At 70.9% G+C, this 57424-nt stretch carries 48 protein-coding genes and 3 pseudogenes (1 of these 51 cut by a window edge); 24 read left to right on the top strand and 27 right to left on the bottom strand.

The genetic code is table 11. The features are described 5' to 3' along the window. Positions 1-45, top strand: the final stretch of a protein-coding gene (locus tag IEY99_RS13500; RefSeq protein ID WP_189202967.1) for a helix-turn-helix transcriptional regulator. 162 nt of this gene lie to the left of the window's left edge; the window shows 45 of its 207 coding nt (coding positions 163-207); its start codon lies off the left edge, out of view; its stop codon occupies positions 43-45. A 300-nt stretch (positions 46-345) separates the two neighbouring features. Here IEY99_RS13500 and IEY99_RS13505 read toward each other — a convergent pair whose 3' ends face one another. Beyond that, the gene (locus IEY99_RS13505; protein ID WP_189202969.1) at positions 346-2403 is read right to left on the bottom strand and encodes a hypothetical protein; all 2058 of its coding nucleotides are present in this window, start codon (positions 2401-2403) and stop codon (positions 346-348) included. A gap of 307 nt (positions 2404-2710) precedes the next feature. On the opposite strand from IEY99_RS13505, the gene IEY99_RS13510 reads away from it, so the two are divergent. Then, a complete protein-coding gene (locus IEY99_RS13510; RefSeq protein WP_373293358.1) occupies positions 2711-3538 on the top strand; it encodes a DNA ligase-like domain-containing protein in 828 nt (275 codons plus the stop codon). A gap of 83 nt (positions 3539-3621) precedes the next feature. Here IEY99_RS13510 and IEY99_RS13515 read toward each other — a convergent pair whose 3' ends face one another. Then, complete coding sequence (locus tag IEY99_RS13515) at positions 3622-4071, bottom strand: hypothetical protein (protein ID WP_189202973.1); 450 nt, start codon at positions 4069-4071, stop codon at positions 3622-3624. A 345-nt stretch (positions 4072-4416) separates the two neighbouring features. On the opposite strand from IEY99_RS13515, the gene IEY99_RS13520 reads away from it, so the two are divergent. After that, positions 4417-4782 (top strand): hypothetical protein, encoded by a 366-nt coding sequence (locus IEY99_RS13520; protein WP_189202975.1) that lies wholly within the window; start codon positions 4417-4419, stop codon positions 4780-4782. A 20-nt stretch (positions 4783-4802) separates the two neighbouring features. On the opposite strand, the pseudogene IEY99_RS13525 reads toward IEY99_RS13520, so the two are convergent. From IEY99_RS13525 to IEY99_RS34200, 4 genes and pseudogenes are all read right to left on the bottom strand, one after another. After that, positions 4803-5075, bottom strand: a pseudogene (locus IEY99_RS13525) (NUDIX hydrolase); the annotation flags it as partial. Positions 5076-5105: 30 nt separating this feature from the next. Further along, positions 5106-5402, bottom strand: a complete 297-nt coding sequence (locus tag IEY99_RS13530; protein WP_189202977.1) for a hypothetical protein — start codon at positions 5400-5402, stop codon at positions 5106-5108. A gap of 3 nt (positions 5403-5405) precedes the next feature. Beyond that, positions 5406-6194, bottom strand: coding sequence for a tyrosine-type recombinase/integrase (locus IEY99_RS34195; protein ID WP_229798619.1), 789 nt, complete (start codon positions 6192-6194; stop codon positions 5406-5408). A 25-nt stretch (positions 6195-6219) separates the two neighbouring features. After that, the gene (locus IEY99_RS34200; protein ID WP_229798622.1) at positions 6220-6711 is read right to left on the bottom strand and encodes a site-specific integrase; all 492 of its coding nucleotides are present in this window, start codon (positions 6709-6711) and stop codon (positions 6220-6222) included. A 217-nt stretch (positions 6712-6928) separates the two neighbouring features. Here IEY99_RS34200 and IEY99_RS13545 point away from each other — a divergent pair, with 217 nt between their 5' ends. After that, positions 6929-7693 (top strand): hypothetical protein, encoded by a 765-nt coding sequence (locus IEY99_RS13545; protein WP_189202981.1) that lies wholly within the window; start codon positions 6929-6931, stop codon positions 7691-7693. A 69-nt stretch (positions 7694-7762) separates the two neighbouring features. Here the strand turns inward: IEY99_RS13545 and IEY99_RS13550 are convergent, their stop codons facing one another. From IEY99_RS13550 to IEY99_RS13565, 4 genes are all read right to left on the bottom strand, one after another. After that, positions 7763-8194, bottom strand: coding sequence for a hypothetical protein (locus tag IEY99_RS13550; RefSeq protein ID WP_189202983.1), 432 nt, complete (start codon positions 8192-8194; stop codon positions 7763-7765). A 371-nt stretch (positions 8195-8565) separates the two neighbouring features. Beyond that, entirely contained in the window at positions 8566-8955 is a 390-nt protein-coding gene (locus IEY99_RS13555; RefSeq protein ID WP_189202985.1) for a hypothetical protein, read from the bottom strand. A 1025-nt stretch (positions 8956-9980) separates the two neighbouring features. Next, positions 9981-10487, bottom strand: a complete 507-nt coding sequence (locus IEY99_RS13560; protein WP_189202987.1) for a hypothetical protein — start codon at positions 10485-10487, stop codon at positions 9981-9983. After that, on the bottom strand, positions 10480-16770 hold the full coding sequence (locus tag IEY99_RS13565) for an RHS repeat-associated core domain-containing protein (RefSeq protein ID WP_189202989.1): 6291 nt from the start codon (positions 16768-16770) through the stop codon (positions 10480-10482). Before IEY99_RS13565 ends, IEY99_RS13560 begins: the two co-directional genes overlap by 8 nt. Positions 16771-16871: 101 nt before the next feature. On the opposite strand from IEY99_RS13565, the gene IEY99_RS13570 reads away from it, so the two are divergent. Together IEY99_RS13570 and IEY99_RS13575 are read left to right on the top strand one after the other, a co-directional pair. Further along, positions 16872-17186: a hypothetical protein gene (locus tag IEY99_RS13570; protein ID WP_189202990.1), complete on the top strand. Its 315-nt coding sequence runs from the start codon at positions 16872-16874 to the stop codon at positions 17184-17186. 307 nt (positions 17187-17493) lie between these two features. Beyond that, on the top strand, positions 17494-18858 hold the full coding sequence (locus IEY99_RS13575) for a polysaccharide deacetylase family protein (protein ID WP_189202992.1): 1365 nt from the start codon (positions 17494-17496) through the stop codon (positions 18856-18858). Between the two features lie 158 nt (positions 18859-19016). On the opposite strand, the gene IEY99_RS13580 is transcribed toward IEY99_RS13575, so the two are convergent. Continuing rightward, positions 19017-19583 (bottom strand): sugar O-acetyltransferase, encoded by a 567-nt coding sequence (locus tag IEY99_RS13580; protein WP_189202994.1) that lies wholly within the window; start codon positions 19581-19583, stop codon positions 19017-19019. 235 nt (positions 19584-19818) lie between these two features. On the opposite strand from IEY99_RS13580, the gene IEY99_RS13585 reads away from it, so the two are divergent. The 3 genes from IEY99_RS13585 to IEY99_RS13595 all read left to right on the top strand — a co-directional run bounded on the left by IEY99_RS13585 (position 19819) and on the right by IEY99_RS13595 (position 25326). Beyond that, positions 19819-20157, top strand: a complete 339-nt coding sequence (locus tag IEY99_RS13585) for a peptidase inhibitor family I36 protein (RefSeq protein ID WP_189202996.1) — start codon at positions 19819-19821, stop codon at positions 20155-20157. A gap of 503 nt (positions 20158-20660) precedes the next feature. Next, the gene (locus IEY99_RS13590) at positions 20661-24881 is read left to right on the top strand and encodes a Hint domain-containing protein (RefSeq protein WP_189202998.1); all 4221 of its coding nucleotides are present in this window, start codon (positions 20661-20663) and stop codon (positions 24879-24881) included. 34 nt (positions 24882-24915) lie between these two features. Then, on the top strand, positions 24916-25326 hold the full coding sequence (locus IEY99_RS13595) for a hypothetical protein (RefSeq protein WP_189203000.1): 411 nt from the start codon (positions 24916-24918) through the stop codon (positions 25324-25326). Between the two features lie 55 nt (positions 25327-25381). Here the strand turns inward: IEY99_RS13595 and IEY99_RS13600 are convergent, their stop codons facing one another. Next, a complete protein-coding gene (locus IEY99_RS13600; protein WP_189203001.1) occupies positions 25382-25684 on the bottom strand; it encodes a hypothetical protein in 303 nt (100 codons plus the stop codon). Between the two features lie 265 nt (positions 25685-25949). Here IEY99_RS13600 and IEY99_RS13605 point away from each other — a divergent pair, with 265 nt between their 5' ends. Continuing rightward, on the top strand, positions 25950-26399 hold the full coding sequence (locus IEY99_RS13605; RefSeq protein ID WP_189203003.1) for a YdeI/OmpD-associated family protein: 450 nt from the start codon (positions 25950-25952) through the stop codon (positions 26397-26399). Here the strand turns inward: IEY99_RS13605 and IEY99_RS13610 are convergent. Beyond that, entirely contained in the window at positions 26396-27085 is a 690-nt protein-coding gene (locus IEY99_RS13610; RefSeq protein WP_189203005.1) for a hypothetical protein, read from the bottom strand. The genes IEY99_RS13605 and IEY99_RS13610 overlap by 4 nt on opposite strands. Before the next feature lie 126 nt (positions 27086-27211). On the opposite strand from IEY99_RS13610, the gene IEY99_RS13615 reads away from it, so the two are divergent. Further along, positions 27212-28438 carry a hypothetical protein gene (locus IEY99_RS13615; protein ID WP_189203007.1) on the top strand — a complete coding sequence of 409 codons (1227 nt, stop codon included), beginning with the start codon at positions 27212-27214 and terminating at the stop codon, positions 28436-28438. 9 nt (positions 28439-28447) lie between these two features. Continuing rightward, positions 28448-29188 (top strand): esterase family protein, encoded by a 741-nt coding sequence (locus IEY99_RS13620; RefSeq protein ID WP_189203009.1) that lies wholly within the window; start codon positions 28448-28450, stop codon positions 29186-29188. On the opposite strand, the gene IEY99_RS13625 is transcribed toward IEY99_RS13620, so the two are convergent. Continuing rightward, a complete protein-coding gene (locus IEY99_RS13625) occupies positions 29167-31104 on the bottom strand; it encodes an IPT/TIG domain-containing protein (RefSeq protein ID WP_189203011.1) in 1938 nt (645 codons plus the stop codon). The genes IEY99_RS13620 and IEY99_RS13625 overlap by 22 nt on opposite strands. A gap of 97 nt (positions 31105-31201) precedes the next feature. On the opposite strand from IEY99_RS13625, the gene IEY99_RS13630 reads away from it, so the two are divergent. The 4 genes from IEY99_RS13630 to IEY99_RS13645 all read left to right on the top strand — a co-directional run bounded on the left by IEY99_RS13630 (position 31202) and on the right by IEY99_RS13645 (position 34229). Continuing rightward, positions 31202-31885, top strand: coding sequence for an adenosylcobinamide amidohydrolase (locus IEY99_RS13630; RefSeq protein WP_189203013.1), 684 nt, complete (start codon positions 31202-31204; stop codon positions 31883-31885). Between the two features lie 81 nt (positions 31886-31966). Beyond that, the gene (locus IEY99_RS13635) at positions 31967-33007 is read left to right on the top strand and encodes a cobalamin B12-binding domain-containing protein (RefSeq protein ID WP_189203015.1); all 1041 of its coding nucleotides are present in this window, start codon (positions 31967-31969) and stop codon (positions 33005-33007) included. Positions 33008-33112: 105 nt separating this feature from the next. Next, positions 33113-33706: a histidine phosphatase family protein gene (locus IEY99_RS13640; protein WP_229798624.1), complete on the top strand. Its 594-nt coding sequence runs from the start codon at positions 33113-33115 to the stop codon at positions 33704-33706. Between the two features lie 67 nt (positions 33707-33773). Beyond that, a complete protein-coding gene (locus tag IEY99_RS13645; protein ID WP_189203019.1) occupies positions 33774-34229 on the top strand; it encodes a MarR family winged helix-turn-helix transcriptional regulator in 456 nt (151 codons plus the stop codon). A gap of 129 nt (positions 34230-34358) precedes the next feature. On the opposite strand, the gene IEY99_RS13650 is transcribed toward IEY99_RS13645, so the two are convergent. Continuing rightward, positions 34359-35420, bottom strand: coding sequence for a M14 family zinc carboxypeptidase (locus IEY99_RS13650; RefSeq protein ID WP_189203021.1), 1062 nt, complete (start codon positions 35418-35420; stop codon positions 34359-34361). A 346-nt stretch (positions 35421-35766) separates the two neighbouring features. Between IEY99_RS13650 and IEY99_RS13655 the strand changes: the two genes are divergently transcribed. Next, the gene (locus tag IEY99_RS13655; RefSeq protein ID WP_189203023.1) at positions 35767-37326 is read left to right on the top strand and encodes a methyl-accepting chemotaxis protein; all 1560 of its coding nucleotides are present in this window, start codon (positions 35767-35769) and stop codon (positions 37324-37326) included. 11 nt (positions 37327-37337) lie between these two features. Here IEY99_RS13655 and IEY99_RS13660 read toward each other — a convergent pair whose 3' ends face one another. The 6 genes from IEY99_RS13660 to IEY99_RS13685 form a co-directional block, all read right to left on the bottom strand. Then, positions 37338-37865 carry an LURP-one-related family protein gene (locus IEY99_RS13660; protein WP_189203025.1) on the bottom strand — a complete coding sequence of 176 codons (528 nt, stop codon included), beginning with the start codon at positions 37863-37865 and terminating at the stop codon, positions 37338-37340. Positions 37866-37895: 30 nt separating this feature from the next. Further along, positions 37896-38711 (bottom strand): hypothetical protein, encoded by an 816-nt coding sequence (locus tag IEY99_RS13665; RefSeq protein ID WP_189203027.1) that lies wholly within the window; start codon positions 38709-38711, stop codon positions 37896-37898. A gap of 147 nt (positions 38712-38858) precedes the next feature. After that, positions 38859-40058 (bottom strand): S8 family peptidase, encoded by a 1200-nt coding sequence (locus IEY99_RS13670; RefSeq protein WP_189203029.1) that lies wholly within the window; start codon positions 40056-40058, stop codon positions 38859-38861. A gap of 90 nt (positions 40059-40148) precedes the next feature. Further along, the gene (gene ligD / locus IEY99_RS13675; RefSeq protein ID WP_189203031.1) at positions 40149-41108 is read right to left on the bottom strand and encodes a non-homologous end-joining DNA ligase; all 960 of its coding nucleotides are present in this window, start codon (positions 41106-41108) and stop codon (positions 40149-40151) included. A gap of 18 nt (positions 41109-41126) precedes the next feature. Then, positions 41127-42959 carry a sensor domain-containing diguanylate cyclase gene (locus tag IEY99_RS13680; RefSeq protein ID WP_189203033.1) on the bottom strand — a complete coding sequence of 611 codons (1833 nt, stop codon included), beginning with the start codon at positions 42957-42959 and terminating at the stop codon, positions 41127-41129. Between the two features lie 119 nt (positions 42960-43078). Beyond that, a complete protein-coding gene (locus IEY99_RS13685) occupies positions 43079-43660 on the bottom strand; it encodes an antibiotic biosynthesis monooxygenase (RefSeq protein WP_189203035.1) in 582 nt (193 codons plus the stop codon). 70 nt (positions 43661-43730) lie between these two features. Here IEY99_RS13685 and IEY99_RS13690 point away from each other — a divergent pair, with 70 nt between their 5' ends. Both IEY99_RS13690 and IEY99_RS13695 read left to right on the top strand, forming a co-directional pair. Continuing rightward, positions 43731-44774: a WD40/YVTN/BNR-like repeat-containing protein gene (locus IEY99_RS13690; RefSeq protein WP_189203037.1), complete on the top strand. Its 1044-nt coding sequence runs from the start codon at positions 43731-43733 to the stop codon at positions 44772-44774. A 95-nt stretch (positions 44775-44869) separates the two neighbouring features. Next, positions 44870-45898 (top strand): fatty acid desaturase family protein, encoded by a 1029-nt coding sequence (locus tag IEY99_RS13695; protein ID WP_189203039.1) that lies wholly within the window; start codon positions 44870-44872, stop codon positions 45896-45898. On the opposite strand, the gene IEY99_RS13700 is transcribed toward IEY99_RS13695, so the two are convergent. Genes IEY99_RS13700 through IEY99_RS13710 form a run of 3 tightly spaced genes read right to left on the bottom strand, consistent with a single transcriptional unit; the run spans position 45895 to position 47474 of the window. Next, the gene (locus IEY99_RS13700; protein ID WP_189203041.1) at positions 45895-46698 is read right to left on the bottom strand and encodes an SDR family oxidoreductase; all 804 of its coding nucleotides are present in this window, start codon (positions 46696-46698) and stop codon (positions 45895-45897) included. The two genes, IEY99_RS13695 and IEY99_RS13700, sit on opposite strands and share 4 nt — an antisense overlap. Positions 46699-46724: 26 nt before the next feature. Beyond that, positions 46725-47225 (bottom strand): Clp protease N-terminal domain-containing protein, encoded by a 501-nt coding sequence (locus IEY99_RS13705; protein WP_189203043.1) that lies wholly within the window; start codon positions 47223-47225, stop codon positions 46725-46727. A gap of 18 nt (positions 47226-47243) precedes the next feature. Next, entirely contained in the window at positions 47244-47474 is a 231-nt protein-coding gene (locus IEY99_RS13710; RefSeq protein ID WP_189203045.1) for a helix-turn-helix domain-containing protein, read from the bottom strand. A gap of 106 nt (positions 47475-47580) precedes the next feature. Between IEY99_RS13710 and IEY99_RS13715 the strand changes: the two genes are divergently transcribed. Then, positions 47581-48969, top strand: coding sequence for a UDP-N-acetylmuramoyl-tripeptide--D-alanyl-D-alanine ligase (locus tag IEY99_RS13715; protein ID WP_189203047.1), 1389 nt, complete (start codon positions 47581-47583; stop codon positions 48967-48969). 18 nt (positions 48970-48987) lie between these two features. On the opposite strand, the gene IEY99_RS13720 is transcribed toward IEY99_RS13715, so the two are convergent. Beyond that, positions 48988-49998, bottom strand: coding sequence for a TAXI family TRAP transporter solute-binding subunit (locus IEY99_RS13720; protein WP_189203049.1), 1011 nt, complete (start codon positions 49996-49998; stop codon positions 48988-48990). After that, positions 49995-52079 carry a TRAP transporter permease gene (locus IEY99_RS13725; RefSeq protein WP_308427037.1) on the bottom strand — a complete coding sequence of 695 codons (2085 nt, stop codon included), beginning with the start codon at positions 52077-52079 and terminating at the stop codon, positions 49995-49997. The genes IEY99_RS13720 and IEY99_RS13725 overlap by 4 nt, the downstream gene beginning before the upstream one ends. Before the next feature lie 133 nt (positions 52080-52212). On the opposite strand from IEY99_RS13725, the gene IEY99_RS13730 reads away from it, so the two are divergent. Both IEY99_RS13730 and IEY99_RS13735 read left to right on the top strand, forming a co-directional pair. Next, on the top strand, positions 52213-53088 hold the full coding sequence (locus IEY99_RS13730; protein WP_189203051.1) for a CDP-alcohol phosphatidyltransferase family protein: 876 nt from the start codon (positions 52213-52215) through the stop codon (positions 53086-53088). Between the two features lie 132 nt (positions 53089-53220). Next, positions 53221-54846: pseudogene (locus IEY99_RS13735) on the top strand (FAD-dependent oxidoreductase); the annotation flags it as partial. Positions 54847-55146: 300 nt separating this feature from the next. Here the strand turns inward: IEY99_RS13735 and IEY99_RS13740 are convergent. Then, positions 55147-55932, bottom strand: a pseudogene (locus IEY99_RS13740) (GH12 family glycosyl hydrolase domain-containing protein); the annotation flags it as partial. A gap of 272 nt (positions 55933-56204) precedes the next feature. Between IEY99_RS13740 and IEY99_RS13745 the strand changes: the two are divergent. Both IEY99_RS13745 and IEY99_RS13750 read left to right on the top strand, forming a co-directional pair. Beyond that, a complete protein-coding gene (locus IEY99_RS13745) occupies positions 56205-56552 on the top strand; it encodes a histone-like nucleoid-structuring protein Lsr2 (RefSeq protein WP_189203057.1) in 348 nt (115 codons plus the stop codon). 76 nt (positions 56553-56628) lie between these two features. After that, entirely contained in the window at positions 56629-57372 is a 744-nt protein-coding gene (locus tag IEY99_RS13750) for an SDR family NAD(P)-dependent oxidoreductase (RefSeq protein WP_189203059.1), read from the top strand. Positions 57373-57424: the final 52 nt, after the last annotated feature.

The raw sequence follows: 57424 nt of genomic DNA on the forward strand, positions 1-57424 counted from the left end.
GCCTGGATCGCGTCCCGCCCATCCCGCAGCGGCGTCAACGACTAACCGCCACCCCCACCTTCAGTCGACAAGCCGAAGGTTTCCGCACACCGCCGGCCTGATGACCGTTAGCGTCGCGGGGTGTTCAGGCCACCGGTCGAGCCGATGCGAGCGGTGAGCATCACCGAATTCCCCGAACCCGCGATGTGCCGCGGCGGATGCGCCTACGAACCGAAGTTCGACGGCTTCCTTTACTGAACTTGTCAGTCGCTCGGCTGGGATGGTCAGCATCTGTCCATCAGGGCTGACCACCGCCTCGCACACGAGCGGACGTGGCCGGCCAGAGTCACACAGAGGAGTGTCTCGTTATTCGGACCGCCACAGTTCCCACTCCGCCGTGATCAGTCTGCCGGCGTGGACGCCGCTCGTAGTCCCCCTGAAGAAGGCCATGTCCGGGAGAATGCTCGGGTCGGTGATGTCCCAGAAGTTGGGCGGATCGGAGAGGCTCATCCGTGCGGTCGTCTCGTCGGTGACGGTCACGTCGCCGGTGCGCGCGCCCGTGGGGGGATCGGCGCACTCGCCGCGTCGACCCCGGTAGACGTACGAGTCGCGCCGGGAGACCTGACCAGCCGTGGCGGGAACCACCAACGGCACGCGCATGCGGAACACGCCGCCGGCCCCGTCGATAACCACCCGCAAGGTTTTGTCGGTGGTGCTCGTGCTGCCGGTCGACACGGCGTTGCTCGTGCGGCGGCGCACCGCGGTGCACCCGGTGATACGCGCAAAGGACCACCGGTCGTCCTGCACCGTGTGCGTGGCGGCGCTTGAAATTGAGGTGTTCAGCCTGGTGGTGTCGCCGTCGTTCGATGCCACCCCGGTGACCTGGATGACGCTGGACCAGTCGTCCTGGGTCACCGTCATGTCGTTGCGGTAGGACTTGGCCCCGGGCAGCGAGCGGTGGCGGGCCTTCGTCGCATGGTGGCGCAGCACGACGTAACCGTTCCACTGCGCTGATCGCGCAGCGCGGTGAGGACGGCCGATGTGCTCGTGGTGGGTCACGTGCAGCACCACGCTGACCTGCTTGGGGAACAGCATGCTGAAGGACTTCAGGGTGTAGTCGAAGGCCGCCGCCGGGCCGCCGCTCAGCACCGCGGTCAGGAGGGTGCTGAGATCCGGAGTCGCCGGACGGAACAGCCGGGCGGTGATCGTGACGTCGTCCGTCACCTCCGTGCCGGGATGGCCTTCAGCGACTTCCTCGACCAGCTCGAACTGCCGGGTTACGGCAGCCGTGTGGTCATTCTCGGCGATGAGTTGATCAGTGAACAACAGGCCCGCCGTGCCGACTCCAGGCCCATGCCAGCGCACCACATCAGGGCCACTGATCCGCCACTCCACCTGCCACTTCGCCAACTCCGCCGCCACGTCGCGGGTCGTAGTCGGATACGGCATGCCAACCATCTTGAGGCAGTCGCTCCACGGCTGAGGAACATTGCTGTGGCCGGCCGCGGCCCACTGGTCGTCGGGAATCCCGAAAGTGACCTTGACCGCGGTGTTCAGCACCCCTCCCGGCTGCGGGCGGTGGATCGGGTTGTCGCTCAGCACCTCGGCGCTCGCGTGGGCCAGCCGGTAGGTCTGCGCCAGCTCGATCATCTTGGTGAGCCGGTTGGCCTCTCCTAGCCGTTTGACGATGGTGCCGGATGCAGTCGCCGCATCGTCGGCGATGTACTTCACGTATCGCTTCGCGAGCTGCTGCACGGCAGGCTTGGCGGCCTTCGGCACCGACCCCCTGATGTCGTTCGCCAGGCCGCCGGGCACCGGCGGCACCATCCGTTCGAGGTCCTCGGCCAGGGTGTCACACGGACCGGGAACCGTTCGCGCGTCGTGCTGTTCCGGTGTCGACACAGGCGACTTGGCGGCCCCGAGATCGAAGGCGATGGCAGCGGTCTGCGCCAACCCGGCATGCAGCAGGGTGAGGTCCAGGAAGCCGAGTCTCAGCTCGCTGGGATCGTAGCCGCCCCAGGAGACATTGAGGCGTGGGTTCTGCCGCTGGGCCAGCGCGTTCAGCGCGAAAATGGCATTCGAGCCGGGCAGATCGGGGCGGGACCGGGCGACCGCCAGCCAGGCGGCCAAGAAGTCCCGCAGGCGGGTGCCGGAAGTAGCGCGCGGGGACCGGGTGGTCGGCATCAGGAAGGCGGCGTACTCGGCCAGCGTCTGCCGGGAGCTGACCGACCGGGTACGCACTTCGTCGACCATCGCGTCCACCCCGGCGGTGACCACGTACCGCACGGCACGCGGGCGCAGCGGCACCCGGGCCGGGCTCGACACGGTCTTGACCCCGGCCGCGGCGAGTAGCTTCGCCACCGCCCGCCGGGCCTGGGCCAGATCCGTGCTGTTGGACGCCGCCGTGTCGACCAGATTTGCCATGTACCGCTCGGCCGGCGACGTAGCACCGGTCGCTGATTCGCCGGCCCTAACCGGACCGGCGACCGGGCCGACGAACGACGACATGACGACGGCCAAAACCAGCGATGCTCGGAGCCCAAATGACCTCATAGCGTGAGATTAAGGCGGAATAGGGCAGTCCGGATCGGGATTGCTGGACCAAGCCCCGATAGGCACGCGCGCGACCGAAACCAGTCCACCTTCCGGACCAGGAGAGATCAACGACTCTTCCTGAGCTGGCTTAGTTCAGTCAACATGGAGCAGCCTCGCCTTCATCCGCAACTCGGGCATCTACCTGCAAAGTCGCCAGGCCAAGGACCTCACTGCGTACTTCCCGGACATCGCCGCTGCGCTGGAATCTTCCGTCGCGCCTGGCACGGTGCTCGACGGCGAACTGATCGTCTTCGACACCGCGACAGGTCGGACATCGTTCCGGCTCACCCTGGCGACTCTGCAACAGCACCACCTCGACACCTGGGCAGCCGGGAACCCGACGCTGCGGGCACGAAGCATTCCGTTCATCCGCTGGGCCGTCGCCCGGAACCTGACCGCGGCGCTCACCATCGACCATCCGCCCACCCGGCCGCCCAGCAACTTCCAGGTCGACCAGGTGCACCACGACGAGCTACGCCGCTGCCTGACCGACACGTCGCTGCCGCTGCAGATCCGCATCGCGGGTGCCCTGACCCGGCTCTACGCCCTCCCGCTCACCCGGATCGTCGAGCTCACCGTCAGCCAGTTCCACCGCGACGACGAGAACGCCTACCTGACCATCAATCTTCAGCCCGTGGTGCTGCCACCGTCGTTGGCCCAGCTCATCGAAACCCACATCCACACCGCAGCAGCCGCGCCCCACCACCGGGCGGGTAGCGCGAACCACTACCTCCTGCCCGGTCAAAGCCCAGGCCAGCCGCGAAACCCCGCCGGGCTGGCCGACGCCATGCGACGCTTCGACCTGCCCGCTCGCGCAGCGCGGAACACCGCCATGATGCAAGCCCTGGCAGACCTGCCACCCATCGTCATCGCGGACCTGTTCGGCATGAATCCCGGCACAGTCCACCGATGGGCTCAATTCGCCGGCAACAGCTGGGATGACTACCTCGCAGCCCAGCCCTGACACGCTTAGTGCAGCTTACGCTGAATCACGAATGCGCGGATCTGCCGAGTTGAGTGCGTCCGGCGGGTGACACTTCCGCCGTTTCAGTCGTAAAAGAACAGCACAAGATCTTCTACTGACCCTGGTCCAGTCAGAAAACCTTCCGCCTTGGCAACTGCCCGCTCCTGTGGCACTTCGCCGGCCAGGAGCTGCTTCATCCAGATCTCGCCCTGCTCGCCGACCGCGTAGAGAGCGGACAGCATCTCCGCCATGCCTGCGGGACGCTCGGGACATTGTCCGACGACGGGCCGAAGCGTCCACCCGCCTGCCCGGGCGGCTAACCGCACCACACCCGCCCAGTTGGCGATCCGGCCCAGACGCACATGCCACGAGTCCTGGGTGAACGGCGCCATCCGTCCTCCGTGCAACGGGTTGGTAGCAGATGCAATGTCCGCCAGTACCTGCCGTTCCACAGCGTCACGAATCCAGCGCCCCTCCTGAGCGTCTTCGATCGCGGCCGTGTACCACTGCCATACGGAGTCGAGCCAGTCCATAACGCATAGGCTCCCATGCGCCGCCATTAGCCGGCAGGCGGGTCAAGCGCCTTCCCCGGACCGAAGGATTCCCGAACTCAGGCGCTCATCAGCATGCTCTTTTGCCGCAGAGGACGCGCGCTGGGTCCGTCGCTGCCCGCACCCGGTGCGCTGGCCTACACGCACCGTAGTCACCCTTGATGAGGCAGCGACTTCGCCCGCAGCGACGTTGCATGGAGCGGGGGTAAACGGCAAGCTCACCGACATCAGTCATGCGAGCGCAGGGGAAGCAGTGAATACCGCAGGTCTCGAATACCGTCCCTTCACCAGCAACGCCGGACCACGGTCGAAGCCATCATCGCCGGCGTGACCGGCTCCATCGAGGACCCCCGCACCCTGTTGCTCGGCCGCCTCGACGACCGCAGTCGACTGCGCTACATCGCTCACACCACTCCGCTCCGGCTCAGCCAGCGCCAGGAAGCCGCCCGGCTCCTGATCCCGGCTGCCGAGAACCACCCCTGGCCACACCCGCTGCCTCCCAGCTGGCTGGGCCAGCTCGACCAGCGCGAAGCGCAGCAATACATCCAGGTGCAACCGCTGCTCGTGGCCGAGATCGAACTCGACCAGGCCTACGAACACGGCCGATTCCGCCACGCCGTGCGGCACCTAAGCTTCCGCGCCGACCTCCGCCCGATCGACGTCGAGCCCTGGCGCCCACAGCCACCGACCTAAGACAGACCTGGGTCCAACGTTCAAGGGCTAGCGGAGGAGCTGATCAAGGTACTCCTGCGCAGGACCGAAAAGCGGGTAAGGGACATCGTTCGGCCGGTGTCAGGGTGGACCCGTTCGCCCAGGCTTCGGACGGCGCGTACGGCAAGTCCGGTTTCCTCGAAAGTCTCTCGGACCGCAGCTGAGTCGCCGGACTCGCCGGGTTCCACCTTGCCGGCAGCGAACTGCCACGAGAGCCGGCCTTCCGCTATCCGCCTGCGGACGAGCAAGACTCGACCATCGGCAACGATGATGGCCGCGGCGACAGGAGTGCCGTCGTCGTTCGTCTACTCGCCGAACTCTTCGGCCGCCACCCGTTCCATTTCCTCGCGTTCCTCCGGCGAGAGCTCGGCGCGCCACCGGGTCAAGGCCTCGGTCGCTGAGGTCAGCTGCGCGGCATAGGCTGAGCTGGCACCGACAGTCCGTAGGCTGGTCCGCCCGGCCAGCAGCTCCTGCGCCATCTCTTGCAGGTCCGGCCCGCCGGCGCCCTTGCTCAGTCGTTCCCAGCCTTCTTTGATCGCCTTGGCTACCTTCGGGTTACCGGCCATCCGGTGCAGCTCGTCATCGATCGGATCGCTGGTCATCGCTCACGCTCCCGGCGCTGCGTATGGGGCTGCCGGCAATGGGACGGCCGACAGGTCGCCGCCCTGGCCCGCCACGGTCATCCCGCCGCCGAACGCGGCAAGGATGACCGTTCCGCCAGTGTTGATGATCATCGACGCCTTGTTGATCAGTTCGAGGAGTTCGATGGCCTGCCAGACGCAGCGCAGCGGCTGGCTCGAGCGGCGGTTGGCCTCACGTCGCGATGTCGACCGGACGAAGGTGCGTGCCGGTGTCGCTGAACTTCGCTCGTGGCCACCAGCGTGATGGAGCAACGCGCGAGGAGCATGGAGATGTCGTACGCAGCCAGGTCCGCCTGGAATCCATCCCGGCCGGCGGATCTCGCCGCATCCGCACATCGGTAGAGTCGCTGGTTCTGCTCCGTCGCTAGCTGCTATGTACTGGAGGCCGTGTAGGCGGCGGGGAGGTAGTGGGGGGTGCCGGTCGAGGTTCTTGCGTGCCCGGTCGTAGCGCATGGTGGTCTTGGGATCGGCGTGGCGGGCGGCGATCTGGACGCCGCGGAGGCTGACGCCGGCGTCGAGCATGGTGCTCACGAAGGTGTGGCGCAGCAAGTGCGGGTGCATCCTCGGCATCCGAATACCGGCGCTGGCGGCGAGGTGCTTGAGCCGGCGGGTCGCGGCGCGCCGATCCATCCTGGCACCAGTGGTGTTGCGCAGGATTGGCCCGCTGCCGCGTTCGCCGATGGCCCGGTCGACGGCTCGGGCCACCGCGGGTGGTAACGGGACCAGGACGACCTTGCCACCCTTGCCGTGCACGCACGGCACCCGATGGCCGTGTTCCTCACTGAGGTCGCCGACGCTGGCACCGCAAGCCCTCGAAGATCCGCAAGTCGAGCAGACCCAACAGCGCGATCACCGCGAAGTCGTTCGGGTTGATGGACTGCCGAGCGGCGGTGATCAGCGCCTCGAACTGCAGGTGTCCCAGACCAAGGGTCGGAGATTCAGCCGGCACAGTAGGCCGGCGGACGTAGTCGGCTGGGGATTGTTCGAGGATCGCGTCGATGACGCAGACCCGGTAGAAGCCGACCACGACCGACAGGCGCCGGGAGACCGTCGAAGGCTGGTATCGGCGGACTTCCTGCAGCCAGCGCACGTACCGTTCGACGTCGACCCGGCACGCTGTCAGCAAGTTGAGGTCCTGATCGTTGCACCAGCGCAGGAAGACGCCCAGGTCGGAGTCGGTGTGCACGCGTGGCTGGCCACGGTAACGGCCCAGCAAAGCGGACACCACGGCCCGCACGACGAGCTGATCGGAAGAGACGACGTCGGACACGAAGGCAGGAGAGGCAGTCATACACCACCGTGCGTCACCAGCGACGATGAGCACCAGCGAGCACCGAGCGGCATGAGAGTGAGTTTGATCTTGGGAATGCTCGGCTGTGGGTAGAGGGTCGGTGTACGTTGCACCCGTGGGCGATCGCGGCAGATCCGGAATACCCTGGTCGCGGAATCAACGCCGTGCTGCGATCGACCCCCTGCTACATCGGGCCATGATAGAAATTCGGTCGCTCGCCGCCCGTCCGGAACGTTCCAGACACCCCGATGGACATCTGGCCGAAATCAGGCTCATCGCCGACGTCTGCCACAACCTTCCCGGCGGAGAACGGCCACGGCCGGCCGGCGAACACGACCCCTTGATCTGGACCTGGCAAACCGCCGACGAGTTCCAGCAGACATGGCTGCGCAACCGACTGCAGCAGGAAGGTATCGACCTCGCCTTCCTAGAGCAGGCCCCGCGCCTTCCCCGCCCGGCTACGGCACCGAACACACGCCCAACCTGGAGACGCTGGCAGCGGCCACGAGATGTCGGCGCGTTCACCGCCGCGGACTCGCCGACCTTCGCCCGGCTCATCCGCCAAGCCCATGCCGTCGAGCCACAAAGCCCCACCTACGGGCCAGCGCAGACGGCTTTCATCGACTGGTTCCTCGAACACCTGCATCCAGAGGCATGCCACATTCTTCGTCCCAGTCGTCCGGACGAAACACAGTTCCGTCCGGACGGACCCGGCGATCTACGCCAGTACCGAGCGCTGGTCACAATGTGCGACGACGCGCTCATCGTCGACCATCCCCGACTGCGCGCTTCCCAGGTCGCGGCACTCCCCACCAATCTGCACCTTTGGCGTCGACTGCAACTGGCCGCCGTGCCACGACGCAGCCAAGAACGCGACGTGGGGCTATGGGCCCGCGACCACCGCAACGCCCGCCCACACTGCTGTGACTTGGGCGTCGACAACCCATCCCGGCCGGCATGACGGCACCTCTGTCAACAGTTACGCAACGTGGTGACCGCACGGCAGAAGAGCGCGCTGCGTGCCCATGCCTCAAAGATGCGGGTCGGCGAAAATCCAGGTCTCCCACTCCTCGGTGCTCACCCCGGAACTTGCATTGCCATCTAGTGACAACGCGACGAAGCCGTTTACGTGCTCGGGCAATCCAATGGCGCTGGCACGTGGCAGCTGATCTCTCACTCGAGCCCGGAGCCACGGCAAGCTCCCTCCTCCTTCAACGGAGAGCAACACCGTGCCGGACGATCCAAGCGTGCCGTTACGTGCGCTGAGGTCGGACCATGCGCGGTCCACCTGGCGATCATGGTCGGCGGCGTCGTCACGGATCCGCATCGCCGGAGTGGTGGAGGCTAATATGAGTGGCCTCCATACCGCCATCGGTGACGGCAGATGGGGTAAATCCACGAAGTCCTCGATGACAAAACCCGCCGCGGACACCGCGGCCCGCACGCTAACCGGGTCGACCATGCTCGTATCTCCCAACAGCCACCAAGAGGTTGACAGCTCCCTCCGGTGGTAACGATGCCGAATCGTTCATCTTCCGAACACCAACCCGCCAGGATAAGGGCGGTGTCACGCACTCGACTCGGCATGTGCGGACATGCGTCGCTCGCCGCAGGACTACGGAGCGCCACCGCCGCCCGTCGGTCAACCGAGCGGTGTCACGAAGGTCCTGAGACCGATTCGTCACGCAGGTCATGGGACTCGGCAGGAACCCGACGCGGCTTTCGTGAGAACTTTCCATACGTCTTCAAGGCGCGGCCGGGGCCGGCGAACACGACGAAGCCCCGGGACTCCACTGTCCGTGAAATTTGGGGCTTTCCAGGGCGCTCCGAGGTCTACCAGTCACGCCACTCGTCGGTAAGCTCCGACCTGTCCATGCCGCGCCGGGCCGTGAGTTCATCGACGTCTACGCCTGCATCAGCCAGCGCAGCGTCGATGTACTCGCACAACTCTTCGCGGGTACTCGTCTCGATCTCGCCGGAGTCGGCAGCGTTAAGCGCCGACACGAACCCTTCAACCGCCGCCCACGCCGCCTCATCGTCGCCCGGTTCAAGACCAGCGATCTCCTCCTCAAAGCGCGCGAACGCCGCATCGACCCGAGCAACGAAATCGGCGGGGAAGCAGCTGAGCGCGTAAGCAGCCTCCCGGGGCAAGTTTCCGGCCGCGACGGCTGCTTCTTGCTCCGCCGCCTCACGCCGCCACCGATATGTCAGCCGTCCGGTCATGGGCGTCAGGCTAGAACGAGCGAATCGCGCTTTCCAAAGGCATGCCTCCGGCGGGCAGGATCTCCGACCCGGCACCCGGAGCCAGCCCCCGGCGGCCAGGGCTACCCGCCTGGACCCGGGCGGCTCTGGGATGCCAAAGCCCGGCGGGTATCCATCGCACACCGAGAGGCAGCCGGACCGCGCCCGCCTGGTCCAGGTCGGTCAGACAGTAGGGTGCTCCACCTGGACCAGGCGGGCGCGGCCCGGCCGGGCGATGCCTGCGCGACGGGATGCCCGCACAGATGGACGCTGGTCCTCTGGAGAATTCTTGGAGACGATCTTGAAAAGCTCCCCGAACACCGCAGACCCAGTGCAACGGACGCAAGCACCCTGAGCAGGGCGCATAGAGCCTTGCCGACGTCACAGATCGATCTTGACCTAGTTGACACGGAAGAGGTCACTGGTTCGATCCCAGTATCGCCCACCAGCAAGAACAGCAGGTCAGAACGGTTCCGCCCCTCAGGGAACGGAGCCCGCTTGAGGTTGAGAGAGGCCACTAGGACCAGTTTCGGAAACGATCTTGGCGGTCTGGCCGTCCAGTCCCGGCAAGGCCGCCGCGCACTTGCGCCTTCCAACGAAAGCCAGTCGAGCACGGCGATCGTGATCGAGGCCTGAGATCCCGTCAAGGCCGCATCGCGGGCCTCCCCAGGGCTCAACCCATCGAAGAGCCCATGATCATCTCCGGGTGATGTGCGAGTACAGCGCCTGCACGAACCCATGCTCATGGCCCCTTTTTCGCGTGCATCAGGTAGCCGGCGTGCCGAGCTCGATCATCAGCCTCTCGTATGCGTGACGGAGCCCTTGTGGTGTCAACCGGCAGCGATCGGGATAGAGAACGGAACAAGCAGTCCGGCATGCCGACCTCGCACGTAGCCGAGGTCTGGCAACACCGCCTCCACCCCACGACGGTTTCGTAGACCTCGTATGGTCCCTCTTCGCTCGCGCTGACAGATCAACGGGATCGGTGTGACCCTGCTAGGCGCATGTCAACGGATTGAGCGAAGGATCTCGTTCGCTGCCCCACCCGGGTCGACCATGTCTAGCACATCGAGTGCAGCTTCATAGCAGGTCTCGTCGGCGAGCGCCTCCCGAACAATTAACCAGAGCGATTCTCGGACGCGAGCGATGCACCGCTCGAGGAGCGCACCGTTTCCACGTTCGACCTCGTCCCTGACTGGAGCGCCCGACAAGATCAGATACATCAACTCAAGCACTGCAATCCGAACCCAGCGCGGCCGGGGGTCGGCCAGCGAGGCCGCCAAAACGCTGATCGCTGGCTCGGCCGCACTATAAAGATCAGCTTGAGGCACAATCTTGTCTTCGAGAGAGTCTTCGGCGGTATCAATCCGCCCCCGATCCGCCCCTAGAAGCGACATTAGAGCTTGCCCGACGTCGGCCGCCGAAACGCCCTCGAGCTTCCGGTAGCTGCCCCAATCAGTTGCCTCGATCAGCCGCTCAGCAAGACCGGCGGAGCCGTCATTTACCTCAGTCACCCCAGCTACCTCCGGATTCGCCACGCGTCCTAGGATCGAACAGCTGACGGGGGTACCTTTCTTGGCACCTCGGGCACACAGTGTGCGGGCGCCATTCTAGCTGTCCCGTGTCTTTATTCCTTCGCCAAGCGTACGGCTGGGTCATCTTAGCGCCCGGCATGCGGTCCTGAATGATGTCTTCGGCATGATTTCTGGGACCGCGGGGGCCATTACCTGTGCCCATCACATTACCCATTTTGTCGTAGCCTCCGACGTAAACCGGCGAGTCGCGGTTCGGCTTGCCGTTCGGCTTTCTTCCAGCCTCATCACGAGCCCGCTCAGCCTCTGCCTTAGGGTTCGGTTTTGATTCTTCCTTCGGCGCTTTTTGCTTGATCTTGGGCTTGACAGCAGGCCTGCTGGGCCGCATTTTTGGCAGCTTTTTCCCGCCGGATTTCTTCCCACCGGCTCCCTTGGCTGAGCTTTTCGGTCGGCTCGTGGGCTTAGATTTGCTGCCTTCGGGCTTGGCTCCTCGGATGACCTTCTTGGGGGGTGTGGGTGTCGATCGCTTGGCAGGGTGGTTGCGTACGTACAGCTTTTCGCTCTGCTGGCGTTGGATTTCGGTGCGGACTGCCCTCGGAGTACGGGTCTTGCCAGGTTTGACTTTGCTGGTTGCGCCACCATTGTTGGTGCCCCGACCACCGCCGGTGATGCTGGAGCCTCCGGCGCCGCGACCACCGCCGACGGCACCGCCGCGACCACCGCCGCCGCCGAATCGGATTCCGCCTCCGCCGTTCTTGGGGTCGAACGCGAGTCCCTCGGGGTCGGAGAAGCTGATCGGGTTGTTGTTGGCGTAGGCGTAGGGGTGCAGGGTTTGCGGGTCGCCGGGGTCTACCAGGGGGTCGACGGAGATGAACCGGCCGGTGGTGGGGTCGTATTCGCGGGCGCCGAGGTGGGTCAGGCCGGTGGGGTCGGCGGTGCCGCCGACGAAGCCTTTGCGGTCCGGCCAGCTCGGCACCGCGCCGCGGGGTTCGCCGAACGGGGTGGTCCGGCGGCGGGTGGCGGCCATCGTGGCGGCGTCGATGGCGAGTTGTCCGGTGCCGTGGTGGTCGGTGACCATCCAGGTCAGGCCGTCCGCGGAGGTGCGGACGGCGTCGCCGTAGTAGCGGGTGCCGGTGGCTTTGCCGGTGTTGTCGACGCGGATTTCGCTGTGGCCCAGTTCGAGCGTGGTCGCGGTCGGGTCGGTGGCGATGAGCCGGGTGCCGTTGGCGTCGTACACGTAGTGATGGGTTCCGCTGGCGGCGGTGGCGACGCTGTAGAGCAGGCCTTCGGCGTCGAAGGTGAACGTGTCGGTGCCGGCGGGCGCGGTGCGGGTCTTGAGGTATCCGGAGGGGTCGTAGGTGTAGGAGGTGGCGGGGCCGCCGCCGCGGGTCTCGCGGCGGGTGAGGGTGTGCGGCTGCGCGCTTCCCGGGGCCGGGGTGGTGTAGTCGCGGATGGTGGCGCCGGCCGGGGTGTGGCTGGTGTCGGTCTTGCGGTTGCCGACCAGGTCGTAGGTGAACGACTGCCAGTACGGGTCCGGGCCACCGACCGCAGCCTGGCTGGGACTGCTCTGGCAGGTGGCCGCGGTGGTGGTCCACGCCTCGGTGAGGCGGCGCAGGTAGTCCTGTTGGAAACACTGGTTGCTGATGGTGGTGCCCGCGGCCAGGCTGACTTCCCTGATGCTGGTGATGTTGCCGTCGGGGTCGTAGGTGTAGCGCTCGGTGAGTTTCTCGTCGAACGTGTCGGCGGTGCCGGCGCGTTCGGTGGAGACCTGCGCCTTGGTGCGGCGCAGGGTGGAGTCTTCGTACTCGTCGGTGAGGCGGACGCGTTTGCCGCCGCTGCCGAGCAGGCGCTGGGTCGTGCCGCCGTGCCAGGCGTAGGTGGCCGACGCCAGGTAGGTGTCGGTGCCGGCCAGGGTGGCGAGGTCACCGGCGTCGGTGTAGGTGGGGGTGACGGTCTCGGCGGGCAGGTCCGCAACCGCCGGGTACTTCATCGAGGCCGTAGAGCCGTCCGGGTGGTAGGTGTAGCCGGTGGTGTAGGTGCCGGTGATGCCGCGGTGCCCGTCCGGGATGGTGACGGTGGTGCCGGTCGGGGCGTACAGGTCGGTGTAGCCGGTGATCGCCTGGGTGTACTGCTTGCCGTCGAGGTGGCGCACGGCCGAGCTGAGCTCGCCCTTGGCGAGGGTGTCGTAGGTCCAGGTGGCGCGTAGGTTGCCGGTGGCGTGGGCGTCGCGCAGCTCGGTCACGCGGCCGAGCGCGTCGTACTTGCGCCACAGCTTCTTGCCGCGCCCGTCGGTGGTGGTGGTCAGCTGGTCGGCGTCGTCGTAGTCGTTGACCAGCGTGCCGGCGTCGGGGTCGGTGCCGCCGGTCAGCCGGCCGCGCAGGTCGTAGCTGCGGGTCCAGGTGTTGCCGGCCGGGTCGGTGATGGAGGTCAGTTGGCCGAGCCGGTCGTAGTCGTAGCTCGTCGCGTCGACCGGGTCCTGCGCGCCGGGTCCGCGGTGTTGCTGCAGCTTGGTGACGTCGCCGGTGACGTCGAGGTAGGTGGTGGTCTTGGTGCCGCCGGCCGGCGGGGTGACGGTGACCCGGTCACCGGCGTACGTCGTCGTGGTGGCCCACTTCTTGCTGTTGCGTGACCACAGGGCGGTCTCGGTCGGCCGTTCCAGGGCGTCGTAGGTGGAGCGTTCCTGAATGTCCACCGCGGCGTCGTCGAACGTCGCCAGGGTGCCGGTCGGCCCGGACGCGTCGTTGTAGAACGCGGTCTCGGCGCTGACCAGCCCCCGCGCGTCGTAGCGCACATCGGAGATCACCCGCTTGCCGTCCGGTGCGGTGCTCTGCTGCTGGCGCGGACGTTCCAGACCGTCATAGATCTCGTACGAGCTGATCTGGTTGCCCTTCGGGCCGAGCTCGCGGGTACGGGTGTGGCTGGGCGCGGTGGTGCCGTTGACCGTGTAGTCGTACTGGGTGTGCGGAGTCTGGGCGGTGGTCCGCCCGGGCAGCCACAGCTTGGTCAGCCGGCCGAGCGGGTCGTAGGCGGCGGTGGTGACCTTGCCGTTGGCGTCCGTCTCGGTCAGCGTCTCGCCGCGGATGTCGAACGTCGACGTCGTGGTGTGTCCCGCCGGGTTCTTCTCCGTCTCCGCGGTCACCGGGCCGCCGGCAGCCGGGGTGTAGGCCGTGGTGCTGGTCCGACCGAGGGCGTCGGTCTCGGTCAGCACCCGGCCGTACGCGTCGTAGGTGGCGCTGCCACTGGTGACCCACTTCGCCGTGCCGCCGGAATAGGAAGCCAGGTCGTCGGTACGGGTGTCCAGCCCGCGGGTCGGCGCGGCGCCGAGCGTGGTGGAGCCGTCGTAGTAGGTGCGCTCACCGGCCAGCACATCCGACGGCCCGGGGGTCTCGGCGCAGTTGGTGACCAGCTCTTCCGCCGGGAAGTCGATCAGCCACGCGGCCGGGTTGGGGTTACGTGCGTAGGTGGTCGTCGTGCAGGTGTCGTCGTCGGACGTACCGATCAGACCCCGGTCGATCTCCTTGGTGACCTGGCCGTAGGCCGGGTCGTGGACGAACTCGACCTCGCGTTCACGCCAGGTACCCGACGCGGGCAGGAACTCGAACGTCTCCTCCTTGGCAACCTCGGCGAAGTACGAGCGGGTCGTGGTGGGCTGAGCATGCGCGCCCGCCTCGACGCGCTGCCCGGTTTGGCTCTCCCACGGGTGGAAGCGGTACTTGTACAGCGGGGTGTCGCCGTCGTAGTCGATCTGTTCGAGCAGGTGACCGGCCCGGTAGCCGAAGTCCGTCCACTCGGCACCGTGCGAGTCGGTGATCGACGCGGTCCGGGCCGTCTCCCCCGCATCGGTGCGGTCGCCGTGCATGCCCCGGAAGTACCGGTACTCCGACCGCGTCCGCGTCCCGCCGGCCACGCCGGTGGTGACCGTGACGTTGGAATAGCCGCGCCAGTCCGACCACGTCCGCAGCGGCAGCGACAGCCCCCACTTGTCACCGTCGTTGTGATGCCACAGCACACTCGTGTCGGAGCCGGCGGTGCTGTACCCGTACGTGTGCACCACGTCCGGTGAACCACCGACCAGGTCGCGTTCGGTCACACTCGCGACGCGGTACTTGTTCCACCACGACCACCCGGATGCCGAACCCGGCGGGGCGTAATACTGCGGGAAACACCGCATGGAATTGTTGTCCGGATTCGGCAGCGCCGTGGGCGAGCAGTTCGAATCCCCGTACGCGATCTGCAACTCGCCACCGGTCTCCGAGGTGATCCGGGTGAGCCGGTACTTGTTCGACGTCGGTACGTCCGCGGCGGTGTTGAAGTCGGTACGGTTCGGCTTGCGGGTACCCCCGAAGTCCACCTTCGGCAGGGTCTGACTGCCACCGGTACGGCCAGTACGGGTGATCGTCGCCAGCCACAACGACGGGTCGGTGTTGTCGTTCGTCGCCGGGAACTGGTGCGTCAACACCCACTCGTCGACCGGCGTGTACGCGCCTGCCACCAGCACCGACGTGGTCACCTTCGCCAGGCGCTTGGCGGTCCAGAACGACGGCGCCGGGTTGTTGGTGCACGGCGCCGCATTGCACTGCAGATCCCACGGCGTGTCCGGCCAGTTCGCCGCGACCGGCGTACTGCCGTTCCAACAGGTCGCCAGGCACCGGTCCCCGACGGTGAAGTCGACCTTCATCGGCGCCTTCGCGCTCGTCTCGGTGCCCGCGCGGCTGCCGTACTCGATACGCTCCAGCCAGCCACCGCGGTCGTAGGCCGCCACCGTGGAGGTGCCCGCGAGCTTCGTCCTACTGCTCTCCTTGCGGTACCAGTACGAGATCGAGTTGCCGTCCGGGTCCACGACGTAGTCGAGGTTCCAGCGCCACGCCATCGCGCAGTACGAGCCGGCGAACCCGCCGGTCTTGTAACAGGGCTCGCCGGTGCGGTTGGCGAACACCGGCACCCCGAACACCGACGAGGTGACCGGCTGGCCCTCCTGCCAGCTCGGCAACCGGCTCTTACCGAACCAGTACTGGGTGCCGTCCGGCGTGGTCAGCTTCCAATGCTCGTTGTTGTGGTACCCGGTCCCGCTGCCGCCGGTGACCAGCTCCAGGTACGAGCCGTCGTCCTCGGCCAGGCGCCACTTGCCGGTCGCATCGTCGAGCACCAGCTCGGTCGACTGGCCGCGCCAGGACAGCACCGCGTTCTGGTCCCGGTAGCACAGATCGTTGGTGGCGTTGGTGTACTGCGCCGGAGTCGCGCCGGTCACATCGTCACGGCACGCCCGGTACTGACGCTCGATGAAGCCCGGCTCGAAATCCCAGCCCTCACCGACCCAGGACGGCTGCGCGTTCTGCGCGTTGGTGCGCCCATCCACCGCACCAGAGCTGTAACTCAGCGCCAGCTCCGGCTCCAACTCACCCGGAGCCGGCGGCACCTGCAACGGGTACGACCACGCGAAGTCGCCGGACTGCTGACCGGCCGACCACGCCGCCGCCTCACTCAAGCTGCTCTTCGCGAACGTGCCCGTGTCCACACTGGCAGCCGCCGCGGTGACCGCCAGCACCACGGCCTGACCATCCTTGGCCGGCGGCACCTCCGCATCCGCCACGATCCTCGACTTCGTCACATCGTTCTTCGCCGGCACCGGCGTCGCCGACTGGCACTGCTGCTCCGTCGGCGTCTCCACCGCACAGGCCGGCAACTGCACCAGCCGCATCCGCCGCGCCCAGTCCCCACCGAACGCGTGCTGCAACGACGAATAGTCGATCTCCACCGCCGCCGGCGCGCTGACCGCCGCCTCATCGGTCCGCGACAGACGCAGCATCAACCCGGTCACCCCGGCAGCCGCCGCCTTGTCACGGCTCAGCACCTCGGAGCTCACCCGGCCGGCCGGCTCGTCGGCGCTCAGGCGCGCGGGCGGCTTGCCGGAGGGACGCGCCGCGCCCGACGACGCACGGCCGATACGGACCGGCTGCCCGGGCACCGCGACCAGACCGGACCCGAGGATCGCCACTTCAGCCGTGTCAGCAGACGGCCACTGCACCGCAGGCGGCTTCCACAGATCCACCTGGGACTCCGACACTTGAGCGTCACGCGGGGTGGCCTTACCGACCGCCACGGAGCGGTCCGGGTCGACCTCCGGAGAGGGCGTCGGCTTCGCCTGAGCCTGGCCCGCGAACGGCAACGACCCCACCAGCACCACCATCGCCACCGCGATGACCGCCCGCCGGATCCAGCGCCACAGCACCGAAAACACGCGCGACGAACCCACTTCAACGTCCATGCCCGGCCACCCTCCCCGTACGCCCAAACATCGAGCGCGCCGGATACTACGGGCCCCCTACGACAAGTGCAAACAAGATCACCCAGAGTGATGCCCAGCCCTTGGTCAAACGGATCAGTCGGCGCCAGCAGAACAAGATGCAGGCGCAGCTGACGAAGCCGTCGTGGATGTCGAGGGCGGCGTGCCCAGCGCACGGCCAGCCGGCGGAATGGGTGCAGCAGGGCGAAGGTCTGCTGGACGACGTAGCGCAGCCGGCCCAAGCCTTGATCGCCGGTGTCTTCGGCTGCGGGATGACCGGTTGGGTGCCGCGGTCGCGGCAGACCAGCTCGAAAGGCTTCACTGCTGTACGCCTTGTCGGCCAGCAGGGTCGTGAAGCGGCGTCGTGGGTGTCCCGGTCGGCGGCGATGGGTGGGTAGCCGTCGAGCAGATCGAGGGCGCGGCTGATGTCGGGCACGTTCGCGCCTGACGGAGTACGTAGGCCGGCGGGCCGTTGCCGTCGCAGGTCAGGTGGTGCTTGGAGCCGAGTTTGCCGCGGTTGACCGGCGAGGGGCCTGGCCGTCGAGACGAGACTGAATTTCACCTCGTGGCGCTGACCGGCATCGATTCGGCGGATTCTTGTTAAGGGCAGTTAATGTGGCGGCCATGAGTGATCCACTACGGTCCAGGTCCCACCGAGCCCCGTCGCGGCGATCCCTGCTCACGGCCGGTGCGGTCGGAGCTGGTGTGGTGGTGGCCGGGGCCGGCGCGACGATGCTGGCCGGTGCCGGGATCTTCAGCAGAGGATCGGCCCGCTTCGTGCCGGTCGGTCCTCCCTCCGTCGTTCCGGCACTGACTCCGGCGTCCTGGTCGCAGAACTTCCAGAAGGGCCATGGCTGGACCGCCATCGGCGGCAACGTCGGGAAGGCCATCCTCGACGACACCACCGAGTTCGTCCGCGGCACGCAGTCCGCTTCGCTGACCACCGCCGGGAAGGCCGGCGAGGACGGGGGCAATACCGACCAGGCCAGCCTGGAGCGGCTGGGCGGCCCAGCGGTGAACCTGAAGGGTAAGGCCGTGCGTCTGATCTTCAAGGTGTCGGACGTGAACAAGCTGCGCTGGATCAACTTCTCCGTCGGTACGTCCGGCCTGGCCAACGCCTTCCGGTGGCGGGTGCACACGCACTCGAACACGCAGAACTGGGTGAAGTCTGGCGAGTGGGTGGCGATCACCTTGCAGTGGGGTGACCTCAGCAACTCCGACGGGGCGTACAAGACTGATGCGGCCGGTGTGCCTTCGGTCCAGGCGGGGTTCACCGACATGCGGTTCTCGGTGATCGATGCCGGCAAGGGTCCGTGCACCGTCTGGCTCCAGGCGGTCGAGATCGTCCCGGACACCAGATCCACCTATCCCAACGGGCTGGTGTCAATCACGTTCGACGACTCGTGGCAGGACGTTTTCACCAACGGCCGACCGGCTATGGACAAATACGACCTTCCCGGAACCACGTACACGATCGCCGACCAGATCGACACGGGCGGCCGGTTCACGACGGACCAGCTGCGGGCGGTGCAGAACCTGTCCGGGTGGGAGGTGGCCGGGCACTCCTATCAAGGCGCCGTGCATGCCGCCCGCTACAGCGGGGTGACCGCCGAGGTGGTCGACAAAGACGCCGGCGCGCTGCGGGCGTGGATGCGGGAGAACGACTTCAACAGCGACTCGTTCGCCTATCCCGGCGGCCAGTTCGGGCAGACGACCGACGGCCACAGCGTCGAGGCGATCGTGCAGCGTCACTTCTCCACCGGCCGGTCGATCATCGCCGAGGACAACCGGGAATGCATCCAGCCGCCGATGCCGATGCGGCTGCGCTCGCTTACCGGCATCAGCTCCACAACGAAGGGGATGGCGAACCCGGACACCATGATCGGCCGGGGTGGTGTGCTCGACCGCGCCCAGTACGCCGGCGGCTGGCTCATCCTCTGCTTCCACCGGGTCGTCACGACGACACCGAGGAACAGCTCCGAGTGCCATCGGGACGACTTCGCGAAGATCATGCGGGAGATCAAGGTTCGGGGCATGGAAGTCCGTACGGTCGGCGAGGTCATGAGCTGACCGGAGACGCCGCCGCGATCGGTGAGTTCGACAGCAGATAGCCGCTCTCGAGAGATCCAATAGGTCAGGATCTCGCTTGGAGAGCCTGCGGGAGACGCGCGGGAGCTAGGGGCCGAGCCGGCTTTCCAGATGCGAAATCAGTAGCGACACGTCAGACCTCAGGAGGTTGCACCAGACGCCGGCTTCAGGCGCCTTCGCTCGACCACGCTTGTCGCCGTCACCACACTCATCGGCGGCACGTCCTTCGCGACGACGGCGCCCGCGCCGACGACCGAGCCTCGACCGATGGTCACTCCGGGGGTGACCGTGACCGTGGCGCCGATCCACACATCGTCCTCGATGACGATCGGCGCATGCGTGATGAAGTCGTACCGCTCGTCGAGCTCGACCGGGTGCCCGGCGGTGCTCAGAGTCACCCGGGGACCGATCAGGACGCGGTCACCGATGGTGATGCCCCCGTAGTCGAGGAAGAAGCATCCCTGGTTGATGAACACGCGCTCTCCGAACGACGCCCCGAGCCCGTAGTCGCAGTAGAACGGCGGCAGGACGGACAGAGAGTCAGGGATCGGCTTACCGAAGATCTCGGCCAGCACGGTCCTGCGCGCGTCGAGGTCGTCGAACGGCAGCGCGTTGAGGCGCGAGGTCAGGGTCATGACCAGTGGCACCCGCTCCGCGAAGGCTCGTGACTCGGGCGTCCGTGTTCGCAGGCGTTGCTCGTTGCGCACGAGGCGATGCTGACACACCGAGCCGGAGACCGGAAGACAGGGCCCGTCTCCCGGATCCCGGCCACCCAATACACACGACCGTCCAAAGGGGAACCTCGAAGGCTTCAGGTTCCGCGCTTTCGCCGTTCCTTGCAAGGCTTCGATCGCTCACTTCTTACGACTCGTCCATTCAGGGGGGACAATGCGACTTCGGCTCGGCGCACGGCGCCTGGCAACCGGGCTTGCCGGTTTGGGTGTGCTCTTCTCCATCGGCGCCGTCACGGCCACTCCGGCGGCCGCCAGCTTCTGGAACTGCCCGGACGGCTCCTCGTGCTACTACGAGCACGAGTACGGCGGAGGCCGTATGTGGAGGGCCCCGAGCTGCGGGTTCTTCAACCTCGGCGACCCGAACGTGGTGAATCCGGTGTTCAACGACAGGATCACCTCGATCAACAACGCGGGCAACGGCGACATCGACCTCTACAACTGGGAGGGCCGCTGGGTCCACCTGGGTACGGTGAAGAAGGGGTACTGGGTCGGCCGGCTCGACGGCGGCACCAACGACAAGGTCGACGCGATCCAGATCGCCTGCTGATCCACCCGCTGCACCTGGCGCCCCGTCCCGGGCCGAGGAGGCGGACCTGGTCCGGTCCCGCTCCTCTGCCCGGGGCGGGGCGCTTTGCCGGCCCGGAGACCCCCTGGCTCACCGCCACGACGCGGCCACGGGAGTGCAACGGCCGGCCGTCGAGGAATGGGGCGCACGGGCACACCACGAGACCCCCGCGGACAGGGCACACCGCGACACCCCCGCAGCGCGGTATGACGGATCACTCGGCGACGTTTTTCCTGCTACCGCCGTCGATCCCTGCCGGTGCGGAACCGGCCGAGTGGTACCCGCAGGCGGATTGTGTTTAGATCACGCGGCCATAGCGGAGTCCATCAACGTCTCGGCTCCGGATCCGGGCTCACCACGGGGGACCACATGAACCTTCACGCCGGCTGACGACCGCCGCCGACTCCTGACTCTTCCTTGCCCGCGTCCGCGCTCCTCGCGCGTGCGCCGCTTCGACGTGCTCGAATTCTCCGAATGGATCCTCTGTGGTGAACCCACTGTCGCGCGCACGCGCGCTCCTGGTCTCGTTGCTCGCCCTGCTCCTCGTCGTCTCCGGGCTGCACGCGCCCCCGGCCTCCGCCGCACCCGCCGCCGACGCGCGGCGGCAGCTCGCCAAGTTGCTGGAGGGCGACCAGCCGATTCCGGTACCGCCGCTGGTCACCCAGCCCTGGGACGGTACGACCGGCCTGGACGTCACCGCGGAACGGTGGCGCAAGGCCGTCTCCGATGTCGCCCAGCTGTCGCCCGAGACGGAGGTCCGTCAGGCGGCGCTGGCCGCGCTGGCCACCGGTGACAACCAGAAGATCCAGCAGTTCGCCACGGTCGAGAAGCGCCAGCTCGAGACGCAGGTCGCCGCCCGCAAGAAGCAGCAGGCCGCGGACAACCTGACGAAGATCAAGGCGATGAAGGGCACCGGCGGTGCCTACTTCAACGCCGAGGTGGACCGGGTCCTCGCCGGCACCGACAGCGACCGCGAGGCGTTTCTCGCGTACGGCGCCGACATCGTCCGCGCCCGCGACGAGAAGGTCGCCGGCGACGCACGGGCGCGGGCCGCGCAGCTCCGGGAGCGGCTCCGGGTCTTCGCCGGTGCCGCGCCCGCGGAGTCGCAGGTGCGGGCCGCCGCCGAGCTCGCGCTGGCCGGGGACGACGCGGCCGTCGCCGCGTTCTGGGAGACCGGGTACGTCACCGCGGCCAAGGCCGACGCCGCGGCCCGCGAGCAGTACCTGCAGAGCCTGGAGGCCCGCAACAAGGCGGCCGAGGACCTGTCGGAGCTCGCCCAGCGCGCCAAGCGGGCGTCGCAGGCACGGACGAGGCTGCTCGCCGCCCACGGTGACGCGGTGCGGGAGCTGCAGCGGGCCGCGAACTCGATGGCCGGCGCCGCGAACGCCGCCCGGAACGCCGAACGCGTCCTGGCCGGTACGGGCACCACGGCCGCCAAGGCCACCGAGCTGGACGCGGCGAAGGCGCAGACCGCCAACGACGTGCGGGCCGCCCAGCAGGCCGCCGAGCGGGCGGGCGCGGCTGCGGCGATCGCCAACACCGCCGCCGACGACCTGATCGAGACCGGGCTGACGTACGGCGCCGAGTGGTCGCTGATCGTCAACGGCATGAGCGCCGCCGTGGTCGCCGCGCACGGCGCCGCCACGACCGCGGGGCACGCGATCGACGCGACCATCGCCACCAACAACGCGCAGGGTGCCCAGGCCCGGGCCGAGGCGCACGCCCAGCAGGCCGTCAAGTGGCGCCAGCACGCCGAGGAGCACGCCAAGGCCGCGGCGAGGCTCGCCGACGCCGCCAAGCACCAGGCCGAGGCCGCCAAGACGGCCGCGGCGCGCGCCAAGAAGGCCCGCGAGCAGGCGCAGGCCGCCGAGGCCGAGGCCTGGGCCGCCGCGGAGCGCACCCGCCAGCAGCGGCAGATCGCCGAGGCGCAGGCCGCGGAGGCCAAGCGGCAGCGGCAGATCGCCGAGGCCGAGCGCGCCGAGGCCGAGCGGCAGCGCGGCATCGCCGAGCAGCAGGCGGCCGTGGCCAGGTCCCAGCGGGCGGCGGCGGAGGCCCAGGCGGCCACCGCGCGGGCCGCCCGGCAGCGCGCCGAAGCGGCCGACCAGGCCGCCGGCGCCGCCGCGGGCCGGGCGTGGGAGCAGGAGGGCCGGGCTCGCGTCGCCCGCGACGAGGCCGTCGCGGCCGAGCGCGCGGAGCAGAGCGCGAAGGCCAGGGCGGCCGCCATGCGCGCGAGCGTGGCCAGCGCCGGCACCGAGACCGAACGGCAGGAGGCGCAGCGGCAGGCCGATCAGGCCGGCGTCGAGGCCGGCACGGCCGGCACGGCCGCGCGGTCGGCACGGTCGGCGGCCAACGGTGCGACCAGCGCCGCGGCGAACGCGCGCGCCGCGGCGAACCGGGCCCAGCAGGCCGCCGAGCGGGCCTTCGCGGCCGCGGAGGCCGCCGAGGCGGCCGCGAAGGCCGCCGACGCCGCGGCGGACAAGGCCGAGGCCGGCGCCCGGCAGACCCACGCCGCACGGCTGCGGGCGGACGCGAAGGCGGCGGAGGCCACCGCGCAGGAGGTCAAGGCCGCCCGGGCCGCCCAGTCGGCGGTGAGCCTGGCGGAACAGGCCGCGGACGAGTCCGTACGGTCGCTGTGGGCCGCCAACCGCACCAAGGACGAGGCCGAGGCGGCGACGACCGAGGCGGTCGCCGCGGCGGCACAGGCGGACATCGCGGTGAACGCCGCGGCCGCGGCGCGGCAGTCGTCGGCGGGCATCGCCGAGCCGGCCAACACGGCCATCGGCATGGTCTCGCCGTTCACCGGAAGCGACATCGACGCCGACTTCGTCAAGCTCGTCGCCGAGCAGGCCGCGTCCATCGGCCAGGAGCAGGCGGCGGCCGCGGCCCGGCGCGCCACCGAGGCGCTCACCGCGGCGCAGCGCGCGCAGGAGGCGGCGAACACGGCGAACGCACAAGTCAAGCCGGCGTTCAACGCCGCCGCGCAGGCCGCCCGGTCGGCGGCGGACGCGGCCGCGTCCGCCGCCGAGGCCAAGAAGGCGGCGGCGCAGGCGGCCGCCGACGGGGCAGCCGCCCGTTCCGCCGCGGCCAGCGCGGGCCGGGCGGACGCCCAGGCCCGGGCCGACGCGATCGCGGCCCGCAAGGCCGCGAACGAGGCGGCCAACGACGCGGCCATCGCCGGGCAGGCCGCCCAGGCGGCGCAGGCCGCGGCCAACGCCGCGGCGTCCGCGGCGACGGCCGCCGAGAAGGACGCCGCCGCGGCCCAGGGCGCGGCGACCCAGGCGGAGGCCGACGCCGCAGCGGCGGAGCTGGCGGCCTCGAGCGCTCAGGAGTACGCGGACTCGGCCCAGCTCGCCGCCAACAACGCGGTACAGCTCGCCGCCGAGGCGCAGAAGGCCGCCGAACGCGCCGAGGAGGCGGACCGCAAGCGGGCCGCCGACGCCCTCGCCAACGGGGTCGCCGACACCGGCGGCCTGCCGCAGGGCGAGGCCGAGAAGGCTCTGCTCGACTCGCTCACCCCGGAGGAGCGCGCGGAGTACCTCAAGGCGAAGGAGGAGGCCAGCAAGGGCCTGATCGACTTCCTCAAGGAGAACGCCTGGGAGCTGTTCGAGGAGCTGTCCGGCATCGGTGACATCAAGAAGTGCGTCTCCGAGGGCAACGTCGAGGCCTGCCTCTGGACGCTCGTCGGGATGCTCCCGGTCGGCAAGATCTTCGGCGCCACGGCCAAGCTGGCCAAGCTCGCACCGAAGGTCCTCAGGTTCCTCGACGGCCTCAAGGCCGCCCGCAGGAAGGTCGAGGACTTCATCTCCTCGGTACGGCACCGCAACGGTTGCCCGGTCAACCTCGCGCCGAACAGTTTCGTCCCGGGCACGCCCGTCCTGCTGTCCGACGGGTCCCGCAAACCGATCGAGGACGTACGCATCGGGGACATGGTCCTGGCCACCGACCCGGTGACCGGGGCGACCGAGCCGGAGCGGGTCGTCGACACCATCACCCGGACCGGCGACAAGGTGCTCGTCGACCTGACCGTGGACACGGACGGCGCCGCGGGCGACGAGAGCGCGACCATCACCGCCACCGACAACCACCCGTTCTGGGCGCCCAACCTGGCCGAGTGGCTCGACGCGGGCAAGATCATCCCCGGTGTCCAGCTGCTGACCGCGTCAGGGCAGCGCGTGCGGGTCGAGGCCGTCCGGTCGCGTGAGCAGCGGGCAACGGTGCACAACCTGACGGTCGCCAACCTGCACACGTACTACGTGGCGGCGGACGACCTGGCGGTCCTGGTGCACAACGTCACCCCGATCCCCTGCGGGACCAGGGCGAACTTCCCCACGGGCGACACCATTCCGGTCCGCAAGCCGGCGGGCGTCGGAAACGCCGCGGGCAAGCACAACTACCGGGAGAACTTCTTCTCGCAGAACGCGGAGACCGGTGCACTCCGCGGCAAGGTGGTGGTGCACCACGCGGTGGAGAAGGACATCGTGAACCGGTACCCGGGTCTGTTCACCGCCGATGAGCTGCACTCCGCGGAGAACCTCCGCGGCATTCCGAAGGGTGCTATCAACAGCAACATCCATCTGAGTGCCATCCGGCTCTCCTGGAACGCCTTCTACAAGGCGCATCCGAACCCCACCAAGCAGGAGGTGCTCGACCACGCCACGAAGGTCGACGACCTGCTGGGGCAGTGGTTCGAGCCGAGGATCAGGTGACGGCGGTGCGATCGAGGTCAGGTAGGTTCGAGCCATGAGTACCGACGAGCCGAACGGCGGACCACGCCGATACGAGATAGATCCGGACCCGGCCTGGGACCTGTCCGACGTGCAGGACGGCGTGCTCACCGTCGAACTGTCCTGGGTGCCCGACTCGCTGGCCGGCCGCCCGCCGGCGCTGGTGGCGAGCCCCGAGCTGGTCGCGGCTCTGTCGGCCGAAGGGCTCACGGGTTACACGACCGGTGCGGCGCGCGCCTCGTTCGACGAGGACTCGCCGGCCGCCGAGGAGGGTGTGGCCGTGCCTGAGCTGGTTCGCCTCATCGTCGGTGACGATCCGGCGGCCGACTTCTTCTACGAGCGCAGCCAGGGTCTGGTCGTCTCGGAGCGGGCGCTCGCGCTGCTCCAGGCCCAGTGCCGGAACCTGACGGTGACGCCGGTCGGCTGAGGCGGAACGTCGTGACGCGGCCCGGGGTGACGAACTCCGGGCCGCGCCGTCTCGGCTATCGGGAGATCTTTGCGGCGGGGATCAGCAGGCCGCGCAGGTCGAACTCCTCGACCGCCGGGGCGGCCAGGGGGAAGTCGCCCTGGGAAAGCTCGGCCACCACCGTGTTGACGAATTCGGTGTAGCGCTCGAACTGCTCCCGCGACTCCCACACCTCGATGACCTCGAAGCCGCGCTTGGTGGCGCGGCCGATGTGGACCAGAAGGCCTTCGACCGCACCTTCCGTACGCCGCAGAAGCTCGGCGTGGATCGCGTCGTACAGCTCGGCCGGGGCGGGAACCTCCGTCGCCACTGCGTACATGACCTGCACCCCTCCCGGCGTCACGATGTGCCCGGCTCGATGATGACCCTGGACATGACGTGACCCACAGCCGTCTGTCGGCCAACCGACGATGTGCTTGCGTGCCGTACACTTCTGCCCGGCTGCAATCCCGGTGCTGCACAGACGGGCGACCGGGCGCCGGACACCGGGAGTTTCCGTCGCTCGCGCCCGTACCAAATCCTCGGCCGCTTCTTGAGCTGCGGTTTTCTGGACCCGGGCGGTCATTCGTGATTGTCTCGGCGGCATGAGGTTTCGCGCGGAGCTGCTGGCGACCGGTGGCACGACGACCGGCTTCCAGGTGGATGACGCGGTTGTCGCCGGGCTGGGCGGGGGTGGCCGCCCCAAGGTGGTGGCCTCCGTCAACGGCCATCGATGGCGCGGTTCCATCGCGAGGATGGGCGGCAGCTACTGGCTCGGTGTCAGTGCCGAGCGGCGCGGGCAGGCCGGCATCGCCGCGGGCGACGTGCTGGACGTCGACGTCGAGCTGGACACGGCGGTCCGGGAGGTCGAGGTCCCGGCCGATCTCGCCGCCGCCCTCGAGGCGTCACCCGAGGCGAAGGCTTGCTGGGACGGTCTTTCCCACAGCAACCGGAAGTGGCACGTCCTGCAGGTCACCGGGGCCAAGACGGCACCGACCCGGGAGCGGCGGATCGCCCGGTCGGTGGCGATGCTCGCCGAGGGCCGGGCGCGTTAGCGGACCCGGCTGAGGGTCGTGCCGACGAGCTTCTGCCAGTCCGCGGCGAACTGCGGGTTGGCGCTCGCGTCGGAGCGGCCCAGGCGGTAGATCGCGTACTGGTCGATGAGGACGACGTTGGCGCGGGTCAGGGCGACGACCGCGACGTCGGCGGTGGCCGGGTGGGCCTTGTCGTACTGCTTGTGGCGGACGGTGACGAAGCCGGCCCAGGCGCCCTCCTCCAGCGACGAGGTGGTGGCCGTCTCGGTGTAGGCCGGCTCCTGGCGGTCGCCGGTCTTGGCGGGCCGCTGCACGCTCTTCGGGCACGCGTCGGCGACCGTACGCAGCGTGGCGAGCGCCGTGGAGGCGGAGATGATGTCGTCGTAGACCAGGGCGTACTGGGTGAGGCTCTGCACGCCCTGGGTGCCCTCGTCGGACAGCGGCGCGGAGGCGAGCCGCGGCTTGCCCGGGATGATGGCCGGATCGGTGTCGCCGCCGCAGATGCTCACCAGCGTGGTGGGCGGCGCCGACTCGGCGGGCGCCTTCCAGGTCGGGCCGATGTCGGCGGGTTTGAGCAGGGCGTTCTGCATCATGGAGACGGTGAGCTTCCCACCGTCCGGCTCGGGGTCGTCGGACGAGCATCCGGCGAACCCCGCCACGACGAGGATCGCGACCATCCCACGAAGCATCCGGCCGAGCACAAGCATTCGGCCATGATGGCAGACGCGGGGTAGTCACCGACGGTCATCGCCGCCGCGTGGCGCGAGGATCTGGTTCACGGCTGTTCCATAATATTGAACATCGTCGAAATCTTTGGGTGTTGTGATGCCCGGATGACGCGTGTCCGAGTCGCCATGGCGATGCTCATCCTCGTGTCCCTGGTGCCGGGCATGCCGGCCGCAGCCGCCCCTCCCCTGTGCGCCTGGCCCCAGGAGGTCGGGGCGCAGGCCTCGAACGTCGCGTTGCCCGACAGCAACGCCCGCTACTGGGTGATGCCGTTCGAGGTGTACAAGGACCGGCGGATCACCGTCACCGGCGCCTTTCCCGACACCCGGTACGCGTCCTTCACCGTCTACGACGGGTTCCAGGGGGTCTTCACCAGCAACGGCGTCTCCTCGGCACGGGCCGACCACGAGATCACGCCGGATCCGGGCAGCGTGAACCCGTGGCAGCAGCCCGCCGTCGCGGGCGGGGCGTACACGTTGCAGATCCGGATGGACGTCGCGCCGGATCAGGTGAACGCCCTGCCGCTGGCCCCGGCCGGCACGCCGGGCGGCGCGCTGGGCTTCCTCGTCTACCGCATCTATCTGCCCACCGGCGGCACCTCGTCGCCGGTCGTGCTGCCCACCCTGACGGTCACCGACGGCGGGCGGACGCGGACGTTGCCGCCCTGCCCGCGTACGGTCGCGGGCACCGCCCCGGACGGCCCGGCCGCCCCGCCCCGGTCGGCGTCGGACCTGGCCTTCGCCCGCACGACGGGCAACGACGAGCTCTTCCCCAACCCGGACAGCGGTTACCTCAGCACCTGGGTGACGCCGCCGGGCCCGGAGACCGTGGTCGTGGTGCGCGGCCGGGCGGCGGCGAGCCCCGACCAGCCGCACCCGCACCCGTGGCCGCAGCGCGGCGACGACATGCGGTACTGGTCGCTCTGCACCAACCTGCGCTTTCCGTACTTCCCCGTCGTGGTCAACCACCTGCCGGGCGGGGAGACCGATCCGGGCTGCCGGCACGACGACGTCGCCGCGGTGGACGCGGGCGGTGACTACACCTTCGTCATCGGTACGGAGCAGCAGCGCAACCGCATCGAGGCCGTCCGGCGCGTGACCTTCGTGCCCTTCTCGGCGGCCGAACCGCGCTCCCGGCACCTGGTGCTGCTGCGCAACATGATGCCGGCGCCGGGCTTCCACCGGTCGGTGCTGGACGTGCCGCCGGACGGGCGTCCCGGCACGGCCGCGGCGGTGATGGGCGACTACTACCCGCGCGCGCACCTGTGCCCGCTGTCCATCCTCGACACCTGCGCGTTCGAAGCCGGGCGGCGATCAACCCCCCGACCGTCCTAGGGTGGAGGAATGCGTCACTACTCGGTCGAGCTGGCGCCGCCGGGCGGAGGACGCTCCGGCACCGTCGCCGTCTACGGGCACTGGGGCAGGCCCGTCCTCGTCTTCCCCACCGAGAACGGCGATGCGTGGGAGTTCGCCCGCACCGGCACGGTCGGCGCCGTCGCGCACCTGATCGATGCCGGCCGGGTCAAGCTGTACTGCGTCGACTCGTTCGACGCCGAGACGTGGTCGGCGCACCACCTGCCGCTCGAGGAGCGGGCCTGGCGGCACGCCGCCTACGAGGAGTGGGTGCTCGAGGCGGTCGTGCCGCACATCCGGGCCGACACCGGGCCGGCCGACATCGTCACGGCCGGGTGCTCGCTGGGCGCCTTCCACGCCCTGAACTTCGCCTTCAAGCGGGCCGACCTGTTTCCGCTGGCCCTGTGCCTCTCCGGAAACTACGACCCGGGCTCGTGGCACGGCTGGGGCGAGCGGGGGGACGCGGTCTACTTCAACAGCCCGGTGGACTACGTCGCCCGCCTGCACGGAGACCACCTGGACTGGCTGCGGGAACGGCTGTCGCTGGTGCTGGTGTGCGGACAGGGCCAGTGGGAGGACACCACCGGCGCGCTGGAGTCGACGCGGCGGATGGGCGCGCTGCTCACCGGCAAGGGCATCCGGCACGAACTGGACCTCTGGGGCCCGGACGTGCCGCACGACTGGCCGTCATGGCGTGAGCAGCTGGCCCATCACCTGCCCACGCTCAGCTGAGCGACGGCGGCGAAGGAGATCGAGGCGCTGTCGGTGCCGCCCGGCGTGGTGAGCCTGAGGGTGGCCGCACCCGCGGGCCGGGCCGGGACGGTCACCCGCACCTGCGAGTCCGACACCCGGGTGAACCGGAGGCTGGTGGTGCCCAGCAGCACGCTCGTCGCGTCGGTCAGTCCGGTGCCGGTGATCGTCACCGCCGTCGGCCTGGCCGTCGACGCATTGATCACGCTCAGAGACGTGATCACCGGCGGCGGCGGGGCGACGTACCGGAAGGTGCCGCCACCCTCGGAGGTGCCGCCCGGGGTGGTGACCCGGACCGTCACCGTGCCGGCCGCGTGCGCGGGGATGGAGACCTTGAGCTGGGTCGCCGACACCCGCGTGAACCGGGCCGGAACGCCGTCGACGGTGACCCCGGTGGCCCCGGTGAAGTCGGTGCCGGTCAGCACGACCGGGGTGGTCTTGTACGTCAACCCGCTGGCCGGCGCCACCGCGCTGACGGTGGGCGGCGGCGGGTTCTGGTAGGTGAGCTGGCCGGTGACGCTGCTGGTGCTGCCGAAGGTGTTGGTGACCGCGACCGGGTAGGTGCCGGCGGACTTGGCCGGCGCGGCGAAGGTGAGCGACGTCGGGGTCACCGACTTGGCGGCGACCTTCGTCGTGCCGACCATGACGCTGGTAGCGCCGGTGAGGTCGGTGCCGGTGAGCGTGATCGTCGCGCCGCCGAAGACGAGCAGGCTGGCGGGGTTGAGCGAGGTGACCGCCGGGGGCGGGGGAACGAAGGTGAACTTGCTGACCTTGCTCACGGCGCTGGTGCCCGCCGCGCTGGTGACCCGTACGTCGACGAGGCCGCCCGCGGCCAGGGCCGGGGTGACCGCGACCAGCGTGGTGACACCCAGAGTGGTCCGCTCCTCGAAGGTGGCGGTGCGGTCGCCGAAGCGGACCGAGGTCGCGCCGCTGAGACCGGTGCCGCGGATGGTGACCGAGGTGCCCGCCGGACCCCTGGCCACGGACAGCGCGGTCACGGTCGGCGCCGCCGCGACCGGCGGACCGGCCGGGGTGGCGATGCCGTCGACGCTGAACCCGGTCATCGCCTGCCGGGTGATGAACGCCCAGGACAGCTTGGCGTCACCGCCGTTGCCCCAGCTCTGCCCCCACGAGTTGCGGATAAGCACGCCCTGGGAGTCGTAGCCGTACGCCGCGATCATGTGGTTGCCCAGGTTGGTGCCGGAGGTCGTGCTGTATACGGAGTGGCTGCGCAGGTTCATGAAGTCCTGGTAGACCGGGATGCCGAGGGCGACGGGCGAGCCGGTGGCGAGCGCCTGCTTGATCGACTCCTGGGCGGCGGCACCCTGGTTGGCGCCGTTGAAGAGCAGCCGGTAGCCGCTGACCCGGTAGTTCTTGGCGTTCTCGATCTGCGTCGTGGTCGGGGCGATCCTCCAGTCGGTGGTGCCCTGCCAGTAGTCCGCCTGGGTGTCGATGCCGGCGGACTTGACGTTGGCCAGCACGGAGTCCGGGTACAGCCCGGCGCTGGGAGCGCCGCCCCGGACGACGTTGCGCAGGTAGAGGAACAGCGGGGCGTACGGTGCGCCGCTGCCGCCCGTACGGTTCGCGTAGTAACCCATGATGCTGTAGCCGATGGTCCAGGCGACGCACGCGCCCACCTGGCCCTGGTCGCCGGGCGGCGGCGCATACCGCCGCAGGTCGACGCTGGCGGGCAGCACGTCGAGGGCGTGTGCTCCGTCGCGGACCCGGGCCGGGGTCCGGGTGGGGCTGGTCACGAGCCCGCCGACGGCGTGCGGGAGCTTGCCGCCGCGCGGGGCGGCCGAGGCGGGAGCGGGGGCGATCGTGGCCGGGGCGGCAGCCAGTACGGCCGCGGCCACCATGAGCCACCCGCGGTGCAGCGCACGCGTCGTCAAGCGCATCCGGGGTCCTCCTCAGGGCGATGCGAGGCACCCACCATCGGCAGGCTTGCGGGGATCTTGAGACAGATGACGACCGCGGTCCGCGTAGGGTCGGGCCATGATCGGCGAACCGCTTCTGACCCACCGGGACGAGGGCGGCTGCGACGTTCCGCTGCTGGTCTGGCGCCTGAGCGAGCCCGCACTCGCGATCTCGTCGGCGGTGCTGGGCGGCGGGATCGGGCCCTGCCGGTGGCTGGTCAACGCGACCGTGCCGATGTCGTACGACCGCGACGACCCGGCCGTCCACCTGGCCGGGATCGCCGCCGGCCTGGGACTGGCCGGTCCCGGCGTCGGCCTGCTCACCGGCGTCGACGTCGCCGACGTGGTCACCGCGGACGAGGAAGGGGTCCGGCTCTGGGCCACGGTCGGCCTCGGCGCCCCCGTCCAGGCCGCCGCACCGGCCGCCGAGGCGGCACCGCACGCCGGGACGGTCAACATCGTGGCCTGGGTGCCGCGGCGGCTGAGCGACGGCGCCCTGGTGAACGCGGTCGCCACCCTGACCGAGGCCAAGACGCAGGCGATCCGCGAGCTGGGCCTGGCCGCCACCGGCACGGCCACCGACGCCGTCGCCGTGCTCTGCCCGCCGGCGGGCCCCGAGGCCGAGTACGCCGGGCCGCGGTCGCAGTGGGGCCGGCGACTGGCCCGCGCCGGCCACCGCGCCGTCCTCTCCGGCGGCGCCGTCAACCTGGCCGGGACGGCGTCGTGGTCCGAGCGCCGGGCGGGTACGCACACCGACCCGTAGCGAGCTCTTGCCCTCCCCGGCGCCCCGGTACGAGGATGGTCGTCGATGTCCGCAAGTCCGTGCGGGAGCATCATGACCCCGATGATCAAGAAAGCCCGGCCCGCCCTGCTGCGGCTCCTGCTGGCCGCCGACGAGCCGGGCGCCGTACGCCTGGTCCGCCGATTGCTGGACTCCGGCGTCGACCACGAACGGGTGCTGCTCGGCCTCGTCGCGCCGGTGATGGCGTACGTCGGGCACCTCTGGCAGCACAACCGGCTGTCCGTCGCCCACGAACACGCGGCGAGCTCCGTGGCCGAGCGCGTGGTCGCCGCCGTGCGCGTGCACGCCGGCGCCCGGCCGCACCGCCGGGACAGGCTGGTGATCGCCTGCCCCGAGGGCGAATGGCACACGCTGCCCCCGCGGCTGCTCGCCGAGACGCTGCGGTTGCAGGGCTGGCCGGTCACCTTCCTCGGCGCGGGACTGCCCGCCGCGCACCTGACCGTCTACCTCCAGCAGTACCACCCCGTCGCGGTCCTGCTCAGCGCCTCGCTCACGGTCCGGCTGCCGCAGGCCCGTCGCTCCGTACTGGCGGCGCGGCGGGCCGGCGTCCCCGTGCTCGCCGGCGGCGCGGGATTCGGCCACGACGCGCGCCTGGCCCTGCGGCTGGGCGCCCACGCCTGGGCGTCCGGTCCCTCCGACGCGGCCGCGCTCCTGCACGACTGGCCGCCCAAGGAGCCGGCCCACGCCACGCTGGAACACCTGGCCGACGAGGAACACGCCCGCCTCTGCCGGGCGATCCCCGGCCTGACCGACAGCGCGATGCAGATCCTGCGGGAGGAGTTCCCGCCGCTGCACGACTACGACCGCCGTCAGCTCGAGGCCACCAGGGACGACCTGCAGCACATCCTGAACTTCCTGGCCGCCGCGGTCTACCTCGACGAGTGCACGGTGTTCACCGAGTTCATCGGGTGGCTCGCCAGCGTCCTCGCCGCGCGGGACGTGCCGCCGGGCAGCGTGCAGCCCGTGCTGGCCCATTTCCAGAACACCCTCGACGGCCGCCCCCGCACGCAGCGCATCCTCGCCGCGGGACAGCACGCGCTCGGCATCGCGCTGCAAGGCTCGCCGGCACCGCCGCTCCTGTGAGGAAAGCGGCTGGGAGCCCACCCTGGGGATCACCTTGCCGCACTGTGGCAGCCTCGCCCACGCGCGCACCGATCATGACACCGCTCCCGACGAATGGAGACACCGTTGGCCAACCGGCTGCTGTACCTGGCTCGGCACGGCGAAGCCGTCGACGACGGTAACCTCACTGCCCGCGGCCGACAGCAGGCCGACCTGCTCGGCGAACGTCTGGCCACCGTGCCCCTGACGGCCATCCACCACGGCCCGCTGCCACGCGCCGCCCAGACCGCCGACCTGATCAGCCGGCACCTTCCGGGCGTACCGATGCACTGCTCGGACGTCGTCGGCGACTACGTCCCGCCCGTGCCGGACCTCCAGGCCCTGCGCGAGGTCTACGCCCGTTTCCTCGACGGCGTCACCGCCGAGGAGTACGCCACCGGAGCGACTCTGGCCGCCGCGGCCCTCCAGCAGCACGCGGTGCCCACCACAACGGACAGCCACGAACTGGTCATCACGCACAGCTTCTTGATCGCCTGGTTCGTTCGCCATGCTCTCGACGCCCCGGACGCCCGCTGGCTCGGCCTCAACGCCGCCAACTGTGCCCTGACCGTGCTCCTCTACCGCCCCCACCGCCCACCGACGCTGGTCAGCTTCAACGACACCAGCCACCTACCACCGGAACTACGCTGGACGGGCTTCCCGCCTGAGCTTCACGTCTGAGACACCTCACCTGGATGCCGGCCGGTCGGGTTGACCTCAACCGAACTTGAACTCCTACGGTCGGCACATGACGATCAAGGAGTACCCCCAGGACCAGCTTGCCGCCCAGCCCATCGGCTACTGGACCGGCGCCGCCAACGAGATCATCATCGGCACCATCCGCGCCGCGCTCGGCGAGGAAGACCTCACCCAACCGCACTGGTGGATCCTCAACCACATCGCCGGCGCCCCCGGCACGTGGACCCGCGAGGCCCTCACCGCCAAGCTCTCTCCGTTCGACACCCAACGCCTCGACTTCGAGGCCATCTACGGCGACCTCACCGCTCGCGGCTGGATCACGGAGACCGACGGCCGGCTCAGCCTCACCGAGGTCGGAGAGGCGGGCCGCCAACGGGCAGCGGCCCGCATGCACACCGTGCACCAGCAGACCCACGAAGGCATCGAGACCGAGGAGTACATCGCCGCCCTCGACGTCCTTCGCAGGATGATCGGCAACCTCGGCGGCAACAGCGACCTCCCCTAGCTGCGCTGCCGAGGTCTCCGGATCGCACAGCCAGGGACGGGGTGGAGTGGCGCCGGATGCTCGAGGAGCAGGAAGCGGCGACCGAACGATCAACCGCTGACCACGCATCGAGCGGGGGCCGGGGCGCCGTCAGGCGGCGTCGGCGTGGGGCTGTGGGGTGGCGTCCGGCAGGGATGGGCCGCGTTCCGGGATGGCGTCGGCGCGGGTGGGGTCGGTGCGCCACAGGCCGCCGCCGGCCGCGCCCTGGGCGGTGGCGATCATCGAGGTGAAGGCGGTGCGGATCTGGAAGTCCACCTGTTCCGGCGGCAGGTCGGAGAGCTCCACCAGCAGCGACGCGCTGCCCAGGATGCCGTACGCGTTGCGCGCGATGCCCTCGTAGTCGCCGCCGGGATAGCGGGTGACGTTGGCGCCCGCCGCGACCGTCAGGACGTCGGCGTTGCGCACGGTCAGCTGCCGTGAGCGCGTCACCGCCGCCTCGCCGGCGAGCGTGCTGGTCGGCCACAGGACCGAGGCCGTGGTCTCGCGCCCGTCGGGCTGCAGGTAGCGGCCCTGCATGTGGTAGTCCACCACGATCGCCGGACGGGTGGCGTGCCACCGGCGCAGGATCGCCCGGGCCTCGGGGACGGGGTTGTCCTCGATCGGCGTCAGCGGGTTGTGGAAGCGGTTGATGTCGTAGCCGACGCCGGGTCGGGCGTATTCGCCGGTGGCGCTCGGGTCGTGGTTGTAGCGCTGGTTGCGCACCGCGCCGTCGGGGTTGACCTGGACGACGATGTCGAGGGTGACCCGGGAGCGCAGCCACCGGTGCCACGCGCTGTCGGGCACGCCGAGCGCCCACAGGGCCCGCACGGCGGCCGGGGTGCCCAGCGGCTCGTCGCCGTGCTGCTGGGTGAGGTAGAGCAGGCGCACGTCGCCGGTGCCGACGCTCGCGAGCGGGATCGGGCGCTGCTCGTTGCTGCTGCCGACGACGCCGAGCCGGACCCGCCCGTCGCTGGCGCGGGCGATGCGGCTCAGCGCGCGGGCGACCTCCTCGGGCATGGGCCGGTCGGGGATCAGACCGGCGGGCGCGCTCGCGGCGAGACTCGCCACGGACGGTGCGGGCGGCGCGCCGGTCGCGGCACTCGCCCCCGGCGGTGTCAGCAGGGCGGCCCCGACGACCACGGCACCCGCGGCGACCCACAGCCTCGACCTCATCCGATCCCCCTTGATCGACATCGATGATTGGCTATGTTCCAACCTATTGCAGATCGGCCCGGGCAACCATGACTTTCCGGCCCGGCCGCGGACACCGAGGCCTCACCGAGCTCGTTGCCGCCGCGACAGGGGCGTCCCGCGGGGGAGGCGCTCCGCGGCGTGGGTCACCGCCCGGCGGGTGGTCGGCGCTCCCCCGTCTCGCCAGGGGCGGAGACGGGCTCAATTTCCCGGCCGGCGCGCCGATAGGGCCAAGGGGAGGAAGGCCACGACAGAAAGAAAGAGTCTGATGCTTTCTCTTCTGGGACGCCTGCGGGTAGGCGCACGTCTCGTGATATGCCTCGGCACCGTGACGGCGCTGTTCCTCGCCGCCGGGATCGTGGGGTTCATCGCGTTGCGCGAGCAGGACCGCGCGGTGGCACACATGAAGGACATGCTGCTGCTGAGCCGCGCCGTCCAGGAGATCAAGTACTTCAACTCCGACGTGAGCGGCTGGCAGGTCGCCTACGCCTGGGAGGCTGCCCTCGGCGATCCCAAGGAGGCGGTCAAGCCCGAGGCGGTGAGCCGCGCCGGCTACCTGGAGGTCGTCGGGCGCCTGCGTACGCACCTGTCCGGCGTCGACACCTCGGCCATGACCGCCGAGGAGGCGAAGACCTTCCAGGCGATCCGCACCGACTGGGACGCGTTCCTCGAGATGGACGACACCATCGCGGCGATGTTCGCCGAGGGCACCCCGGCGTCGGTGAGCAAGGCCAACGAGACCATCGGCGGCGCCTCCTGGGACATCTACTTCCGGATCCTGGAGAACACGCAGAAGCTCGTCGACAGCGCCCAGTCCCGCAGCGACGCCGCGGCCAAGGAGGCGACGGCCGCGTCCCGGACCGCCCAGATCCAGCTGGCCGTCGGCATGGGCGTGGCGCTGCTGCTGGCGGTGCCCCTGGTGTGGGCGACCCGGCGCAGCATCGTCGCGCCGCTGACCGCGGCGGTGGGCACGCTGAAGGCCGTCGCGGGCCGGGACCTGACCCGGCGGGTGGACACCGCGGCGATGGGCGGCGAGCTGCGCGACATGGGTACGGCGGTCAACGAGGCCGCGGACACCCTGGGCGCGGCCGTCGCCCAGCTCAAGTCCGACGCCGCCCAGCTCTCGGAGGCGTCCCAGGCGCTGCGCGCGAGCACGGGCCTGATGGTCGCCGGCTCGGACGAGGCCGCCACCGGGGTCGCCAACGCGGCGTCCGCGGCGGAGGAGGTCAGCACCAACAGTCAGACGGTCGCCGCCGCCACCGAGGAGATGGAGGTGTCGATCCAGGAGATCAGCCACAGCGCCACCCAGGCGGCGACGGTGTCCGGCGAGGCGCTGAACGCGGCGAGCGTCGCGGGCGAGCGGGTGCGCCAGCTCACCAGCTCGTCGTCGGAGATCGGCGCGGTCGTGAAGGTGATCAACGCGATCGCCCAGCAGACGAATCTGCTCGCCCTCAACGCCACCATCGAGGCCGCCCGCGCGGGTGAGCTGGGCAAGGGCTTCGCCGTGGTCGCCGGGGAGGTCAAGGACCTGGCTCAGGAGACCGCCCGGGCCACGGAGGACATCAGCAACCGGGTCCGCGCCATCCAGGAGGACAGCACCGGCGCCGCCGAGGTCATCGGCACGTTCCAGGGCGTCATCGAGCGGATCAACGAGTACGTGACCACGATCGCCAGCGCCGTCGACGAGCAGAGCGCCACGACGGCCGAGATGAGCCGCAACGTGTCCCAGACCGCCACCGGCTCGGCGCAGATCGCCGAACACGTGACCATGGTGGCCACCACGGTCCAGAACACCCACCACGCCGTGACCGCCAGCAGTACCACGATCGACGAGCTCACCCACATGGCCGAGCAGATGAACCGTACGGCGAGCACCTTCCAGGTCTGACGCTCCCCGGGCTACGCCACCACTGCGGTGGCCGCGGACTCGACGGCGGCGCGCAGGCACTGGGCGAGGCCGATCGCCTGCAGGACGGACAGCACGGGCGCGCGCAGCTCGAAGGCGAGGCTCTGCCGCGCGGCCAGCAGCCCGCCGCGGTTGCTCAGTTCGGCGACCGGCGTGCCGGCCTCGTCGGCCAGGGTGAACTGGCGTGCCGTCCAGCTTCCCTTGGTGGTCAGCACCCGGCCGTCGGGCAGCGACACGACGCCGGGGCCGGTCGGGCCGGTCCAGCCGCTGAACTTGAGGGAGAGCAGGAACTGCGACTGCGGGCCCATCAGCTCGTACTTGTTGCCCCAGAAGCCGGCCTGCGCGCCGGTGGCGAGCAGCGACTCGCCGGCCGCGTCCCGGATCTCGAAGCGCCGGCGCACGCCCCACGGCTCGCGGTGGATGGTGGCGACGGGCGCGCCGTCGGCCGTCGTGACGGTGGAGGTCGTGCCGAGGAAGGAGGCGTCCGGCAGGAGGAGGACTCCGGTGAAGGGCGCGTACATCCTTCCATCCTCGCCAGCGGGCGCAAGCGGTCAGGATCGTGCGTCGAGCCATCCGCAGTCGGAGCAGACCTCGAAGCCGCGGAACTGGGCGAGGCGGCGGCGGGCACAGACCGGGCACGCCACCCGGTACCGCTCGGGGTGGTTGCCCGCCCGGCCCGCCGGGTGCACGACGGTGAAGAACATCCGGCGCTGCCAGGCGCCGTCGCCGGCATCCACGGCGAGCACGCCGGAGCGGCGCCGTACGTCGGCGCGGACCAGCACCCGGGTGGCCGCACCCGGCAGGGGCGGCACGAGCAGCAGCGGTGCCACCTCCGCGGGTTTGGCGTCCTCGACGCCGGAGATGACCGACGCGTCCCGGCGGATCCCCTCGGTGCCGAACGGGCCCGCGGGGCCGAGCGGACCCGGCGGGCCGGGCGGCACGGGCCCCGCGAGCGGCAGGTCCAGGCACCAGGGCGGGCGGGGCCCGGGGTCGGACTGGCCCAGCCGGGTCCGGAAGAGCACCCAGAGACCCAGCGTCTCCGCGCCGATCAGGCCGACCTTCACGTCGGCGCCGCGCTCGTCGTTGAGGCCCTGCACCCGCGGGCCCCACTTCGTCACCCGCTGCGCCGCCGCGACCGCGATCCCGATGCCGGGATACAGCACGTCCGCGACCGCCACGGTGAACCGCCACAGCGCGCCCCGCGCGACCCCGCCGGTGATCGGCTCGCACCCGGCGGCGGCCCACTCGGAGACCCGGCGCTGCTGCGGGCGGTCCGGCAGCTGCGGGCGCCGCGGCAGCGGGATCCCGCCGGGCGGCTCGAACCAGGACGGTCGCTCGTTCGGGATGTCGCGGTGGCCGGAGCGCATTGACACATGCTGACACCGCGCCCATGCCGCGGCCACCCGCCGTGCGGCGCACCGATCCCCGGGAAATCGCTCCTGAGCTGGGCATTGCCCGAATTCGCCGGGGGCGGCGGGTACTCCTTCCGGGTAACCCGCCGCCTGCCGTCGAGATCAGAAGCCGCCGGTGTAGAGCAGGCGGTTGGGCGAGCCGGAGCCGGGGCTCGTCACCACGCCCGTGGTCGCCGCGCCCACGATGGCCGAGTGCACCTCGGCCGACGTCGCGGTCGCGTGGGTGGCCAGGTAGAGGGCGGCCGCCCCGGCGACGTGCGGCGCCGCCATCGACGTGCCGCTGATCGTGTTGGCGGCGGTGTCGTTGGTCGCCCACGCCGAGGTGATGCCGATGCCCGGCGCGAAGAGGTCGACGCAGGTGCCGCGGTTGGCCCAGTTGGCCTTGCGGTCGTTGGTGTCCACGGCGGACACCGTCAGAGCGGTCGGCACGCGGGCCGGCGACTGGGTGCACGCGTCGAGGGCGATGAGGCCGAACAGCCCGTTTCCGGCGGCGATCGAGTACGTCACGCCGGAGGCGATCGACCGGCTCACCGCGTTGTCGAGCGCGGTGTCCGCCCCGCCGCCGAGGCTCATGTTGGCCACCGCGGGCTTCTGCGCGTTGGCGGTCACCCAGTCGATGCCCGCGACGACCTGCGCGGTGGTGCCGCTGCCCTGGCAGTTGAGCACGCGGACCGCGACGAGCCGCACGCTCTTGGCGACGCCGTACGAGGTGCCGCCCACGGTACCCGCCACGTGCGTGCCGTGGCCGTGGCAGTCGTCGGCCGTGCCGCCGTCGACGGCGTCGAACCCGCTCGTCGCCCGGCCGCCGAAGTCGCGGTGGGTCGTGCGGATGCCGGTGTCCACGATGTACGCGTGCACGTTCGCGGCGCCGGTCGAGTAGGTGTACGCCTGGTTCAGCGGCCGGTTGCGCTGGTCGATGCGGTCCAGCCCGTACGACGGCGGGTTGGTCTGGGTGTCGCTGGCCCGGTGGACCACGTCGGCCTGCACGTAGGCGACCGCGGGGTCGGCGGCCATGCGCCGCGCCTGCTGGGCGCTCATCGTCGCGGCGAAGCCGCGCAGGGCGTGCGAGTACGTCTGCCGTACCGTGCCACCGTGCCGGTTCGCGAGGATGCTCGCCTGCCCGGCGACCGGCGACCGGTCCTCTTCGAGAACCACGACGTAGCTGTTCGGGACGACCTCGGCGCCGGCGGCGACGAGGACGGGCTGCTCGGCGGGCGCCGCGGTGGCGGGCGCCGACAGGCCGAGGGTGGTCAGGGCGACGGCCGCAGTTGCCGCGATCGTCCACCGCACCGATGTCTGCATGAACGCCTCCCGATGGTGACGGGTTGACTGCGTTCCGTGAACGTAACAGTTGCATCGATGATTGAAAATGTTTCGGAGACAACCGACTTTTCAGTCCGTCTCGGCCGGTCCTTCGAGGCCGGCGCGCTCGTCACGCTCCGCCCACTCCAGCAAGGGACGCAGGTCATAAGCCTTGTCGTCGATCGCGGCGTGCAGGTCGCCGAGCTCCGCGAAGCGCGCCGGAACCGTGACGATCGTGAAGTCGTCCGGCTCGGCATCGTCGATCTCGTTCCACCGGATCGGCGTGGAGACCGTGCCGCGCTGGTTGCCGCGCACCGAGTACGCGCTCGCGATGGTGTGGTCCCGGGCGTTCTGGTTGTAGTCGACGAAGAGCTTGCCGGGATCCCGGTCCTTGCGCCACCACGTCGTCGTGACGTCGCCGGGGGCGCGGCGCTCCACCTCGCGGGCGAACGCGAGCGCCGCCCGGCGGACGTCACCGAAGCCGTACTCGGGCTTGATCCGGACGTAGACGTGCAGGCCCCGGCCGCCGGAGGTCTTCGGGTAGCCCGTGATCCCGAGCTCGTCGAGGACCTCGTGGGCGACGTGCGCGACCCGCCGTACGGTCGCGAAGTCGCAGTCGGGCATCGGGTCCAGGTCGATACGCCACTCGTCGGGCCGCTCGGTGTCGGCGCGCCGGGAGTTCCACGGGTGGAACTCGACCGTGGACATCTGCACCGCCCAGACGACGTCGCCGAGCTGGGTCACGCACAGCTCGTCGGCGTGCCGGTGGTAGCGCGGAAACGTGACCCGGACGGTCTGCAGCCACGGCGGGGCGCCGTGCGGCACCCGCTTCTGGTGCACCTTCTCACCCGCGAGCCCGTCCGGGAAGCGGTGCAGCATGCACGGGCGTTCCCGCAGCGCCCGGACGATGCCGTCGCCGACGCTCAGGTAGTAGTGGACGAGGTCGAGCTTGGTCAGGCCGAGCTCGGGGAAGTACACGCGGCCGGGATTCGAGATCCGTACCGTGTGCTCCCCCGCCTCGACCTCCACCGCGGGCGGCTTCGTGGCCATGGATCACAACGTAGCGGCTCAGTCCTCGGCGCGGTGGCGGCCCACGTGAACCAGGTGGCGCTGCTCCGGGATCGCCGCCTTGCGACCCCCGCCCAGGTGCTTGATCTCGTACATCGCGTGGTCCGCGGCGCGCAGCGCCTGGTCGGGGTCGTCCGCCGCGTTCGCCACGTGGACACCGACGCTCGCGCCGATGGTCACCTCGTTGCCCTGGACGTAGAACGGCCGCTCGATCGCCAGGCGCACCCGGGTGCTCATCGCGTCGGCGTCCGCGCGGTTGGTGATGCCGGGCATGAGCACCACGAACTCGTCACCGCCGACCCGGGAGAGCACGTCCTGCTCGCGTACGCACGAGCCGAGCCGGTCGGCGACCTGGCGCAGCAGCTCGTCGCCCGCCTCGTGGCCGTGGGCGTCGTTGACCGGCTTGAAGCCGTCCAGGTCGACGAAGAGCACCGCCACCGGCTCCTGCCGCAGCGACGAGCCGAGGGCGTCCTGCATGCGGCGGCGGTTGGGCAGCCCGGTGAGCGCGTCGTGCTGCGCCTCGTGGGCCAGCCGCTCCTGGAAGGCGCGGGTCTCGGAGACGTCGCGGGCGTTGATCACGATGCCGTTCAGGGCCGGGTTGTGCATCTGGTTGGAGGCGGTGAACTCGAACCAGGTGGACTTGCCGGCGGCGTTGAGGACGCGCGTCTGCAGGCGCAGCACGCTGTCCCGGTCGTCGAACAGCCGGCCGAAGGCCTCCATCATGCGCGGCCGGTCCTCGGGGTGGACCAGCTCGAAGACGCTGTGGCCCTGCAGCGAGCCCGGCGGGAAGTGCAGCACCGACGCCGCGCTCGGGCTGGAGTACGAGAGCCGCCCGTCCGCGTCGAGCACGGCCACCATGTCGGGTGCGTGCTGGAACAGGGCCTGGAACTTCTCGTCGGCACGCCGGCGCTGCACCTGGGTGCGGTAGCCGAGGATGGAGATGCCCACCGCGCCGATCAGCAGCATCGCGAGCAGGGTCAGGTTGATCGTCTGGCTGCGGCGGTGGACCGCGCCGTCGAAGGAGGCGGTCGTCTGCGTGCGGACGTACGCCCAGCCGCCCGGCAGGACGTCGCCGGAGACCACGATGGCGATCATCTCGACCCGGTCGAGCTCGTACTCCGCGAAGGTGGAGCCGGACGCGTTCGCCCGGGCCGCCGCCACGATCGCCGGGTCCACCCGGGTGCCGATCCGGCCGGCCTCGCTGCTGATGCCGACCACGCCGGCCGGGTCGACGATCAGCGTCGTGTGCGACGCCGACTTCAGCTTCGCGGTGTACGCCTGCAGCGACGTACCGGCGAGCTTGGTGTAACCGATGAGCAGCGCCACGGGCGCGCCGCCGACCTCGATCGGCACCGCGACGGCCTGGAGCGCCACGGGCACGCCCTTGGCGTCGGTGACGCTCATGACCGGCGAGAAGCCGGGCTTGCCGTTCATCAGCAGGTCGCGCATGACCTGGTAACCGGGGTCGGCGGCATCGGGCAGCGGATTGCTGCGCGTGGCGTTGATCAGCGCACCGTCGAGGGAGGTGAGCGCCGCGCCGTACGGGAACAGCGCGGACTTCTTGACGTACCCCTCGAGGACCTTGCGGTCGGCGGCCTGGCCCGGCGCCAGGGTGAAGGGGTGACGCGCGGCGAACTCGCTGAGCTCCTTGGCCGACAACAGCTGCATCGACCCGGCCAGCGTGGCGTTGTTGACCGCCAGTGCCTGGGAGTCGGCGCGGTGCACCGTGTCGGCCGCACGCAGCGCCGAACGGTTCACCAGTACGCCGACGATGCCGACGGCCACCAGCAGCAGCACGCTGACAACCACGGCGATCCAGTTGCGCAGCCGCATCGAATGCCTCCTCGCCGGAAGACAATCGGGCGCGGTGCGGCCGACTTGATGAAATCTGCCCGCCAGGTTTCCGTCCGGTAGCAGAGTCACACCCGACCCAGCGGCATCTCCTGCCCCACTCAGCCGCGCCTGCCTCGCCAGGGTGGCGGCTGGCCCTGCAACCACCATTGCAGCGACCGGGTGATCTGCGGCAGGACGAGATAGGTCATGAGCGGGGTCAGGCACAGCGTCGTCGCCAGCGTACGGACGACCACGTGCTGCTCCTCCAGGGCCGGGCCCAGGGTGACCGCGGCCAGCAGGGCGAGCGGGAAGAACCCGATCCAGATCGTCACGGCCTGCTTCCACCGCGGCGGGGCGGCGGGCGGCGGGGTCAGGTCGTCCACCGAGAGCTCGCGCGGCGGGTCGAACCAGCCCTCGATGCCCGTACGCTTCTCCACCCGGGTGTGCTCGACCATGCCCTGCGCCGACGACAGCCACCACCGGCGCTGCGGCGAGTCCTCCCACGCGTGCAGCGCGTCCGCGTCGGCGAACCGGTAGAGCATGTGCCAGTCCGTCGAGCCCACCACCGGGCGGACCCAGCCGACGCCGAGGAAGCCCGGGAAGTGCTCGGCCAGCGTCACGCCCGCCCGCACCCACGCGAGCATCTCGGCGTTGCGCGACGGGTCGGCCTTCCGCGTGATCGCCACGGTGACGGTCTCCATGCCCCCATCCTGGCCGCCCCGGCCCGCCTCGGGGGCGGCGATCGGACATCCGGGGAGTAGTTTCGCGGGCATGATTCGAAAGCTTTCGATGGCTGTCCTGGGCCTGGCCACCCTCGTCGGCACCAGCGGCTTCAGCTCCGGCGCCCCGGCGCCGTCGTGGCAGCTCTCCGAGACGGGCGTCACCGCCCGCTTGCGCGGCCTGGCCCCGGTCAGCGCCTCGGTGGCCTGGGTGGCGGGTTCCGGCGGCACCGTCCTGCGTACGGTCGACGGCGCGCGTACCTGGCGGCGCGTCGACCCGCCGGGCACGGCCGACCTGCAGTTCCGCGACATCGAGGCCTTCGACGCGGACCACGCGGTGGCGCTGACCATCGGCGAGGGCGAGCAGTCCCGCCTGTACGCCACCGGCGACGGCGGCGCCACCTGGACCGAGACCTTCCGCAACGACGACCCGGCGGCGTTCTACGACTGCGTGACCTTCCTCGACCGGCACCACGGCCTGGCCCTGTCGGACCCGGTCGGCGGGAAGTTCCGGATCCTGGCGACGGCCGACGGCGGCCGCACCTGGCAGGTGCGCTCCGGGGTGGGCATGCCGGTCGCGCTGCCCGGCGAGTTCGCCTTCGCGGCGAGCGGCACGTGCCTGGTCACCGCGGACCGGCGGGGCGGGAGCCGGGCGTGGTTCGCCACCGGCGGCGCCGAGCGTGCCCGCGTCTTCTCGACGGCCGACGGCGGCCACACCTGGCAGGTCACCGACAGCGGGATCCCGAGCGGACCCAGCGCGGGCGTCTACAGCCTGGCGTTCCGCGACCCGTGGCACGGCGTCGCGGTGGGCGGCGACTACGCCGCGCCGGAGCCGGCGCCGGACGCGGCGGCGACCACCCGCGACGGCGGGCGGACCTGGACGCCGTCGCGCGCGGAGCCGGGCGAGTACCGCTCCGGGGCGGCCTGGGCGCACGGCGCGACGGTGCTGGCGGTGGGCCCGACCGGCAGCGATCTCAGCCGCGACGGCGGGCGCACGTGGACGGAGTTCGACGGGGGCAGCTTCGACGCGGTGCGGTGCGGGGGCGGCGCGTGCTGGGCCTCGGGCGAACAGGGCCGGGTGGCCCGGCTGCGCTGACCGGTCCACCCGGTACCGCCGGTAGGGACAACCCCACCGGCGGTTCGGGGGTCTGCACTCCTGACTCGGGGCCCGCGCTTCGGAAGCCTGGACCCATGACGACGACGATCGAACGGCCGCCGGCACCGGCCGGCAGCGATTTCGCCGAGCTGAGCCGGCGGGTCGGCCGGGCAGGCCTGCTCGACCGCAAGCCCGGCCACTACGCCGTGCGGCTCAGCGTGGTGGGCCTGATGCTCATCGGCGGCTGGACCGCCTTCCTCCTGGTCGGGTCCTCCTGGTGGACGCTGGCCGTGGCGGCCTTCCTCGCGGTGACCTTCGCCCAGGTGGCGCTGGTCGCCCACGACCTCGCACACCGGCAGGTCTTCCGCACCGCCGGGCCGAGCGCCCGCGCCGGCAGGATCGCCGGAAACCTCGCCATCGGCATGAGCTACGGCTACTGGATGGACAAGCACACCCGGCACCACGCCAACCCCAACCACGACGACCTCGACCCGGATGTCGCCCCGGCGGTCCTGGTGTGGTCGGCCGAGGCCGCGGCGGCCCGCCGGGGACGCTTCGACCGCTGGCTCACCCGCCATCAGGCCTGGCTCTTCTTCCCGCTGCTGACGCTGCTCGGCCTGAGCCTGCGCAAGGACAGCATCCGGGCCTTGCGGACGGGCTCGGTCAAGCGCCGCGCCCTGGAGGCGGGTCTGCTGGGGGCACACGTCGCCGGTTATCTGGGTGCCCTGGCGCTCGTGCTGAGCCCGCTGCAGGCGCTGGCGTTCTTCGCGGTGCACCAGGGCCTCTTCGGCGTCTACCTGGGAATGACGTTCGCGCCCAACCACAAGGGGATGCCCCACCCGACCGGCGACGAGGACTTCCTGCGCAAGCAGGTGCTGACCTCCCGCAACGTCCGCGGCGGACGCCTCACGGACCTGGCGCTCGGCGGTCTGAACTACCAGATCGAGCACCACCTGTTCCCGGCGATGCCGACGCCGAACCTGCGCCGCGCCCAGCCTCTCGTGCAGGCGTACTGCGCGGAGATCGGCGTCCCCTACGAGATGACGAGCCTGACGAGGTCCTACGGCATCGCGCTTCGGCATCTGCACGAGGTCGGCGCGCCGCTCCGCCGCCGAGAGGCCTAACGGGTCAGGTCGTGCTTGCGGTGGACCATCTTCTCGACGACCGTCGCCGGCAGGACGCGGCGCAGGGCGAAGACGAGCGAAGCGTTGCTGCCCACGGCGTAGAGGGGCTTCGGGCGCGGCGCCTCGACCGCCCTCAGGATGGCCCGGGCGACGCGTTCCGCGGAGATCCCGGCCCCCTCGTTGCGGTCGAGGGCGGCGAGCATCGTCTCGAAGTCACGGCGATGCGGGGAGTCGGCGGCCACATACCGGGTACGGCGCTCGCTGATGCCGGTGTTGATCGAGCCGGGTTCGACGGTGGTCACCCAGACCCCGAAGGGAGAACACTCGTGGCGCGCCCCGTCGCTGAAGCCCTTCAGCGCCGCCTTCGTCGCGACGTACGAGGAGCGGTAGGCGAGGGGGAAGGACGCGAGCATCGAGCCCACCATGACCACCCGGCCGTGCCGCCGGTCCCGCATGCCCGGCAGGGCGAGCTGGGCCAGCCGCACCGGGCCGAGGACGTTGACCTGGAACAGCCGGCGCAGGGCGTCGCCGGGGAGCTCCTCGAACGGGCCGGACTGGCTCTCCCCCGCGTTGTTGACCAGGACGTCGACCTGCGCCAGCCGGCCGGCCAGCGCCTCGATCGACTCCTCCGAGGTGAGGTCGAGCGGGACGTATTCGACGCCGGCGGCCCGTTGCTCCGGAGCGAGCGCCTCCGGGCTGCGGCTGGTCCCCCACACCCGATATCCGCGCGAGACCAGCAGGGCCGCCGTGGCCCGGCCGATGCCCGACGATGCCCCGGTGACCAACGCGGTGCGATCCATCGACGCACCATACCGGTCCGGCTGGGTCAGGCGGTGGCCAGTGCCTCGCGGGCGGCGGTGGCCAGGTCGTGACGGTCGACGCCCTGGGATCGCAGGGCCCGGGCGGCCGTGCCACGGTCGTGTTCGCAGACGGCGATGACGACGTGGGCGGCGCGTAGCCGCGTCGGCCGGGTCTCCTTCGACAGCGCGACCGCGCGCTGGAAGGCCTGCTGTCCGGGTGCGGTGAGGCGGTAGGGGCCCCTCGGCACGTCCGCCTCGGGAAGGTCGTCGAGCCCGTCGCCGATGGTGACGCCGAGGCGGTCGAGCGCGTCCCGGTGCGCCCGTCCGACGGCCGCCCGGAAGTCGTCGGGGTCGGCCCCGACGTGCCTGAAGGCCGCCACGGCCGTGCCGTCGGGCAGGTCCAGCGCGGACAGCAGCAGGTGTTCCGGGCCGGGCAGGCCGTCGCCGTTGCGGACCGCCTCGGCCTCGGCCCGGGTGAGCAGGGTCTTGATGGTGCGGACGTCCTTCAGGGCAGGCAACAGTGCCACGGGGTGGTTCCCTTCGGTTCAGGACGCGGACGCGTCGGCTGACGTCCCCTTCCTGGGCGCCAGCTTCTTGTGGGCGGCCTGGGCGCTCACGCCCAGCGCCTGGCCGATCTGGGCCCAGGTCCATCCGTCGCGCAGCGCCTGCGCGACGGCGGCGCGTTCGAGCTGGTTGGCCAGTCGTCGCAGGGCCACGACCGCGGCCAGGGCCGCCTCGGGGTCGTCCGGCTCCGGGACCTCCACACGCTCGATCACTCCATCAACCTTAGTTGACGGCGATCATCGCGTCAACAAAGGTTGATGAGCGGTCGGCGGACGGAGCGGTGCGATGTCACGCCGGCCGGGGCGGTAACGTGCCAGCGTGCTGCCTTTGACGCTTGCTGAGATCGCCGCCGCGGTCGGCGGGACCCTGCACGACGCCGACCCTCAGGCCCGGGTGACCGGCCTCTGCACGTTCGACTCGCGGGTCGTCGAGCCGGGCGGGCTGTACGTCGCCCTGCCCGGCGCGCGGGTCGACGGCCACGACTTCGCCGGCCAGGCGATCGAGGCCGGAGCCACCGTGGTTCTCGTGGCGCGGCCGCTGGGCCTGCCGGCCATCGTCGTGCCGGACACCCTGGCGGCGTACGGCCGGCTCGCCACGGCCATCGTCGAGCGGCTGCCGGAGCTCGGCATCGTCGGCATCACCGGGTCCGTCGGCAAGACCACGACCAAGGACCTGATCGGGCAGGTGCTGTCCAGCCTCGGCCCGACGACCGCGCCGCCCGGCAACCGCAACAGCGAGAGCGGCATGCCGGAGAACGTCTCGCGGGTCACCGCGGACTCGCGGTTCCTGGTGCTGGAGATGGGCGCGCGCCACGTCGGCGACATCGCGTACCTGACCTCGCTCGTACGCCCGCATGTCGGTGTCGTCCTCAATGTGGGGACCGCCCACCTCGGTGAGTTCGGCAGCCGCGAGGCCATCGCCAAGGCCAAGGGCGAGCTGGTGGAGGCGCTCGCGGCGGACGGGGCGGCCGTCCTCAACGCCGACGACCCGATGGTGGCGGCGATGGCGAGCCGGACCGCCGCGGAGGTGGTCACGTTCGGCCTCGGCGCCGGCGCGACGGTGCGGGGAGAGTCGGTCGAGGTCGACGGGACGGGCCGGGCGTCGTTCACGCTGCGCACGCCCGCGGGCGTGGCGAAGGTGGCGTTGCGCCTGGTCGGCGAGCACCTCGTGCCGAACGCCCTGGCCGCCGCCGCGGTGGCGCTGCACTTCACCGACGACGTCGCGCTGATCGCCCGGGCACTGTCCACGGCGGCGCCGGTGTCCGAGGGGCGGATGCAGGTGGTGGAGAGCCCCGCGGGCATCACCGTGATCAACGACGCCTACAACGCCGGCCCGGTCTCCATGACCGCCGCCCTGCGGACGCTGACGAAGCTGGCGGCCGGCCGCCGGGCGGTCGCGGTGCTCGGTCAGATGAACGAGCTGGGCGAGACGTCCGCCGCCGACCACGCCGGTGTCGGCGCCGTCGCCGCCGAGGTGGGCGTCGACTGGCTGCTGACGGTCGGCAACGACGACGCGGCGCAGCTCGGCCGGGCCGCGGCGGAGCGGGGCGTGGCCACGCGGCACGTCCCCGACCGGGACGCCGCCCGCGCGGCCCTGGCCGAGGAACTGGCGCCGGGCGACGTGGTGCTGTTCAAGGGCTCCAACAGCGTCGGCCTGATGTCCCTCGCCACCACCCTGGCCGCCGCGACCGACCTGACCGCCGGCTGACGCCGGCGAAGGGACCCGTCAGGGAGCGCCGAGGTCGTCGAGGGCCTTGGCCGCGCCCCGGTGCAGGGCCACCGGCGCCGTCTGGCGGGCCTTGCCGAGGGTGATCTCCTTGGCGGCGGCGTTGGCCCGGGCGAGCTGCGGCTGCTTCTCGAAGAGGGTCCGGGTGAGGACGCAGGCCACGTCGGCGTCGAGGTTGTCGCGGACCAGCAGCAGGTTCGGCACCACGACGGTCGCCACGTCCGCCGGCGTCCGGTAGGCCGTGGCGGGAATGGTGCCCCGCTCGTACCCGGGATTGATCTCCTCGAGGGCCGGCAGGACCGGGGTGATGTCGAGGAACCGCACCTGGTCGCCCGCGGTCGTCAGCAGGTCGGCGATGCCCGGGGTGGGCAGGCCTCCGGAGAAGAACAGCGCGTCGATCGAGCCGTCCTTCATCCCGTCGACGGTCTTGGTCAGGTCGAGGCGCTGGGCCTGGACGTCCCGGTCGGGGTCGAGCCCGGCCGCGGTCAGCACGCGGTGGGCGATGACCTCGGTGCCGGACTTGGGCGAGCCGGTGGAGACCCGCTTGCCCCGCATGCCGGCCAGGTCGGTGATGCCCGCCGCCTTGCGCACGATGACCTGCGTGTAGTTGGTGTGGATGCGGGCCAGGGCCCGCACCGGCTGGCCGGCGGTGAAGCTGTGGGTGCCGTTCACCGCGTCGGCGGCGGTGTCGGCCAGCGAGAACGCCACGTCGAACTCGCCGGCCACGAGCTGCTGGATGTTCTGCACGGAGGCGCCGGTCTCGGCGGCGGTGGCCCGCACCCTGCCGCCGCCGGCGTTGATCTGCTCCGCATAGGCGTTGCCCAGCGCGAAGTACACACCGGTGGCGTTGCCGGTCGCGATGCCGACCCGGGTGTCGGCGCCGACCTCGCAGGTGACGGCGCCCCCGGTGTCCGTACCGGCCACGTCCTGCTTGCCGCCGCAGCCGGCGAGCCAGAGGCCGCCGGTGACCGAGAGCAGGCCGGCCGCGGTCCGTGCGAGTGCCTTCTTCATGGAACTTCCTCCCCCATCGATCGCCGGGCCGGGATGCCCGGACGGCGGCGCTGCCCCAGGGCGATGCCCGCGGCCAGGGCGAGCGCCAGCAGCCCGGCCACGATCGTCGGTGGTGCCAGATACAGCAGGAGGAGGCCGGCGAGGCCGCCGAGCACGCGGCTGGGCAGGCCCGCCGGACCGATCCCGGGTACCCAGGCGCCCGTCGCGACGGCCAGCCCGGCCACCGCGAGCAGCGCCACGGCGGTCGCTGCCGCGACGCCCGCGACGGGGCCGCGCGCGAGCAGATACTCCCCCGGTCCGGTGAGGACGAAGGCGGCCGGCACGAGGAACGCCGGCAGCGCGTACTTGAGGGCCTGCCACATCGTCGGCACGGTCCGGCCTCCGGTGATCGCGCTCGCGCCGACCGCGGCCAGCGCGGTCGGCGGCGTGACCTCGGAGAGCACCGAGTAGTAGAAGACGAACATCGCGGCCGCCGCCGCGGGGACGCCGAGCTGGAGCAGGGCGGGCCCGATGATCACCCAGCCGATGATGAAGCTCGCCGTGACCGGCACGGCCAGGCCGAGCAGGGCGAGCGCGACCGCGGCCAGCAGGACGGTGAGGGCGAGCACCGCGGCCGGCTCGTCGGTGACCGCGCGGGCGCCACCGACCAGCAGCGACGCGAGCTGGGCACCGAGGCCGGTCTTGGTGGTGGTCGCGGTGACGATGCCGGCGGCGGTGCAGACGGCGACCACCGGGAGCACGCCCCGTACCCCCGCCGACAGGGCGGCGCCCAACCGCCGCGGGGTCAGCCACGCCCGGCGGTCGAGGAAGGAGAGCGCCGCGGCCAGGGCGGTGGCGTAGACCACGGCGCGCGTCGCGCTCTGCCCGAGCGCCAGCAGCACGACGATGAGTACGAGCGAAGCGAAGTGATACCCGAACCTGCCGAGCAGCCGCAGCGCACCGGTCGCCGGCGCGTCCACGGCCCGCACCCCGAACCGGCGCACGTCGATCTCGACCGCGAGCAGGATGCCCGCGTAGTAGAGGACCGTCGGGATCGTCGCCCAGCCCAGAACGGTCAGGTAGGAGACCTCGAGGTACTCGGCGACGATGAAGGCCGCCGCGCCCAGCGTGGGCGGGGAGAGGATCGCGCCGACGCCGGCCGCGGCCAGCATCCCGCCGGCCTGCTCCCGCGGATAGCCGGCCCGGCGCAGCATCGGCCAGGTCACCGCGCCGACGCTGACGGCGGTCGCGGTCCCGGAGCCGGACACCGTGCCGAGCAGGAAGCCCGCCGCGACCGTGGTGCGCCCGGCGGCGCCGCGCGACCTGCGGAACGCGGCGACGGAGAGGTCGACGAAGAAGCGGCTCGCCCCGGACAGATCGAGCACCGCCCCGTAGATCGTGAAGAGCACGATGTACGTGGCGGCGACGTCCAGCGGAGTGCCGTAGAACCCGCTGCCGGAGTTGAAGAGCGCGTCGACGATCTGCGCGAAGTCGAGTCCCGCGTGGGCGACGGCCCAGGTCTGCGGCAGCAGACCACCGTAGTACCCGTACGCGAGGAAGGCGAGACAGACGATCGGCAGGGCGAGCCCGGTCGTGCGCCGGCAGGCCTCGAGCACCAGGACGAGCAGGACGGCGCCGGCGATGACGTCGGGGGTGTCGAGCAGGCCCTGGCGGTCGAGGAAGGCGTCATATCCCCCGTTCAGCGGGTTGATCGGGTAGAGGCACGCCAGTATGGTCGCGCAGGCCAGGAGCCAGTCGGTGACCGTCGGCCGGTCCCGGCGCGGCCGTTCGGGCGACGTCGGGCCACTGCGATAGGAGAGGAAGGTCAGCGGGAGCGTGCCGGCCAGGAAGAGGATCAAATAGAACTGGCTGCCCTGGGCGAGCGGGCGGAAGACCTGCCACAGCACCAGGAGCGCGACGGCGAAGGTCACGGCGGCGGCGCTCCGGCCGACCGGGCCGCTCAGGATGCGGGCGGGGCGTTCCTCGTCGTCGTAGTGGATCGCCGGCGGATCGTCCGGGGCGTCCGCGAGCATGCGCGAGTTCGCAGCGGGCACCACACCGGCGGACGCTGCCCGGTCGATCTGACATCGACCATCATCCATGGAAGGACGCTACTACGCCGGCCGTCGACGACAAGCCGGCACTCGCGCGACCGTGGACGACCCCGGCGCGCCACCACGTCACAAATCGGACATAAGTAGTTTCCGGTACGGGGCCGGTGCGTTGATTGGGGTTATGGTGCAACGCTCATCGCTGCAGGAAATTCGCGAGCAGACCTACAAGCCGCGGGACGCGTGGTGGACCGTGCTGCTCGTCGATCCGGTGGCGTCCAGGCTGGTCCGGCTCGTCTCGCCGTACCGTTGGATCACGCCGAACCTGCTCACCAGCCTCGCGACCCTCCTGGGTCTCGGCGCGGCCGCCTGCTTCTCCCTGCAGGAGCGCTGGTGGCTGGCCGCGGGCGCGCTGCTGTTCCACGTCAGCTTCGTGGTCGACTGCATGGACGGAAAGATCGCCAGGCTCAACGGTACGGGCTCGGTGTTCGGCGCCTGGTTCGACTTCATGTTCGACCGCCTCCGCGTCTTCCTCTGCGCGGTCGCCCTGTTCGGCGGCCAGTACGCCCGGACCGGCTCGAAGGCGTACCTGTGGGCGCTGATCGTGGTGACGTTCCTGGACCTGTTCCGCTACGTGAACTCCCACCAGATGGGGCGCATCCGCCAGACGATGCGCGAGCAGCTCGCCGAGGCCCGCGGGCCGGCGCCGGCTCCCGCCGTCGAGGACCCCACGGTCGTGCCGCACGGCCCCCGCGCTCGCCTGCGGCACATGCTGCAGTCGCGCCGGATCCGCACGCACCTGATCAGCGGCATCGAGTTCGAGATGGCGGTGTTCATCATCGGCCCGCTGACCGGCTGGGTGCTCCAGACCTCCGCGGTCGCCGGCGCCCTGCTGCTGGCCTTCGAGCTGTGGCTGATCCTGCGTCTCTGGCAGGCGACCCGGGCGTTCCCGGTGGCCATGGCGAAGGCGCACGCGTCCGCCGCGGTGGCGGCGGCGTCCGCCGCGCGCCAGCGCTCCCAGGAACCGGAGCCCGAGCTCACCGCGCCGACGCGGCAGTAGCCGTGCGGCATCGGCGATACGGCCGGTTCGTCCCCGAGCCTGCCGGCGCGCGGCGCCCCGCCCGGTCCCGCCGCTGGAGATGAGACAGTTCGGCCTCTGGTGTAACACCCCGGGACGTGGTGGAGTGTCCCCATGACCGACTACGACATCATCGTCGTGGGCAGCGGCTTCGGCGGCAGCGTCACGGCCCTGCGCCTGTCCGAGAAGGGGTACCGCGTCGGCGTGCTCGAGGCCGGCCGGCGCTACACCCCCCAGACGCTGCCGAAGACCTCGTGGGACCTGCGCGCGTTCCTCTGGGCGCCGGCCCTGGGCCTGCGGGGCATCCAGCGGATCACGCTGCTCAAGGACATCGTCGTACTCTCCGCCGCGGGTGTCGGCGGCGGCTCCCTGGTGTACGCCAACACGCTCTACCAGCCGCCGGCGCCGTTCTTCGCCGACGAGCACTGGTCGGGGATCACCGACTGGGCGAGCGAGCTGCAGCCCCACTACGACCAGGCGTCGCGGATGCTCGGCGTGACGACCCAGCCGTCGACGACCCCGTCGGACCGGGTGGTGGAGGCGGTCGCCAAGGACATGGGCGTCGGCCACACGTTCCGCCGTACGCCGGTCGGGGTCTTCTTCGGCGAGCCGGGCAAGACCGTGCCGGACCCGTACTTCGGCGGCGCCGGGCCGGCCCGCACCGGCTGCACCGAGTGCGGCGACTGCATGATCGGCTGCCGTACGGGCGCCAAGAACCGTCTCGACCTCAACTACCTCTACCTGGCCGAGAAGCTCGGCGCGACGGTCCACCCGGACACCGAGGTGACGGCGCTGCGCCCGGTCGAGGGCGGCTGGCGGGTCGAGACGAAGCGGCGCGTCTTCACCGCACAGCAGGTCGTCCTCTCCGCGGGCGCCCTCGGCACCCAGCGGCTACTGCACAAGATGCGGGACACGGGTGTGCTGCCGAAGCTGTCGCCGCGGCTGGGGGCGCTGACCCGTACCAACTCGGAGGCGCTGCTCGGCGCGCAGACCCGGCGCGTGCCTCCGGAGCCCTTCTCCCAGGGCGTCGCGATCACCTCGTCCTTCCACCCGGACGAGGTCACCCACATCGAGCCCGTCCGCTACGGACCGGGCAGCAACGCGATGGGCATGCTCACCACCCTGCTGGTGGACGGCGGCGGCCGGGTGCCGCGACCGCTGCGCTTCCTCGGGCAGGCGCTGCGGCATCCCCGGCGGCTGCTGCAGACGCTGTCCAACCGGCGGTGGAGCGACCGCACCATCATCGCGCTGGTCATGCAGACCCTGGACAACTCGCTGACGGTACGCCGGACCCGCCGTGGCCGGCTCACCACCGGACCCGGGCACGGCCCGGCCAACCCGACCTGGATCCCGGTGGGCCACGAGGCCGTCCGCCGGATGGCGAAGGAGATCGGCGGCCAGCCGGGCGGCGCGCTCGGCGACATCTTCGACATCCCGATGACGGCGCACATCCTCGGCGGCGCGACCATCAGCGAGTCGCCCGAGACCGGCGTCGTCGACCCGTACCAGCGGGTCCACGGCTACCCCGGACTGCACGTGGCGGACGGTTCGGTGATCCCGGCGAACCTCGGGGTGAACCCGTCGCTGACCATCACCGCGCTGGCCGAGCGCGCGATGTCGTTCTGGCCCAACAAGGGCGAGCCGGATCCGCGCCCCGCGCTGGGCTCGGCCTACGAGCGGATCGCCCCGGTGGCGCCGCACTCGCCGGCGGTGCCGCCGCACGCGCCGACAGCGCTGCGCCTGACACCGGTGGCCCCCGCGGCATCCACCCCGGATGCGCCCGTCGCCCCCGCTGCGTCCGTCGCGCCCACGGCGTCCGTCGCGCCCACGGCGTCCGTCGCGCCCACGGCGTCCGTCGCGGCCGCGCCGGCGAAGGCGGTGCCGAGCCCGAGAGCGCCGGAGGAGGCCGCACCGCCGCAGGGCTGAGCGGCGGCGCGGCCGGGCTGAGCCGGGCGTTCAAGCCTTCGCGTGGGCCGCGCCGTCCACGGTGAACGCGGCGGGTGTGGCGAACCCGCCGCCGTGGCGGCCGTCGAGGCCGGACGACGCGCCGCCGGCCGGCGGGCCGACCCCGCCGTGCACCTCTGTGGAGAAGCCGGTGACCGCCAGCCCGGCGCCGCCGATCCACGGCTCGAAACCGGCCTGGATGCTGGTGAGATACCAGGAGTCGGTGACGGCGCCGCGGCGCTTCACGTCGTCGACGAAGTCGAGCACGCGGAAGGTCCAGCTCGGAATCGGCGCCGGGGCCACGTACGAGACGACCTCGTTGGCGCCGTTGCTGCCGCGCCAGACCTCCCAGGTGCGCCCGCCGACGGCGGTGGTGCCGACCACCGCGCCGACCGGCTGGACCGGGCCCTGGTGGTGGAACCAGATCATGATTTCCATCGCGTTGACGCCGTCGCGCCGGGGCGTGGGGTCGAGCCAGATGTCGTACGCGGCGTCGTACGTCGCCCCGCCCGCGTAGTGGTAGGAGACGGCGCTGGTCACGTTGCTGATCGCACGCAGCTGCAGCGGCAGATTCGTGCCGGGCGAACAGTTCGCGTAATGGCAGCCGTAGTAGATCGCCGGGTACGACACGGGCGCCCCGCCGGTGTCGCCGACCCCGCGCTGACTGGTGATGACGAATCCACTGCCGGTGACATTGATGCACTGTTCGGCGGTGCTGCCCCAGCGGTTGTTCATCACCACGTATCGGCCGCCGACGGTGGTGGATCCGAACTGCTCGCAGATCTGTGTGTCGGCCCGGGCTTGCCGGGCGCAGGCGAATGGGGTCAGGCCGGCGGCGGCGAGGAGGACGGCTGCGGCGACGGGACGGACGGCACGTCTCATGAAAGCTCCTTGGGAGACCTCGGGGATCGTTGGGAGCGCTCCCATGCACCGTACAACATATCGACGAAACGGTGAAGTGTTGCGGTGAAGCTTCGCGGTGATCGCCGAGGTGGTCCGGGGTGCGGCGGCGTACCGCCGTGGAATTCCCGGCGCGATATCGCCGATTGGCGATCGCGACATGCGCGGCGACAATTTGCTTCGGCGCGGGCGAACCGACAGAATGAATAGCGAATTACTCCAGACAATGGCACCGCTGTAGGAGCGACCTCATCATGGCCAAGCAGGTAATCACCCTTCTGACCGACGACCTCGACGGCAGCGAGGCCGATCGCACGGTCGAATTCGGACTGGACGGGGTGAACTACACCATCGACCTGTCGGAGAAGAACGCCGGCAAACTGCGCAAGGCCCTGGACCCGTATCTGTCGGTCGCCACCCGCGTGGGACGCAGCGGCGCCGAGCCGCGGGTCGCCCGGCGCGGCGCGGCGGCCAGCACCGGCCGGGCTACCCGCGACCAGAACCAGGCCATTCGCGAGTGGGCGGGCAAGAACGGATACGAGGTTTCGGAGCGCGGCCGCATCCCGAGCTCCGTCGTCGAGGCGTACCACGCCAAGCGATAGGTTCTTCCCGGCAGCGAAACGGCGTCGCCACACCGGCGGCGCCGTTTCTTGTTCGCGACGATCCGCCGGAGGACGAATGCGCGTCATCATCGTGACCGGAGCGTCGGGCGGAATCGGCCGCGCGACCGCACTACGGCTCGGGCGCCCCGGAACCACCCTGGTGCTCGCCGCGCGCCGCGCCGCCGAGCTCGCCGCCGTGGCCGCCGCCGTCGAGTCGCACGGCGGCGCGGCCCTCGCCGTCCCCACCGACCTGCGGGAACCGGACGCGATCGAGGCGTTGGTGCGGCATGCCCTCGCGGTGACCGGCACGATCGACGTACTCGTCAACAACGCCGGCCTGAGCGGGCCGGAAACCGTTCTGCTCGACGATCCGGGCCTGACCGCCATGGTCGACGTCAACCTGCTCGCGCCGATCCGCCTCATGCGCGCGGTCGTGCCGCCGATGCGGGCGGCCGGCCGCGGCGCCATCGTCAACATCGGTTCGGTCGCCGGCGAGATCGGCATCGGCGGCGTGTACTCGGCGACGAAGTTCGGCCTGCGCGGCATGACCGACTCGGTGCGGCGGGAACTGGCCGGCACCGGCATCGGCGTGACGCTGATCGAGCCGGGCCGCATCGGCACTGAGATGAACGCCCGCCACGCGGACCGGCTGCCCGGGCCGGAGATCGTGGCGGCCGCCGTCGAACGGGCGCTGCGCCGGCCGCGGCGGCGCATCGTGGTGCCGCGGCGCTACCGCCTCGCGATGGCCGCCTCCGCCGCACTGCCCTGGGTCACCGACCGCGCCTACGCGGGCAAGGCGGCGCCGCGCTCCCCCCGGTGAGGGGTATGCCGCGCCGGCAGGTTCAACCAGCGGCCCGCAGGGTACGCCGGAG

Source organism: Couchioplanes azureus (assembly GCF_014648355.1).
Taxonomy (GTDB): Bacteria; Actinomycetota; Actinomycetes; order Mycobacteriales; family Micromonosporaceae; genus Actinoplanes; species Actinoplanes azureus.

Bases quoted from the DNA above. Each gene is read 5' to 3' on its own strand.
- IEY99_RS13505 (WP_189202969.1), bottom strand. From the start codon at position 2,403: ATGGCAAATCTGGTCGACACGGCGGCGTCCAACAGCACGGATCTGGCC.
- IEY99_RS13515 (WP_189202973.1), bottom strand. From the start codon at position 4,071: ATGGACTGGCTCGACTCCGTATGGCAGTGGTACACGGCCGCGATCGAA.
- IEY99_RS13530 (WP_189202977.1), bottom strand. From the start codon at position 5,402: ATGACCAGCGATCCGATCGATGACGAGCTGCACCGGATGGCCGGTAAC.
- IEY99_RS13545 (WP_189202981.1), top strand. From the start codon at position 6,929: ATGATAGAAATTCGGTCGCTCGCCGCCCGTCCGGAACGTTCCAGACAC.
- IEY99_RS13550 (WP_189202983.1), bottom strand. From the start codon at position 8,194: ATGGTCGACCCGGTTAGCGTGCGGGCCGCGGTGTCCGCGGCGGGTTTT.
- IEY99_RS13555 (WP_189202985.1), bottom strand. From the start codon at position 8,955: ATGACCGGACGGCTGACATATCGGTGGCGGCGTGAGGCGGCGGAGCAA.
- IEY99_RS13565 (WP_189202989.1), bottom strand. From the start codon at position 16,770: ATGGACGTTGAAGTGGGTTCGTCGCGCGTGTTTTCGGTGCTGTGGCGC.
- IEY99_RS13595 (WP_189203000.1), top strand. From the start codon at position 24,916: ATGAGTACCGACGAGCCGAACGGCGGACCACGCCGATACGAGATAGAT.
- IEY99_RS13600 (WP_189203001.1), bottom strand. From the start codon at position 25,684: ATGTACGCAGTGGCGACGGAGGTTCCCGCCCCGGCCGAGCTGTACGAC.
- IEY99_RS13605 (WP_189203003.1), top strand. From the start codon at position 25,950: ATGAGGTTTCGCGCGGAGCTGCTGGCGACCGGTGGCACGACGACCGGC.
- IEY99_RS13610 (WP_189203005.1), bottom strand. From the start codon at position 27,085: ATGCTTGTGCTCGGCCGGATGCTTCGTGGGATGGTCGCGATCCTCGTC.
- IEY99_RS13615 (WP_189203007.1), top strand. From the start codon at position 27,212: ATGACGCGTGTCCGAGTCGCCATGGCGATGCTCATCCTCGTGTCCCTG.
- IEY99_RS13620 (WP_189203009.1), top strand. From the start codon at position 28,448: ATGCGTCACTACTCGGTCGAGCTGGCGCCGCCGGGCGGAGGACGCTCC.
- IEY99_RS13625 (WP_189203011.1), bottom strand. From the start codon at position 31,104: ATGCGCTTGACGACGCGTGCGCTGCACCGCGGGTGGCTCATGGTGGCC.
- IEY99_RS13630 (WP_189203013.1), top strand. From the start codon at position 31,202: ATGATCGGCGAACCGCTTCTGACCCACCGGGACGAGGGCGGCTGCGAC.
- IEY99_RS13635 (WP_189203015.1), top strand. From the start codon at position 31,967: ATGATCAAGAAAGCCCGGCCCGCCCTGCTGCGGCTCCTGCTGGCCGCC.
- IEY99_RS13645 (WP_189203019.1), top strand. From the start codon at position 33,774: ATGACGATCAAGGAGTACCCCCAGGACCAGCTTGCCGCCCAGCCCATC.
- IEY99_RS13650 (WP_189203021.1), bottom strand. From the start codon at position 35,420: ATGAGGTCGAGGCTGTGGGTCGCCGCGGGTGCCGTGGTCGTCGGGGCC.
- IEY99_RS13660 (WP_189203025.1), bottom strand. From the start codon at position 37,865: ATGTACGCGCCCTTCACCGGAGTCCTCCTCCTGCCGGACGCCTCCTTC.
- IEY99_RS13665 (WP_189203027.1), bottom strand. From the start codon at position 38,711: ATGCGCTCCGGCCACCGCGACATCCCGAACGAGCGACCGTCCTGGTTC.
- IEY99_RS13670 (WP_189203029.1), bottom strand. From the start codon at position 40,058: ATGCAGACATCGGTGCGGTGGACGATCGCGGCAACTGCGGCCGTCGCC.
- ligD (WP_189203031.1), bottom strand. From the start codon at position 41,108: ATGGCCACGAAGCCGCCCGCGGTGGAGGTCGAGGCGGGGGAGCACACG.
- IEY99_RS13680 (WP_189203033.1), bottom strand. From the start codon at position 42,959: ATGCGGCTGCGCAACTGGATCGCCGTGGTTGTCAGCGTGCTGCTGCTG.
- IEY99_RS13685 (WP_189203035.1), bottom strand. From the start codon at position 43,660: ATGGAGACCGTCACCGTGGCGATCACGCGGAAGGCCGACCCGTCGCGC.
- IEY99_RS13690 (WP_189203037.1), top strand. From the start codon at position 43,731: ATGATTCGAAAGCTTTCGATGGCTGTCCTGGGCCTGGCCACCCTCGTC.
- IEY99_RS13695 (WP_189203039.1), top strand. From the start codon at position 44,870: ATGACGACGACGATCGAACGGCCGCCGGCACCGGCCGGCAGCGATTTC.
- IEY99_RS13700 (WP_189203041.1), bottom strand. From the start codon at position 46,698: ATGGATCGCACCGCGTTGGTCACCGGGGCATCGTCGGGCATCGGCCGG.
- IEY99_RS13720 (WP_189203049.1), bottom strand. From the start codon at position 49,998: ATGAAGAAGGCACTCGCACGGACCGCGGCCGGCCTGCTCTCGGTCACC.
- IEY99_RS13725 (WP_308427037.1), bottom strand. From the start codon at position 52,079: ATGGATGATGGTCGATGTCAGATCGACCGGGCAGCGTCCGCCGGTGTG.
- IEY99_RS13730 (WP_189203051.1), top strand. From the start codon at position 52,213: ATGGTGCAACGCTCATCGCTGCAGGAAATTCGCGAGCAGACCTACAAG.
- IEY99_RS13745 (WP_189203057.1), top strand. From the start codon at position 56,205: ATGGCCAAGCAGGTAATCACCCTTCTGACCGACGACCTCGACGGCAGC.
- IEY99_RS13750 (WP_189203059.1), top strand. From the start codon at position 56,629: ATGCGCGTCATCATCGTGACCGGAGCGTCGGGCGGAATCGGCCGCGCG.